At 64.4% G+C, this 57,142-nt stretch carries 52 protein-coding genes (1 of these 52 cut by a window edge); 25 read left to right on the top strand and 27 right to left on the bottom strand.

All coding sequences use genetic code 11. From position 1 onward, the window contains the following. The 6 genes from LI72_RS08515 to LI72_RS08490 all read right to left on the bottom strand — a co-directional run. Window positions 1–2,404 carry the 5' portion of an SDR family oxidoreductase gene (locus LI72_RS08515; RefSeq protein WP_052129668.1) on the bottom strand. It extends 1,286 nt beyond the left edge of the window, so 2,404 of the gene's 3,690 nt are visible here — the first part of the coding sequence; it begins with the start codon at window positions 2,402–2,404; its stop codon lies beyond the left edge, outside the window. A gap of 42 nt (window positions 2,405–2,446) precedes the next feature. After that, on the bottom strand, window positions 2,447–7,924 hold the full coding sequence (locus LI72_RS08510; RefSeq protein WP_033926190.1) for an AMP-binding protein: 5,478 nt from the start codon (window positions 7,922–7,924) through the stop codon (window positions 2,447–2,449). 200 nt (window positions 7,925–8,124) lie between these two features. Beyond that, a complete protein-coding gene (locus LI72_RS08505) occupies window positions 8,125–9,204 on the bottom strand; it encodes a serine hydrolase (protein ID WP_033925508.1) in 1,080 nt (359 codons plus the stop codon). A 123-nt stretch (window positions 9,205–9,327) separates the two neighbouring features. Then, window positions 9,328–9,915 carry a class I SAM-dependent methyltransferase gene (locus LI72_RS08500; protein WP_033925507.1) on the bottom strand — a complete coding sequence of 196 codons (588 nt, stop codon included), beginning with the start codon at window positions 9,913–9,915 and terminating at the stop codon, window positions 9,328–9,330. A 33-nt stretch (window positions 9,916–9,948) separates the two neighbouring features. After that, on the bottom strand, window positions 9,949–11,553 hold the full coding sequence (gene nadB, locus LI72_RS08495; protein ID WP_033925506.1) for an L-aspartate oxidase: 1,605 nt from the start codon (window positions 11,551–11,553) through the stop codon (window positions 9,949–9,951). Between the two features lie 3 nt (window positions 11,554–11,556). Then, on the bottom strand, window positions 11,557–12,492 hold the full coding sequence (locus LI72_RS08490) for an ABC transporter ATP-binding protein (protein ID WP_033925505.1): 936 nt from the start codon (window positions 12,490–12,492) through the stop codon (window positions 11,557–11,559). Between the two features lie 255 nt (window positions 12,493–12,747). Between LI72_RS08490 and LI72_RS08485 the strand changes: the two genes are divergently transcribed. The 4 genes from LI72_RS08485 to msrB all read left to right on the top strand — a co-directional run bounded on the left by LI72_RS08485 (window position 12,748) and on the right by msrB (window position 16,695). Then, the gene (locus tag LI72_RS08485; protein WP_033925504.1) at window positions 12,748–13,086 is read left to right on the top strand and encodes a P-II family nitrogen regulator; all 339 of its coding nucleotides are present in this window, start codon (window positions 12,748–12,750) and stop codon (window positions 13,084–13,086) included. 15 nt (window positions 13,087–13,101) lie between these two features. Then, window positions 13,102–14,574, top strand: a complete 1,473-nt coding sequence (locus tag LI72_RS08480; protein WP_033926189.1) for an ammonium transporter — start codon at window positions 13,102–13,104, stop codon at window positions 14,572–14,574. 295 nt (window positions 14,575–14,869) lie between these two features. After that, window positions 14,870–16,114: a cytochrome P450 gene (locus tag LI72_RS08475; RefSeq protein ID WP_033925503.1), complete on the top strand. Its 1,245-nt coding sequence runs from the start codon at window positions 14,870–14,872 to the stop codon at window positions 16,112–16,114. A gap of 77 nt (window positions 16,115–16,191) precedes the next feature. After that, window positions 16,192–16,695 (top strand): peptide-methionine (R)-S-oxide reductase MsrB, encoded by a 504-nt coding sequence (gene msrB / locus LI72_RS08470; protein WP_033925502.1) that lies wholly within the window; start codon window positions 16,192–16,194, stop codon window positions 16,693–16,695. Window positions 16,696–16,747: 52 nt separating this feature from the next. Here the strand turns inward: msrB and LI72_RS08465 are convergent, their stop codons facing one another. From LI72_RS08465 to LI72_RS08450, 4 genes are all read right to left on the bottom strand, one after another. Then, window positions 16,748–18,154, bottom strand: coding sequence for a DEAD/DEAH box helicase (locus tag LI72_RS08465; RefSeq protein ID WP_033925501.1), 1,407 nt, complete (start codon window positions 18,152–18,154; stop codon window positions 16,748–16,750). A gap of 331 nt (window positions 18,155–18,485) precedes the next feature. Then, complete coding sequence (locus LI72_RS08460) at window positions 18,486–18,686, bottom strand: zinc-finger domain-containing protein (RefSeq protein ID WP_033925500.1); 201 nt, start codon at window positions 18,684–18,686, stop codon at window positions 18,486–18,488. A 57-nt stretch (window positions 18,687–18,743) separates the two neighbouring features. Continuing rightward, the gene (locus tag LI72_RS08455) at window positions 18,744–18,953 is read right to left on the bottom strand and encodes a putative signal transducing protein (RefSeq protein ID WP_033925499.1); all 210 of its coding nucleotides are present in this window, start codon (window positions 18,951–18,953) and stop codon (window positions 18,744–18,746) included. A 6-nt stretch (window positions 18,954–18,959) separates the two neighbouring features. Further along, on the bottom strand, window positions 18,960–19,523 hold the full coding sequence (locus LI72_RS08450; protein ID WP_033925498.1) for a pyridoxamine 5'-phosphate oxidase family protein: 564 nt from the start codon (window positions 19,521–19,523) through the stop codon (window positions 18,960–18,962). Between the two features lie 83 nt (window positions 19,524–19,606). Between LI72_RS08450 and LI72_RS08445 the strand changes: the two genes are divergently transcribed. The 7 genes from LI72_RS08445 to LI72_RS20015 all read left to right on the top strand — a co-directional run bounded on the left by LI72_RS08445 (window position 19,607) and on the right by LI72_RS20015 (window position 24,863). Then, on the top strand, window positions 19,607–20,251 hold the full coding sequence (locus LI72_RS08445; protein ID WP_033926188.1) for a queuosine precursor transporter: 645 nt from the start codon (window positions 19,607–19,609) through the stop codon (window positions 20,249–20,251). After that, entirely contained in the window at window positions 20,248–21,159 is a 912-nt protein-coding gene (gene argB, locus LI72_RS08440; RefSeq protein ID WP_033925497.1) for an acetylglutamate kinase, read from the top strand. Before LI72_RS08445 ends, argB begins: the two co-directional genes overlap by 4 nt. A 91-nt stretch (window positions 21,160–21,250) precedes the next feature. Continuing rightward, a complete protein-coding gene (locus tag LI72_RS08435) occupies window positions 21,251–21,541 on the top strand; it encodes a YggT family protein (protein ID WP_033925496.1) in 291 nt (96 codons plus the stop codon). A gap of 60 nt (window positions 21,542–21,601) precedes the next feature. After that, on the top strand, window positions 21,602–22,504 hold the full coding sequence (gene folD, locus LI72_RS08430) for a bifunctional methylenetetrahydrofolate dehydrogenase/methenyltetrahydrofolate cyclohydrolase FolD (RefSeq protein WP_033925495.1): 903 nt from the start codon (window positions 21,602–21,604) through the stop codon (window positions 22,502–22,504). After that, window positions 22,504–23,271, top strand: a complete 768-nt coding sequence (locus LI72_RS08425) for a hypothetical protein (RefSeq protein WP_033925494.1) — start codon at window positions 22,504–22,506, stop codon at window positions 23,269–23,271. The genes folD and LI72_RS08425 overlap by 1 nt, the downstream gene beginning before the upstream one ends. After that, window positions 23,268–23,888 carry a MarC family protein gene (locus tag LI72_RS08420; protein WP_033925493.1) on the top strand — a complete coding sequence of 207 codons (621 nt, stop codon included), beginning with the start codon at window positions 23,268–23,270 and terminating at the stop codon, window positions 23,886–23,888. Before LI72_RS08425 ends, LI72_RS08420 begins: the two co-directional genes overlap by 4 nt. Before the next feature lie 282 nt (window positions 23,889–24,170). Next, window positions 24,171–24,863, top strand: a complete 693-nt coding sequence (locus tag LI72_RS20015) for an SLATT domain-containing protein (protein ID WP_197051858.1) — start codon at window positions 24,171–24,173, stop codon at window positions 24,861–24,863. A gap of 402 nt (window positions 24,864–25,265) precedes the next feature. Here the strand turns inward: LI72_RS20015 and LI72_RS08415 are convergent, their stop codons facing one another. The 4 genes from LI72_RS08415 to LI72_RS08400 all read right to left on the bottom strand — a co-directional run bounded on the left by LI72_RS08415 (window position 25,266) and on the right by LI72_RS08400 (window position 30,553). Beyond that, a complete protein-coding gene (locus LI72_RS08415; RefSeq protein ID WP_033925492.1) occupies window positions 25,266–28,847 on the bottom strand; it encodes an autotransporter domain-containing protein in 3,582 nt (1,193 codons plus the stop codon). Between the two features lie 195 nt (window positions 28,848–29,042). Then, window positions 29,043–29,510 carry a Dps family protein gene (locus LI72_RS08410; RefSeq protein WP_033925491.1) on the bottom strand — a complete coding sequence of 156 codons (468 nt, stop codon included), beginning with the start codon at window positions 29,508–29,510 and terminating at the stop codon, window positions 29,043–29,045. A 116-nt stretch (window positions 29,511–29,626) separates the two neighbouring features. Further along, complete coding sequence (locus LI72_RS08405) at window positions 29,627–30,190, bottom strand: TMEM165/GDT1 family protein (RefSeq protein ID WP_033925490.1); 564 nt, start codon at window positions 30,188–30,190, stop codon at window positions 29,627–29,629. 21 nt (window positions 30,191–30,211) lie between these two features. Beyond that, window positions 30,212–30,553, bottom strand: a complete 342-nt coding sequence (locus tag LI72_RS08400; RefSeq protein WP_033925489.1) for a hypothetical protein — start codon at window positions 30,551–30,553, stop codon at window positions 30,212–30,214. A gap of 272 nt (window positions 30,554–30,825) precedes the next feature. On the opposite strand from LI72_RS08400, the gene rpmG reads away from it, so the two are divergent. The 5 genes from rpmG (at window position 30,826) to LI72_RS08375 (ending at window position 34,443) form a co-directional block, all read left to right on the top strand. Next, a complete protein-coding gene (gene rpmG / locus LI72_RS08395; protein WP_017669518.1) occupies window positions 30,826–30,993 on the top strand; it encodes a 50S ribosomal protein L33 in 168 nt (55 codons plus the stop codon). Window positions 30,994–31,109: 116 nt separating this feature from the next. Next, window positions 31,110–31,763, top strand: coding sequence for a LolA family protein (locus LI72_RS08390; RefSeq protein ID WP_052129667.1), 654 nt, complete (start codon window positions 31,110–31,112; stop codon window positions 31,761–31,763). 286 nt (window positions 31,764–32,049) lie between these two features. Next, the gene (locus tag LI72_RS08385) at window positions 32,050–32,856 is read left to right on the top strand and encodes an exodeoxyribonuclease III (protein ID WP_033925488.1); all 807 of its coding nucleotides are present in this window, start codon (window positions 32,050–32,052) and stop codon (window positions 32,854–32,856) included. Between the two features lie 16 nt (window positions 32,857–32,872). After that, window positions 32,873–33,922 carry a GTP cyclohydrolase II gene (gene ribA, locus LI72_RS08380; protein ID WP_033925487.1) on the top strand — a complete coding sequence of 350 codons (1,050 nt, stop codon included), beginning with the start codon at window positions 32,873–32,875 and terminating at the stop codon, window positions 33,920–33,922. Then, on the top strand, window positions 33,919–34,443 hold the full coding sequence (locus LI72_RS08375) for a L,D-transpeptidase family protein (RefSeq protein WP_033925486.1): 525 nt from the start codon (window positions 33,919–33,921) through the stop codon (window positions 34,441–34,443). The genes ribA and LI72_RS08375 overlap by 4 nt, the downstream gene beginning before the upstream one ends. An 83-nt stretch (window positions 34,444–34,526) precedes the next feature. Here LI72_RS08375 and LI72_RS08370 read toward each other — a convergent pair whose 3' ends face one another. The 6 genes from LI72_RS08370 to LI72_RS08345 all read right to left on the bottom strand — a co-directional run bounded on the left by LI72_RS08370 (window position 34,527) and on the right by LI72_RS08345 (window position 41,007). After that, entirely contained in the window at window positions 34,527–35,531 is a 1,005-nt protein-coding gene (locus LI72_RS08370) for an amidohydrolase family protein (protein ID WP_156139552.1), read from the bottom strand. 399 nt (window positions 35,532–35,930) lie between these two features. Further along, window positions 35,931–36,656, bottom strand: a complete 726-nt coding sequence (locus LI72_RS08365) for a LytR/AlgR family response regulator transcription factor (protein WP_197051857.1) — start codon at window positions 36,654–36,656, stop codon at window positions 35,931–35,933. A 25-nt stretch (window positions 36,657–36,681) separates the two neighbouring features. After that, the gene (locus LI72_RS08360) at window positions 36,682–37,800 is read right to left on the bottom strand and encodes a sensor histidine kinase (protein WP_156139551.1); all 1,119 of its coding nucleotides are present in this window, start codon (window positions 37,798–37,800) and stop codon (window positions 36,682–36,684) included. A 99-nt stretch (window positions 37,801–37,899) separates the two neighbouring features. Further along, window positions 37,900–39,627, bottom strand: a complete 1,728-nt coding sequence (ggt, locus tag LI72_RS08355; RefSeq protein WP_052129665.1) for a gamma-glutamyltransferase — start codon at window positions 39,625–39,627, stop codon at window positions 37,900–37,902. Window positions 39,628–39,669: 42 nt separating this feature from the next. Next, a complete protein-coding gene (locus tag LI72_RS08350) occupies window positions 39,670–39,879 on the bottom strand; it encodes a DUF2061 domain-containing protein (RefSeq protein WP_033925484.1) in 210 nt (69 codons plus the stop codon). Window positions 39,880–39,975: 96 nt separating this feature from the next. Further along, a complete protein-coding gene (locus LI72_RS08345; protein WP_033925483.1) occupies window positions 39,976–41,007 on the bottom strand; it encodes a quinone-dependent dihydroorotate dehydrogenase in 1,032 nt (343 codons plus the stop codon). A gap of 119 nt (window positions 41,008–41,126) precedes the next feature. On the opposite strand from LI72_RS08345, the gene LI72_RS08340 reads away from it, so the two are divergent. Continuing rightward, window positions 41,127–42,935 (top strand): DUF885 domain-containing protein, encoded by a 1,809-nt coding sequence (locus LI72_RS08340; protein ID WP_033925482.1) that lies wholly within the window; start codon window positions 41,127–41,129, stop codon window positions 42,933–42,935. 297 nt (window positions 42,936–43,232) lie between these two features. Continuing rightward, window positions 43,233–44,072, top strand: a complete 840-nt coding sequence (locus tag LI72_RS08335; protein WP_052129664.1) for an AraC family transcriptional regulator — start codon at window positions 43,233–43,235, stop codon at window positions 44,070–44,072. Between the two features lie 15 nt (window positions 44,073–44,087). On the opposite strand, the gene LI72_RS08330 is transcribed toward LI72_RS08335, so the two are convergent. Next, complete coding sequence (locus LI72_RS08330; RefSeq protein WP_052129663.1) at window positions 44,088–44,504, bottom strand: ATP-binding protein; 417 nt, start codon at window positions 44,502–44,504, stop codon at window positions 44,088–44,090. 83 nt (window positions 44,505–44,587) lie between these two features. Here LI72_RS08330 and LI72_RS08325 point away from each other — a divergent pair, with 83 nt between their 5' ends. The 3 genes from LI72_RS08325 to LI72_RS08315 all read left to right on the top strand — a co-directional run bounded on the left by LI72_RS08325 (window position 44,588) and on the right by LI72_RS08315 (window position 47,334). Beyond that, on the top strand, window positions 44,588–44,983 hold the full coding sequence (locus LI72_RS08325) for a FecR family protein (RefSeq protein ID WP_197051855.1): 396 nt from the start codon (window positions 44,588–44,590) through the stop codon (window positions 44,981–44,983). Next, entirely contained in the window at window positions 44,980–45,594 is a 615-nt protein-coding gene (locus tag LI72_RS19015) for an OmpA family protein (RefSeq protein ID WP_052129662.1), read from the top strand. Before LI72_RS08325 ends, LI72_RS19015 begins: the two co-directional genes overlap by 4 nt. A gap of 69 nt (window positions 45,595–45,663) precedes the next feature. Next, entirely contained in the window at window positions 45,664–47,334 is a 1,671-nt protein-coding gene (locus LI72_RS08315; RefSeq protein WP_033925480.1) for a formate--tetrahydrofolate ligase, read from the top strand. A gap of 241 nt (window positions 47,335–47,575) precedes the next feature. Here the strand turns inward: LI72_RS08315 and LI72_RS08310 are convergent, their stop codons facing one another. Beyond that, window positions 47,576–48,256: an OmpA family protein gene (locus tag LI72_RS08310; protein ID WP_052129661.1), complete on the bottom strand. Its 681-nt coding sequence runs from the start codon at window positions 48,254–48,256 to the stop codon at window positions 47,576–47,578. Between the two features lie 218 nt (window positions 48,257–48,474). On the opposite strand from LI72_RS08310, the gene LI72_RS08305 reads away from it, so the two are divergent. Beyond that, entirely contained in the window at window positions 48,475–49,791 is a 1,317-nt protein-coding gene (locus tag LI72_RS08305; RefSeq protein WP_033925479.1) for a hemolysin family protein, read from the top strand. Between the two features lie 26 nt (window positions 49,792–49,817). Here LI72_RS08305 and LI72_RS08300 read toward each other — a convergent pair whose 3' ends face one another. Further along, complete coding sequence (locus LI72_RS08300) at window positions 49,818–50,318, bottom strand: outer membrane protein assembly factor BamE (RefSeq protein WP_033925478.1); 501 nt, start codon at window positions 50,316–50,318, stop codon at window positions 49,818–49,820. 175 nt (window positions 50,319–50,493) lie between these two features. Between LI72_RS08300 and LI72_RS08295 the strand changes: the two genes are divergently transcribed. After that, window positions 50,494–51,021, top strand: a complete 528-nt coding sequence (locus LI72_RS08295) for a ubiquinol-cytochrome C chaperone family protein (protein ID WP_033925477.1) — start codon at window positions 50,494–50,496, stop codon at window positions 51,019–51,021. After that, entirely contained in the window at window positions 51,021–51,554 is a 534-nt protein-coding gene (locus LI72_RS08290; RefSeq protein WP_033925476.1) for a YceD family protein, read from the top strand. Before LI72_RS08295 ends, LI72_RS08290 begins: the two co-directional genes overlap by 1 nt. Here the strand turns inward: LI72_RS08290 and LI72_RS08285 are convergent. From LI72_RS08285 to LI72_RS08270, 4 genes are all read right to left on the bottom strand, one after another. Beyond that, window positions 51,551–52,918, bottom strand: a complete 1,368-nt coding sequence (locus LI72_RS08285; RefSeq protein WP_033925475.1) for a hypothetical protein — start codon at window positions 52,916–52,918, stop codon at window positions 51,551–51,553. The two genes, LI72_RS08290 and LI72_RS08285, sit on opposite strands and share 4 nt — an antisense overlap. 100 nt (window positions 52,919–53,018) lie before the next feature. After that, on the bottom strand, window positions 53,019–53,381 hold the full coding sequence (rplT, locus tag LI72_RS08280; protein WP_033925474.1) for a 50S ribosomal protein L20: 363 nt from the start codon (window positions 53,379–53,381) through the stop codon (window positions 53,019–53,021). A gap of 46 nt (window positions 53,382–53,427) precedes the next feature. Then, entirely contained in the window at window positions 53,428–53,631 is a 204-nt protein-coding gene (rpmI, locus tag LI72_RS08275) for a 50S ribosomal protein L35 (RefSeq protein WP_033925473.1), read from the bottom strand. A 164-nt stretch (window positions 53,632–53,795) separates the two neighbouring features. After that, entirely contained in the window at window positions 53,796–54,173 is a 378-nt protein-coding gene (locus LI72_RS08270) for a VOC family protein (RefSeq protein WP_033925472.1), read from the bottom strand. Window positions 54,174–54,316: 143 nt separating this feature from the next. Between LI72_RS08270 and LI72_RS08265 the strand changes: the two genes are divergently transcribed. After that, a complete protein-coding gene (locus LI72_RS08265) occupies window positions 54,317–56,473 on the top strand; it encodes a PQQ-dependent dehydrogenase, methanol/ethanol family (RefSeq protein ID WP_033925471.1) in 2,157 nt (718 codons plus the stop codon). Window positions 56,474–57,142: the final 669 nt, after the last annotated feature.

Genomic DNA, 57,142 nt, shown 5'->3' with positions numbered 1-57,142 from the left:
TGAGCCGCTTATTCTCGAGGATCAGGCGCGCGCGCCGCAGGAACAGGCCTGGCTTGCCGCCGGTGCCCGACAACCGGTCGCCATCGACCGGCCCCGGCGCGATCGCGTTGACCTGGATTTCGGGGCCGAGAAAGCGCGAGAAGCTTTCGACCATCGCGCGCTGCCCCGCCTTGGACACCGCATAATCGGCGCGGTTGGGATAGGCGACCGCGAGGAACTTTTCGCCGCCGAAATAGCTCGATACGTTGAGGATGTAACCGGAGCCCTGCCGTTTCATGATCGGCACGACATAATGCATCAGCAGATAGTTGCTGATCAGGTTGGCATCGAGCGTCCAGCGCCAGGTGTCGAGCGGCATGTCGATGACCATGTCTTCGGCGCCCGCGACCCCGGCGTTGTTGATCAGGTAATCGATCCGGCCGAACTCTTCCATCGTCGCGTCCGCTGCCTTGCGCAGCGAATCGAAATCGCTGACATCGACATTGGCGATGTACTTGATCCGCCGTTCGACGCCTGAAAACCCGACATCCTGCAGCTCGCCGACGATGCGCTCACGCGCGGCTTCCAGCTCGCTCTCGCGCCGGGCGACCATCATCACCTTGGCGCCTGCGAGCGCGAGCAGGCGCGCGACCTGGCCGCCGATCCCGGCAGAGCCGCCGGTGATCAGCGCGACTTTGCCCAGATGCAGGCCCGTGATGTTCTCGGCAAAGCCCAGCATCGCCTTGCGCGCGCCGGTTTCCTCGCCGATGTTGGCGGGCAGATAGAGGGAGGTCTCGGTGATCTTCTGTTCCTTGAACACGATCCGCGTCGCATGGCCTGCGGCAAAGCGGATATTGTCCTCTTCGGCGTTGGTGTAGCGGATGATCTGGTTGCCCCAGACCGCGCGCTGCTGGCGTCCGTGCAGCGCCTCGACCCGCGATTCATCGCGCCAGATGGTGATCAGCTGCGCGATCGCAGCGGTCATGATTCGTCCGAAACGGTCGCCATTGCCATCGGTAGGCGACGACATGAAAACGTAGCGCGGATCCTGCAGCAGATCAGTCCGCTGCTTCCAGTAACGCGCCAGCGTGCGTGCCAATGCGATTGCGCCGGACAATTCGACATCGAGCAGCAGGTCGACATCGGCATCGGTGGCCCCAGCCAGCGTTGCCGAGAACAGGTTGGACGCCTTGACCGGCAGGATGATGGCGCTGTTGATCGGGCCGTGTGCATCGGAAAAGGCGCGCAGCACCGCCTCCATGCCATCGGGCTCGGCGCGATTGAACCGCATGATGTCGATGCCCGACCCAAGCTCCTGTGCGCGCACCCGGGCCTCGGCTTGGGCAACATCGACCTGCCGCGTCAGCCCCAGCAGCACCCGCGCGCCCTGCAGCAACTGGATCCGCGCGATCTCGAGCGCATCTTCCCAATGCTCGCCGGCTGCGATCAGCACGTTGAGCCCGGTGCCGTCGAGCGAGCGCATCGACGGGCGGGTCATGTAGGTCGAGCGAGAATCCTTGCGAACCTCCATTCCGTGGGTGACGTCGATCTCGTTGCCGTTCAATGCTGCGGATTCATCGCTGGCAAGAAACAGGCAGGCATCGGCAATGTCGCCCGGTACCGGCAGGGTCTTGGCCGGCTTGGAACCGCCCATGGCGCGCTTCAGCGACATGCGGCCCATGAAATATTCCGCCGTCGCCCCATCGCCTTCGCCCTGCAATTTGTCCATCGACGCAAAGACGGTGCGGATGCGTTCGCTCTCAATCGGGCCTGGGAACACGGTATTGACCCGGATGCCTTCGGCCCCCAGTTCCTTGGCGAGCTCCTGGCTGAGCGCGTTCAATGCCGCCTTGGGCACCACATAAGCGGTGCGACCGTGATAGCGGGTGTGCGCAAAGATCGTCGAAATGTTGATCACCGATCCCCCCGCCGGGATGATCGGCGCGGCGGCCCGGGTCAGGTTCCAGCTGACGCCCAGCAGGTTGCGCATCGCATCGGCAACCGTCTCCCCGTCGCCGTTCGCTTCCATCTCGGCGCGGGTGAGCGGCACGTTTTCCAGCGTCTGCCGGGGCCCTGCAGAGCCTGCATTGTTGACCAATATGTCGATCCGGCCGAGCGCCGCCTTGACCTGATCGATCCCGGCACGCACCGATTCAGGATCGGCGCCGTCAAGGATCACGGTGAAGACCCGCGATTCCTCGACCCCGGTTTCGTCGAGCAGCGCCTGTTTCGCCGCCGCCAGCCTGTCTTCGGTGCGCCCGGTCATCACCAAGGTCGCGCCTTCGCCGATGAAGCGGCGGATGATTGCTCCGCCCAGATTGCCCGCAGCGCCGGTGACCAGAGCCACCTTGCCCGAAAGGCGTCCCCCGGTCCCGGTGTCCGCACTTGCGCCCGTCTTGGTCGCCTTGGTCTTGCTGCTCGTCATGTCGGTAATCCCCTGCCGCGCCGTGTCCGGCGGTTTATGGTTTCAAGTGTTTGATGCCGCCCAGTATTCGAGTAGCTCGTCGCGGCTGCGCAGGCCCATCGCGGGCAGCGCGTGGTTGACCACATAGGTCGCGCCGGTGTGCCGGTTGTCCCACATCGCCTGATGCGCCTCCGGCAGCCCGTCCCAATCCACCACCTGTGGTTCGGTGACCGAAAGCAGACCGCCTGCGATCATGTTGTTCATCATCGTCACCTCGTGCGCGTTGCACAGATGGGTGCCGAAGATGTTGGCGGTGGGCATGATGATCCGGCGCTGCCGGGTCCAGACCTGCGGCGCGTAGAAGGTGTAGCGGCGGCCCGCCATCTCTTCGGCATAGACCACGCGCCCGCCGAACGGCTTGACCAGCGAGGTCGAGACACCCAGCGAATCCTGTCCAGCGCGTTCGATCACCAGATCGGGCACCCCGCGCGGATTGCCGGGCGAGCCCAGGATGCGGCCGACGGCGGTGCCGAAGGGTTTCATCGTGTGCTGCTGATAGCTGCGCACGCCTTCCTTGAACCGTTCGATATCCGTGCGGGCATCGGGCAGGCGGGGCAGGCTGTCGGGCCAGAGAAACTCGCTATCGCGGCGCTTCAATCCTTCGAGGCTGATGATCCCCTCGACCGATTCCTCGAGCCCCAGCGACTGCAGGAACTCGCGCTGGCCATCGGTGGTGGTGACGATCACGGTGCGCGCCTTGTACAGCCGCGCCGCCTCGATCATCTCCAGCCCCAGCGGATCGGCAAGATCTCGGCTGCCCGGGCCGTAGTACAACAGCACCGATTCCCCGCCGCGCAAGTTTGCCCGCGCCAGCATGTCCGATGGTGAGGCGCTACCGGTCTTGCCCATGAAGGCGAAGTGATAGCCCGACGATGCGCCGTAGAACGCCAGCGTGCCGCCGTGTTCGAGCAGCTGGAAGCTGCGCGGGAAGGCGGTCTCGCCGGCATGGCTGACCACGAAATCGGCAAGCTTGCCCTCGTTGATCCGCCGGTATTCGTCGAGCAGCACCGCGCCATCGGCTTCCCATTGGCGAGCGGCATCCGGCTCATCCGGCACCGCCGTGAACAAGGCCGCAAAGCGCGGATCCTTGCGGTTGAGCGCGCCGACGGCGCCCTGTTCCTTGACGAACGCTGCGCGGTCCTCGCTGGAGACGAGGCCGGTCGCCTTGAGCCCGGACTTGATGCTGCTTTTCAGCGCATCGAGCCCGGTGCCGGTGGCCGAACCTTCGACGAAGATCGTCTTGCCCGGCACGATCTGCAGCGTGGTGAACAGGCAGCGGGTGATGGTGCCGAGGTTGAGCACATAGCTGCCCGCCTGTTCGAGCGTCAGATCGGGCGGCACGCGGTGCAACTGCGGCCCCTGGACGTTGAGGAACTGCGCGTGGCTGCCGGTCTTGGTCTCATAGCCCTGGATCGCGAACCCTGCGAACATCGGGTCGTCGCCCGCCTGCGGCGAGAGCAGATCCGAGGTCCCCGAATAGACGACCACCATGTCGCCGACGCGCAAGCGGCCCTCGCCCTTGACCTCGCTGCCCAGCGCCGCGACCAAGGCCAGACCGCCCGAACCGGTGATCTGCACATCTTCGTCATGGCCATCGAACGGCGAAACCGGGATGCCGGTCAGCGCCCAGATGTCGTTGAAGTTGACCTCGCTGGTCAGCATATAGACCAGCGCCTCGTTGGGCTCGGGCGCCACCACGGGCACGATATGCTCGCGCTCGTGAGACGCCGGCGGACCGAAACGGGGCGCGCCGGTATCGGGATCGCGGCTGATGCCGAACGCGAGCTGCTTGTGCGGAATCGCGGTGACGCCGGGATAGAAGGGCGCGCCAACCGGCAGCAACTGGCCCGATGCGATCATCTCGGCCTTCGTCGTCTCGTGCTCGCTGTCGATCCACACGCCATTGCGGCGGACCGGAAGCGGTGGGCTCTGCTTGTCCATGAACTGGCGGATGCCCGTCTTGCCGCCTTCGGGATCGATGATCGCTTCGGCGAAATGCTCGCCCTCGCGCTTGAGCCCCGCGGCCATGCCCTCGGTCCAGCCGGTGCGCACGGCGTCGAGCGCGCGGGCACCCGCCGGCCCGCGCCCTGCCCATTCAAGCTGCTTGAGGATGCGCTGGAGGAACGGGTCTTCGAGCACCGCTTCCAGATCGATATGCGCAGGCTTGGCCCAGCGCTTGGTCATCGCCTTGCGGTCTGCAAAGGCCTTGCCCAGCGGACTTTCCGCGCCATGCCGCGCATATTCGCGCACCATCGCATGCGCAAGGCTGAGCACGTCGTTGGAGGCGTCCGCAACCTGTTCGATCGCGCCGATCTCCAGCGCTTCGTCGGCGCTGATCGCGCGGCCACCCAGGATGAGGTCAAGCGCATCACGCAGGCCCTCGCCCGCGCGCCGTTCGGCAAGCAGCCGCGGCAGCCGCTGCGTGCCCCCATAGCCGGGGAGCAGCCGCAAGTTGATTTCGGGCTGGCCGAAGCGCGCGACGGGTTCGGCAATGCGGTAATGGCAGGCGAGCGCGAACTCCATGCCGCCGCCCAAAGCCACGCCCTGGATCGCCGCGATGCACGGCTTGCCCATCATCTCGATCTTGGCGAAGGCGAGCTGCGCATTGCTGGGCAGCACGCCCGCTTCCTCGACGCTGTTCACTTCCTCGAGCATCTGGCGGATATCCGCGCCCGCGACAAACGAGGCGGTGCCCTGGCCTGTGAACACCACCGCGATGACATCATCCTTGCGCGCGAGATGCTCGACCACGATCACCAGCTCGTCGATCGCGCGTTCGTTGAGCGCGTTGACCGGCGCGTTGGTGACGGTCACCGTCGCGACGCGCTTGCCGTCTCCCAGGGCGTTGTACTGGATCAGGAAATAGCGATAGCGCTCGAACAGCGCCTGCTCTTCGGCCAGCGTCTGCTTGCGCCGCCAGGCTGCGACGGCGCTCTGCAGCGCATCGATGCTCTCGGGATTGCGCAGCGTCGAGGTGTCGCCGATATCGCCGCCCTCGACGATCGCGCGGACCATGCGGCGCATGTATTTGCCCGATCGCGTCTCGGGAAATTCGGCGACCTCGAGGAAATCCGACGGGACCGCGACCGCGCCCTTTTCGGTCCGCACCAGATCGGTGAGGCGGCGGCGGTCGTCCTGCGTCAGCCTGCGGCCGGCAACAGCGGTGATGAAGGCGATCGGCGTTGCCCCCTTCTCGCGGTGCGGCGCGCCGACGACCAGCACATTGCCCACCGGCGAGCCCGGATCGAGCGTCTTGTCGCGCAGGATCGCGCCCTCGATCTCCTCGGTGCCGATGCGGTGGCCCGAGACGTTCATGACATCGTCCGACCGTCCGTGCAGCGAGAACGAGCCGTCCTCGTGGCGGATCGCGAAATCGCCCTGGGTATAGGCCCAGGTTCCACGCCAGCGCCCCCAATAGGTGGACGCGTAACGGGCGGCATCCCCGCGCCAGAGCGGGTTGACGCGGATGCCGCCCGACGCCGCTTCCAGCGTGAACTGTTCGGTATCGCCCCAGATGGTGCGCGTGAGATACGGATAGGGCAATGCGATGACGATCTCGCCCTTTTCGCCGTTCTTCGCGCGCCGCCACGGCACGCCGCCAGGACCGTCGCGCTCCAGCCCGAATTCGAGCGGCGGCGCATCGGCGTCCTCGACCCACACATCGCCGACGATCCACGGCAGAGGATAGGTGTGCGCATCGGCGCGCAGCGGAAAGTCGGTGTTGCCGTAGAAATGGGTCCAGGCGATGCCGCCATGCTCGGTCGCCCAGTAGCTGTTGATGTACCAGGGGGTCACGTGCTCCATCGCGAACGCCTGCACCGAAGGCGAGGTCGGCTCGGCGCAGAAGGTTGCGACTTTCAACGACGACATGTCGTAATTCTGGATGTCCTTGAGGTTCTCCGGATCCTGCATCACGCTCTTGAGGAAGGTGACGCCCGCCTTGAAGATCTGCACCTTGTGCCGCTCGATGATCGAGGCGAAGCGCCCGGCATGCGGGAACACGGGCGAGCCTTCGGTGATGATGGTCGTCACCCGGCACAGCAGCGAGCCTGCGATCAGATAGCTCTGGCCGGTGATCCAGCCCGGATCGGCGACGACGAACATGACATCGCCGGGCGATGCATCGAACGCCACCGGCATGGTCGCCGCGACGCCCGCGCAATAGCCGCCATGCACATGCACCACCCCCTTGGGCTTTCCGGTCGAGCCCGAGGTGTAGATGATGAAATTGGGATATTCCGAATCCACCGGCAGCGGCTTCGAGACCGCCCAGATCGCGCGGACGAAATCCGCATCGGGCAGCGCCAGCAGCGCGGCCTCGTCGGCCAGATCGAACCCGGCGGCGCGCGCCGCATCCAGGATCTGCGCGCTCGCCTCGCCGGTCAGATCATGGCTCCAGTGATCGCGGTTCGAATTCCAGACCAGGTCGGGCTGCGCGGTGTGGCGCACCACCACGACCGCATCGACGCGTGGCGGCGAATCGACGAGGGCAGACGCAATAGCCATGCGCAGATTGGCAGCCTGCGCGGCATTGAGCGCCGAGCCCTGCGCCAGATCGTCGAGCGCGCGGCCGACGCCGCGCATGACGTCGGAGCGTTCGACCGTGACCTCGCCATCGAGCAGTTCGGTCACCGCATCGGTGATCCGCGCGCACACGGCATCGCTCGCCTCAAGCGCCGGATCGTCCAGCGCGCCGGCCAGCAGCTGCATCGCGGTGCCGACACCGATGAAATTGTCGAGCGCAGGATCGGTATAACTGGTCTTGAACGGCACCATCTGCGCGTTGCGATAGCTGCCATCGGCGGTGATCACGATCTTCGCGCCGGCGTCGGCAATACGATCGGAAAGCGTCTTGTCGCTGAACCCGCCGAACACCGGCGTATAGATGATGCCCGCACGCTTGGCGCCTTCGGTCCAGTAGATCTGCGCGGGGATCGACGGCATGTTGAGCGCGATGCGGTCACCAGCCTTGAGGCCGAGCGCCGCCAGCGCCAGCGAGCATTTCGCCGCCTCGAGCATCAGCAGCTTGCGGCTCACCGGATAGCAATCGACCGGGCCGCCGCGCCCGTTGTCGCTCGACATGTTCCAGCGGTCGCCCTCGAAGATCAGCGCGGTCTCGTCGCCATGGCCAGCGGCCACGTGCCGGTCGACCTCGTTGAACCCGCTGTTGGTGAACGCGCCTTCGAACCAGCGCCAGTTGGGCGCATCATCGGCGTTGAGCCCGCGTTCCCAGGGCGTGTAATCGGCCGCAAGATCGAGCACGCGGGCTGCGCCCGTATCCGCGTCCCAGCCGGTCCAGCGTCCGGCATCCGGATCGAAAAAGCCCCAGGCGTGATGATCGGGCAGATACCAGCCAATCGCGCTGCGCGCCTGGCTGCCATGAAAGGCACCGGGATCGGCGATGCAGGCATTGCGCATCGCGGTCCAGCTGGCCGAATCGGTCAGCGGGTTGGCACGCGGGGGAACGGCGGGGGAAGCCACCACAGCAGGGGCGGTCAGAGGACGGGCCCGGACAGGCGGGCGTGGGAAATAGAAGGCATGAGTTCGCAGCTCTCCTGCCGTCCCGATCGATTACGATTCCCAAATCGCAAAACCGGTTCCGGCAAACGAAACAAATGTCTCCCAAGACAGGAATACCATAATGTTTCCAGGAACGGTAGGGGCTGCGTATCCCCGGCCGCTCAGCGCTGATGCCAGCGCCCCACTGCGCGGCTCACCGCCTGCATCAGCTGCATGCGCTGCGGGATGCTGGCCGTGGTTTCGGCCAGCATGACCGCTACGGCATAGCGGGTTCCATCGGGGGCGGTCATGATGCCGACATCGTTGTAGCCGGTCGAAACCGGGGGCAGATCCTGCCCCGTGCCGGTCTTGTGGAGAAACTGCCAGCCCACCGGAACACCCGCCTTCAGGCGATTCGGGCCGCTGCGAGTGCGGCCAAGCGTGTCGAGCATCAGACGGGTCGATGCCTGGCTGAGCAATTCGCCGCGCGCCAGCCGGGCCAGCGCATCGACTATTCCCTCCGGGCTCGCCCCGTCGATCGGATCGGCGACATAGGCCGAGAGCAGGTTGCGCCGCCGGTCCAGCGGCACGCGCTCGCGCGCGGCCTGGAAGGCGCGACCCGCCGACAGCTCCTGGCGCCATTCGACCCCCGCGATCGAGCTTTGCAGCAACCGTTCGCCGGGTCCGAAGCGAATGCTCGACAGCCCCTTGCGGCGCAGGAAATCGTTGACCACGCCCGGGCCGCCCGCGGTGCGCAGCAGCGCATCATTGGCGCTGTTGTCGCTGGCGGTCAGCGCATCGTTGATCAGGGTTTGCACGGTTTCGCGTACGGTGCCCTCGCGCGCCACGCGGCTCGCCAAGGGCTGGTGAAACAAGGTGAGATCGTCGTGGGTGATCGTCACCGGCGTGTCGAGCGACAGCTCGCCGCGATCGACCTTTTCGAGCACCGCCATCGTCACCCACAATTTCGAGACGCTCTGCTGGGGGAACGGCTCGCCGCCGCGCTGCCCGACGACCCAGTCGCCATCGATCCGCCGCACGGCGATTCCGGTCTTGCCGGGGAAGCCGCGCCACAAGGCCGCAAGCTCGTCGCGCAGCCCTTGCGGCACGTCGTTGGTCGCGCGCGGAGCCAGCGGCGGCGGCACCGCCTGCACGCGCGCGGGCGGCGGCGGCGGTGCGGGCCGGGCCACCTCGCGCGGCGCCGAGACGCAGGCGGCAAGCAAGGCCGTGGCCAGGACAAGGATCAGCTTGCGAGCAAACATGCGGCGGCTTTCTGGTCGGATGGAACGAACATCACGGGCTGGCACAGTCAGCATGTACCCGCCGTGAAGCGGCTTAACGCCGGGTTCCATCATGCGGGCCGATTTTGCGGTGAATGAGTCGATTCACGCGATGAAAGGCGCTTTGGCGCCAGTAAAGCTGAAATAATGATTGCCGCCCTGATCCCGATCCGTCGCCTGCAATTGCCATCCGGCGCTCGCCATGATCGCGCGATAGGCATCGGTGCCCAGCGATATCGATGCCTGTCCGGTCAGCGTATCACGCCATTGGCAGGGTTGTTCGGGCGCGCTGAACAGGATGCGCCCGCCGGGATCGACCGCCGATGCGATTCGGCGCAGCACCTTTTCCTGCGTGTCGGCCGCCAGCAGAAACACAAGGCCGATCGCGATTCCCGCATCGAACGTCTGGTCGAAATAGCGGCTGTCCTCGGCCGCTTCGCAGGCCACCGGGCATGCCGGGAACCGCCGGCGAAATTCGTCCGCCAACCGGGGCGAGGCGTCTATCCCCGACACGCGAAAGCCTGCGTCCAGCAGCGTGCGGGTCACCGGGTCGCCCGTTCCGCACCCGACATCGATGACCGATGCGGCTGGCGGCAATTGTGCCGCCCAGCGCCGGATAACCTCGACGCCTGCCGACGAGCGTGCGGCGATGAAGCTGTCGGCGATCGCATCCCATCCGTTCGAACGATCCATCACCGTGGGATGGGCCTCAGCGATCCTGGCCGATCACGGCGTCAGCACCGTGTCCTGCGCCACCGGCAGCATCTCCGGATAGTCGCTGTTATAGTGCAGCCCCCGGCTTTCCTTGCGCTCGAGCGCGCAGCGGACAATCAGATCGGCCACCTCGATCAGGTTGCGCAGCTCGACCAGATCGGGCGTGACGCGGAAATTGCCGTAATATTCCTCGACCTCGCTGCGCAGCAGCTCGATCCGGTGACGGGCGCGCTCCAGACGCTTGGTCGTGCGCACGATGCCGACATAATCCCACATGAACCGGCGAATCTCGCGCCAGTTGTGCTGGACGACGACCTCCTCGTCCGAATCGGTGACGCGGCTTTCGTCCCAGGGCAGGATTTCGGGCGGCGGACCCAGCTCGTCCCAGTGTTCGATGATGTCGGTGGCGGCCGCATCGCCGAAGACGAAGCATTCGAGCAGCGAATTCGACGCCAGCCGGTTGGCGCCATGAAGCCCCGACTGGCTGACCTCGCCTGCGGCATACAGGCCGGGCAAGTCGGTGCGTCCCTTGAGATCGATCAGCACGCCGCCGCAGGTATAATGCTGCGCGGGGACCACCGGGATCGGGTCGCGGGTGATATCGATCCCCAGCCCCAGCAGCTTGTCGTAAATCGTCGGGAAATGCCCCTTCACGAACTCGGGCGGCTGGTGGCTGATATCCAGATGCACGTAATCGAGCCCCAGACGCTTGATTTCGTGGTCGATCGCGCGCGCGACGACATCGCGCGGGGCAAGTTCGAGCCTCGGGTCGAAATCGCCCATGAAGCGATAGCCGGTGTCGGGGATCAGCAGATGCCCGCCCTCGCCGCGCACCGCCTCGGTGATCAGGAAGTTCTTGACGTCCAGATTATACAGGCAGGTCGGGTGGAACTGCATGAATTCCATGTTCGAGACGCGCGCGCCCGCGCGCCAGGCCATCGCGATGCCGTCTCCAGTGGCGCCGCGCGGCGCAGTCGAGAACAGATAGGTGCGCCCCGCCCCGCCGCTTGCCAGCAGAGTGGCCCGCGCGGTCAGCGCCTCGACATGACCGGTGGCGCGGTTGAGTGCATAGCAGCCCCAGATGCGCTTGTCGCCGACGGGGCTGGCGCGGTGCCGGTCGGCGATCAGATCGATCGCGACCATATCGGGCAGCAGGGTGATATTGGGGTTGGCAAGCGCCGCCCGTTCCAGCGCCTGCTGCACCGCCCAGCCGGTGGCATCATCGACATGCACGATCCGCCGGTGGCTGTGTCCGCCCTCGCGGGTCAGGTGAAGATCATCGGCATGGTCGCCGCTGCCGCCGTTGCGGTTGAAGGGAACGCCCAGGTCGACGAGGTTCTGGATCGCCGCGGGTGCATTCTCGACCACGAACTCCACCGTATCGCGGCTGTTCAGCCCTGCGCCGGCGACCATCGTGTCCTCGATATGGTTGCCGAAGGAATCGCCCTCTTCCAGCACCGCGGCAATGCCGCCCTGCGCCCAGCTGGTCGATCCGCCAGAGATGTCGCCCTTGGCGAGCACCAGCACCCGGCAGTGCCGCGCGAGGCTCAGTGCTGCGGTGAGTCCGGCCGCACCGGAACCGATGATCAGGACGTCATGCGTCTGGACACGCGCCATCGTTCAGGCCACCGCCTTGGTGAGATTGAGGAACACGTCCTCGAGGTCCGGCTCGCGGGTCGAGACATCGACGATGTCATAGCCCGCTGCGCGCACCCGGGTCATCACCTGGCCCGCGTTCAGCTTGTCCTTGCTGTAGCCGATCTCGATCATCCGGTCGGTAAGCTTGCTGACCTTGTCGAAATCCGGGTCGGATGGCAGCGCGGCGATGTCCTGGTCCAGCGTCAGCACGATCAGCTTGTCGCGCGCCATGCCGACCATTTCGGCGGTGGGCTTGTTGGCGATCAGCTTGCCGTGGTTGATGATCGCGATGCGATCGCACAGCTCCTCGGCCTCTTCGAGATAGTGCGTGGTCAGCACGATGGTGACCCCGGCGCGGTTGAGTTCGCGCACATAATCCCACAATTGCTGGCGCAGATCGATGTCGACGCCGGCGGTGGGCTCATCCAGCACCAGGATCGGAGGCGAGTGCACCATCGCCTTGGCGACGAGCAGCCGCCGCTTCATGCCGCCAGACAGCGTGCGCGCATAAGCGTCAGCCTTGTCCTCCAACCGCACCGCACGCAGCAGCTCTGCGGTGCGCCGGTGCGCCTTGGGCACACCGAACAGCCCTGCCTGCAGCTCCAGCGCCTCGGCGGGGGTGAAGAACGGATCGAACACGATCTCCTGCGGCACGATGCCGATCGACGCCTTGGCGTTGCGCGGATTGGCATCGATATCGAAGCCCCAGATGCTCGCCAAACCCGAGGTCTTGCGCACCATGCCCGACAGGATGTTGATCAGCGTGGATTTGCCGGCGCCGTTGGGGCCGAGCAGCCCGAAAATCTGTCCGCGCGGGACATCGAAGCTGACGCCGTCGAGCGCCAGCTTGTCGGGAGCCTTGCCTGCGCCTGTGTAGACCTTGCGCAGGTTGTCGATGGATATGGCAGCCTCTGTCACGCCGAGCGGATTAGCCGGATGACGATGGCAGCGCAAAGGGAAAGGTGAATTGCCCGCACCGTGTGCAGATGCAGCATGATTGCTGCCTAAAAATTACGCACCTGTTCGCAACTGCACAAATTTTGAACTCTGGCGCGCCAGGCGAATTCACGATTCATTAGGATTCACGGCTTCTGCGCATTTGGCACGTGGTTTGCGTAGCTTTCCTGCGGTGACGGGGCACAGCCTCGCAATAAAATAACCAAAGGGGGCGTAATGAAATTCATCATTGCCATCATCAAACCGTTCCGGCTGGACGAGGTGCGCGAAGCTCTCACCAGCATGGGGGTCGCGGGCATGACCGTGACCGAGGTGAAGGGCTTTGGTCGCCAGAAGGGCCAGACCGAGATTTATCGCGGCGCCGAATACACCACCAACATGGTCCCCAAGCTCAAGCTGGAGATCGCGGTCAGCGACGATATCGCAGCCCAGGTGGTGGAAACCATCCAGGCCGCCGCAAACACGGATTCCATCGGTGACGGCAAGATCTTCGTTTTCGACCTGGCGGCTGCCACGCGCATCCGCACCGGCGAAACCGGCGACACGGCACTGTAAGGGGAAAGGGGAATGATGAAACCTTTGCACAAGATTGGCGCTGCCGTCGGGACGACCGCGCTTTCGATTTTCGTATCGGCACAGGCCTGGGCAGCGGAGACCGCTCCGGCTGTTGCTGAAGTTGCCGAAGAAGTGGTGGAAGCTGTTGCCGAAGGCCCGATCAAGGCGCCGACCGTCGAACAGATGGCCGGCATGGTCGACAAGGGCGACACCACCTGGATGCTGATCTCCTCGGTGCTGGTGCTGATGATGTCGATCCCCGGCCTCGCGCTGTTCTATGGCGGCCTCGTCCGCAGCAAGAACATGCTGTCGGTGCTGATGCAGGTGCTGACCATCGTTTCGGTGGCCTCGCTGGTCTGGGTGTCCTGGGGCTACAGCCTCGCGTTCACCAGCGGCTCGCCGTTCATCGGCGGCATGTCCAAGGCGTTCCTCGCGGGCGTCGATGGCACCACCTTTGCCGCGACCTTCTCGAACAATGTCTACATTCCCGAACTCGCGTTCGTGATCTTCCAGATGACCTTTGCCTGCATCACGCCGGCGCTGATCGTCGGCGCGTTCGCAGAGCGCATCAAGTTCACGCCGCTGATCATCTTCACCGTGCTGTGGCTGACCCTGTGCTATTTCCCGGTCGCGCACATGGTGTGGTACTGGGCGGGCCCGGACTTCCTGCCTGACGCACCGACCGACACCGGCTTCCTGTGGGGCATGGGCGCGCTCGACTTCGCAGGCGGCACCGTGGTTCATATCAACGCTGGCATCGCTGGCCTCGTCGGCTGCCTCGTGATCGGCAAGCGCCTCGGCTACAAGACCGAAAACATGCCGCCGCACTCGCTGGTGATGACCATGATCGGCGCTTCGCTGCTGTGGGTGGGCTGGTTCGGCTTCAACGCCGGCTCCAACCTCGAAGCCAATGGCGTGACCGCAGTGGCCTTCATCAACACCTTCGTCGCCACCGCCGCTGCCACCGTCGCCTGGGCCGTGATCGAACAGATCGTCCACAAGAAGCCCTCGCTGCTGGGTGCCGCCACCGGGGCCGTCGCTGGCCTGGTCGCGATCACCCCGGCTTCGGGTCTGGCCGCTCCGATGACCTCGATCCTGCTCGGCTTTGCCGCCTCGATCGTCTGCTTCTTCTTCGTCACCACGGTGAAGAACAAGCTGGGTTATGACGACTCGCTCGATGTGTTCGGCGTCCACTGCATCGGCGGCATCGTCGGCGCGATCGGCACCGGCATCGTCGCCGATCCCGCACTCGGCGGACAGGGCTTCTTCGACTACACCGTGTTCCCCGCTGCTGTCGGCGAATACGACATGGCCGCCCAGGTCATCACCCAGATCAAGGCGGTGGCGCTCACCGTGGTGTGGTCCGGCGTGGTCTCGGCCGTCCTCTTCTATGCCCTCAAGTTCACCATCGGCCTTCGCCCGACCGAAGAGGTCGAACAGGCTGGCCTCGATATCTCGGAGCATGGCGAACGGGCTTACAATTACTGAGTTTTCAAGTTTGGCCTGTGGCGGGAACCGCTAGCCCCACCACAGACCTCCAGAGGTTCCTCCTGCGAACTGACAACTCAAGGCCGGGGTGGCAACATCCCGGCCATTTTTTGTGTCTGTCGTCCGCACAAAGCCTGCCTTCCCAAAGCGCCTCGTCCGGCATTTCGGTTTCACATCGAAACTGTATTGACAAAACTGTCAGTAAGGTGAGACCATCGCATGCATAGACCGCTGCAACAGGCGGCACCCCCGGGCCCTCGCACCCGGATCGCAGACGAGCATCAAGGAGAGAGCCATGGCCACCGTTTTGAAAGAACCCGGCGCCAGCCTGAACTACGACATGAGCAGCTCTGGCTGGTACGTCGATGACAACTGGCAGGCGCCATTTGCCGAGATGCGCGCGCACGACCCCATCCACTGGACCGAAAATGGCGCGTTCGGCAATTTCTGGAACGTGACCAGCCACAAGGCGATCCAGCACGTGGAAGCGCTGCCCGAGATCTTCTCGTCCTCCTACGAGCATGGCGGCATCACATTGGCCGACCGCATGGACGACAACGACGCCACCGAGCTGGTGATGCCGATGTTCATCGCGATGGACCGGCCCAAGCACACCGGCCAGCGCCGCACCGTCGCGCCCGCTTTCACCCCCACCGAAATCAAGCGGATGTCGGACGATATCCGCAGGCGCACCGCCGAACTGCTCGACACCCTGCCCTGGGACCAGCCGTTCGACTGGGTCGACACGGTCTCGATCGAGCTGACCACGCAGATGCTCGCCATCCTGTTCGACTTCCCCTGGGAAGACCGGCGCAAGCTGACCGAATGGTCGGACTGGGCCGGCGATATCGAGCTGGTGCACAGCGAGGAGATGCGCGCCGAACGCTTGCGGCACCTCTATGAGATGGGTGCCTATTTCAAGAAACTGTGGGATGCCAAGATCGACGCCGAGCCGACCCCCGATCTCATCTCGATGATGATCCATTCGGACGCGATGGCCGAGATGGACGAGCTCGAGTTCATGGGCAACCTGATCCTGCTGATCGTCGGCGGCAACGATACCACCCGTAACTCGATGTCGGGCCTGGCTTATGGCCTGCAGCAGTTCCCCGACCAGCGCGAGAAGCTGGAGCAGAATCCCGAGCTGATCCCCAATGCGGTGCAGGAAATCATCCGCTGGCAGACCCCGCTGGCGCATATGCGCCGCACCGCGCTGGAAGATTACGATCTGTTCGGCAAGCAGATCAAGAAGGGCGACAAGCTCGCTTTGTGGTACATCTCGGGCAATCGCGACGAGAGCGTGTTCGAGGATGCCGACAAGATCATCGTCGACCGCGAGAACGCCCGCCGCCACCTCGCCTTTGGCTATGGCATCCACCGCTGCGTCGGCGCGCGCCTCGCCGAGTTGCAGATCGCGATCCTGCTCGAGGAAATGGCCAAGCGCCGGATGCGGGTGAATGTGCTGGAAGAGCCGGTGCGCGTGCGCGCCTGCTTCGTCCACGGCTATCGCTCGATGCAGGTGTCGTTGAGCAAATATTGAAGCCGCCATGGCGGCCGTTGCGTAACTGTGGCATCCTTCCGGTCGTACAGGCCGGGACGATGACACAGGAACGGACTATGGATAGACGCAATTTTCTGCACAATGGCCTGCTGGGCATTGCGGGGCTGGGCGCCCTGGGTCTGGCGAACTTCTCCTTCGGCGGCGCCAGCGCGCGCGCCAAGGGCAAGTTCGAGATCACCAAGACCGATGCTGCCTGGAAGAAGCAGCTGACGCCCGATCAATATTATGTGCTGCGGCAGGAGGGGACCGAACGCCCTTTCACCAGCCCGCTCGACAAGGAAAAGCGCGCCGGCACCTTCATCTGCGCCGGCTGTCAGCTGCCGCTGTTCTCTTCGAAGACCAAGTTCAACAGCGGTACCGGCTGGCCGAGCTTCTATGCGCCGCTGCCCAAGGCGGTCGGCACCAGCACCGACCGGCTGCTGGGCTATGCCCGCACCGAAGTGCACTGCAGGCGCTGCGGCGGGCATCTGGGCCATGTCTTCGAGGATGGTCCCGAGCCCACGGGCCTGCGCTATTGCATGAACGGCGACGCGATGCTGTTCTGGCCGGGCAAGGCGTAAAACAAAAAAATCCTCCCCGAGCTTGTCTCGGGGAGGATTTGAAGCTTTCAGATCAGCCGACGCGCTTGACGCTGTCCTTGTGTGCGCCGACGCCGCCGGTGCGGGCACCACCGCCACCGCCACCGGGACGACCGCCGCCGCCCGAACGACCGCCGCCGCCGCCGGGACGACCACCACCGCCCGAGCGACGACGATCACCGTCACGCTTGGGGCCGTAGTTGCGACCACCGGGGCCGCCGCGCTCGCCGCCGCTGCGTTCACCACCGCGACCGCCGCCCGAATTCGCGGGCGCCTTGACCGGCGGGGGAAGCTGGGCTGCAGCTTCGGTAAAGCCCTTGGGCAAAGGCATCGGGACCGGCTTGACCTTGGTCAGCTTCTCGATGTCCTTGAGCAGCGGACGCTCGTCATTGCTGACGAACGCGATCGCGATGCCATCCGCGCCGTTGCGCGCGGTGCGCCCGATGCGGTGGACATACTGTTCGGGCACATTGGGCAGATCATAGTTGAACACATGGCTGACACCGTTGATGTCGATGCCGCGCGCGGCGATATCGGTCGCGATCAGCACCTTGATGTCGCCATCCTTGAACGCCTGCAGCGCTGCGGTGCGCTGGCCCTGGCTCTTGTTGCCATGGATCGCGGCCGACCGGATGCCTGCACCCGCCAGCGCGCGCACCACCTTGTCCGCGCCATGCTTGGTGCGGGTGAAGACGAGCGTGCGTTCGGGGCGGATTTCCTGCAGCTTCAGGGTGAGCAGCGCCTGCTTTTCGCCCTGGCTGACAAAGGTCACATACTGTTCGACGCGTTCAGCCGTGGTCGACTGCGGCGCGACTTCCACGCGAACCGGGTTGTTCAGGAACCGCGCGCCCAGCTCGGCAATCGCCTTGGGCATGGTGGCGGAGAAGAACAGGCTCTGGCGCTGCTTGGGCAGCATCGATGCGATGCGCTTCAAGGGCACGATAAAGCCGAGGTCCATCATCTGGTCGGCTTCGTCGAGCACGAAGATCTCGACATTCTCGAGCGTCAGCGCGCGCTGTTCAATGAGGTCGAGCAGACGACCCGGGGTTGCGACGAGCACGTCGGTGCCCGCCTGCAGCTTGCGCTTCTGCTGGTTGATCGGCACGCCGCCGAAGATGCAGTTGACCGACAGGTTGAGATAGCGCGCATAAACGCGGATGTTCTCGGCAATCTGGGCGGCCAGCTCGCGGGTCGGCGAAAGGATCAGCATCCGGCAGCCCTTGTGGGTGCGGCCCTTGGCTTCCTTGGCGAGGTGATGCAGCGAAGGCAGCGAGAAGGCTGCGGTCTTGCCGGTGCCGGTCTGCGCAATGCCCAGAAGATCGCGGCCCTGCATCAAAGCGGGGATGGCATCCTTCTGGATCGGCGTCGGGGTGTCGTAACCCTTGGAATCGAGCGCGCGCAGAATCGGTTCGGCAAGGCCAAGTTCATGAAAATAAGACATAATATACTCTTTACAGAGCAACGCGCGACACGGCCCAATCTGGGCGGCGCGCGCATTGCGGGGTTCAGAAGCGCCCGGATCGTGTCCGGATGCTTCAGGAAAACGCCCCGCGTGAATTGGGATGTTTGGAATGCAAGCAGCGGGGTTTCAGGACCCGGCCCTTCGTGTCAGCCGCCCGGATGGGCTAGGCCAGAACGATGTTCACGCTGCCGGTTCATAAGGGGCATTGGGAAGGATTCCCGTGCCGAGGCGCGCTGCTTGGAGCGGCATATGGCCGCGATGCCTTGCAAATGCAAGGAGATTCGCTGGCAGGCGCCGGCAAGGCCTGGAATCAGGCGGCTTCCTGCACGTCTGCCGGGCCACCGATGAGCACGAAGCGGCGGTCACAATAGCCGCATTCGACATAGCCCTTTTCGTCGATCTGCAGCCAGACGCGCGGATGACCGAGCGCTGCACCACCGCGAATCTCGCTGGCGCCATCGCAGGCGACGCGGGGGGCATGGGTACGGACGGTTTCAGGAGGCGTGATCATGGCTCAGCCGATTATCAAAACTGCCGCGGCTGCGCAATCGGGCTTTGCGGCCCGCGATCAGGCATCGCCCAGTTTTTCGAGCACGCTGCGTGCCCGCGCTGCATCCTCGGGGATCACCATCAGCCGCGCCGGGGTCATGAACCCCAGGCCAAGCCCCGCCATGCCGCCATCGAAGATATGCGCCTCGATGCCTTCGGCACCCAGCGTCAGCCGCGCCATCTCGGCCTCGATCCGGTCCGCATATTCGGCAATCGTTTTCAGGCTCATCCGCGCTCAGCGCTCCGCATCGGTGAAATAGCGCGTGGTCGGCGTGGTCGGCAGGCCGTCGATCGAATGCGTGCGCCCGGCAGCGCGGGCCAGCCAGGCCTCGGGTTCGCTCTGCCGGTGCGCCTTTTTCAGCGTCTCGCGCTCGCGGTCGAACTGCATCACCGGCACGCCCCAGCCGCAGCTGGTCTGCACGGTGTCGACCGTGATGTCGAAGATCTGCCGCGTCCCCGGCAGCATCTCGAACGGCGCCGCAAGGCTCTCCCAGTCCGCATCCTGCGGTAGCACAGGACGGCCGTGCCCGTAGATTCGCAGGATCAGCGCGGGGTTCTCGAACGCGCAGAACATGATCGTGATGCGGCCATCGGCAACCAGATGCGCATGCGTCTCGTTGCCCGATCCGCCGAGGTCCAGATAGGCGACGCGGTTGTCGCCCAGCACGCGAAACGCATCATAGCCCTTGGGGCTGAGGTTGATGCGTGCGTCTGCCGCCGCGGTGGCGACGAAGAAGACGGGCTGGCGCGCGATGAACGCGCGGTGCTTTTCGGTGAGGCTGGTGGTGAATTCCGACATGGCGCCATAGTGCGGGAACGGGGCAGTTCGCGCAAGAGATACCCCCCTTCCCCCCGCCGCAAAAAGCCGTTACCGCGATGGCCATGACGACCAGCCCTGCGCCCGGCATTCCCGGCATTCCCCGCTCGCTTTATGTGATGTCCGTCTTTTATGGCGGCATGGTGTGCCTCGCCGGCGTGCTCGGCAACAAGCAGGTCTCGATCGGCCCGCTGGCGGTGGAGGCTGGCATCTTCGCCTTTCTGCTGCTGGTCGTGGTCTCCAGCGCGATCGCCGAACTGCATGGGCGTGACACCGCCAACAGCCTGGTCAAGTTCGGCTTCGTGCCGCTGCTGTTCGCGATGGCGCTGTCGTGGATCGTTTTCGCACTGCCCGCCTCGCCCGACATGGCACCGGAAAATGCTGAGGCGATCCAGCTGATCCTGGGCGCGACCGGGCGCATCTGGGCCGCGGGCGTGTGCGCCTATGGCGTCTCGCAGTTCCTCAACGTCTATATCTTCTCCAAGCTGCAGAACATGCCCGGCCGCCTGCTGGCGGTGCGCGGGGTGATCGCCTCTGCGCTCTCGCAGATCGTCGACACCCTGATTTTCGTCACCATCGCCTTTTACGGCGTGTTTCCGATCGGCCAGCTGCTGGTCGGGCAGATGGTGGCCAAGGTCGCGCTGTCGGTGGCCCTGGTGCCGTTCCTGATTGTGTTCTTCGTCCGTCTGGGCAAAAGGCTCGACGCATGAGTGCCAAAATATCTTCTGAACACATCCACGACCCCGCGCTGCTCGCCAAGGCAGAGACCCTTACCGAGGCGCTGCCCTTCATGCAGCGCTATGCGGGCAAGAGCTTCGTCGTCAAATATGGCGGCCATGCGATGGGCGACCCCGAGCTGGCGCGCGATTTTGCCGAGGATATCGTGCTGCTGAAGGCGGTGGGCATCAACCCCGTCGTCGTCCACGGCGGCGGTCCCCAGATCGGCGCGATGCTCAAGCGTCTTGGCGTCCAGTCCGAATTCATCGACGGGCTACGCGTCACCGACAGCGAGACCGCCAACGTCGCCGAAATGGTGCTGGGTGCGATCAACAAGGAGTTGGTCACCTGGATCGCCGCTGCCGGCGGCAAGGCGATCGGCATCAGCGGCAAGGACGCGGGCTTCGTCCGCGCCAGCAAGGTCGAGCGCACGGTGCGCGACCCCGACAGCAACATCGAACGCGCGATCGACCTGGGCTTTGTCGGCGAGCCCGAATCGATCGATTGCACCGTGCTCAAGACCATTTCGGATGCGGGCATGATCCCCGTCGTCTCGCCGATCGGCGTCGGCGCGGATGGCCAGACCTACAATATCAACGCCGATACCATGGCGGGTGCGGTGGCAGCCGCTCTGGGCGCATCGCGGCTGTTCCTGCTGACCGATGTGGCAGGCGTGCTCGACAAGGCGAAGAAGCTGCTCTCCGACCTCACGCCGGCGGACATCGCCGCGCTCCGCGCCGATGGCACGATCAGCGGCGGCATGATCCCCAAGCTCGAGACCTGCGTCCATGCGGTCGAGAAGGGCGTCGATGCTGCCGTCGTGCTCGATGGCCGGGTGCCGCATGCCATGCTGCTCGAAATCTTTACCTCGCGCGGGGCAGGAACGCTGATCCGCGCCTGACGCATCAAGGGCTGATGGCTTCGAGCCGTTTTAGTCTTGTAATACACCCTGGATCGCCCTAGATAGCGGTCAACGCCATATTGAGAGACTTATGCAGATCGTTCTCGAAATCCTGGACATATTGCTGACGGTGGTGACCTGGTTCATCATCATCCAGATCGTCCTGTCCTGGCTGGTCGCATTCAATGTCGTCAGCATGCAGAACGATCTGGTCCGCCAGATGGTCGAATCGCTCAACCGGATCACCGAGCCGCTGTTCCGCCCGGTGCGCAAGATCATGCCTGATCTGGGCATGATCGATCTGGCGCCGATGGTGGTGCTGCTGCTGATCATGATCATCCAGCGCTCGATCATCCCGCGCCTATGGGTGCAGTTCGCCTGACGACCTGAAATGCGCGCTCTGCTGTGGCATTGACGCGCATTTGACGTTAGAGCGGCGGGCATGACAGCTCGGATCCCAGCCAGAACCATCGATGGAAAGGCCTTCGCGGCCGGTTTGCGTGGCCGCCTAGCCGCGCTCGTTCCCGACTTTGTGCAGGCGACAGGCCGTGCGCCCGGCCTTGCCGTGGTGCTGGTGGGCGAAGACCCCGCCAGCCAGGTCTATGTCCGGTCCAAGCACAAGGCGACGGTGGAAGCCGGAATGATGAGCTTCGAGCATCGGCTGCCCGCGGACACGCCGCAGCAGGCGCTGCTGGATCTGGTCGCGACGCTCAACGCCGATGACGCGGTCGACGGCATTCTGGTCCAGCTGCCGCTGCCCGGCCATATGGATGACCAGGCGGTGCTCGCGGCGATCGATCCGGCCAAGGATGTCGATGGCTTTCATGTCGTCAATGCAGGCCTTCTCGCGGTGGGCGGCGAGGCTCTGGTGCCCTGCACCCCGCTGGGTTCGCTGATGCTGCTGCAGGACGCGCTGGGCGACCTCTCCGGCCTGCACGCTGTCGTGATCGGCCGGTCGAACATCGTCGGCAAGCCGATGGCGCAGCTGCTACTGCAACAGAGCTGCACCGTGACGATCGCGCACAGCCGCACGAAGGACCTGCCCGCCATCGTCCGCCTCGCCGATATCGTTGTTGCCGCCGTGGGCCGGCCCGAGATGGTGCGCGGTGACTGGATCAAGCCGGGCGCAACCGTGATCGATGTCGGCATCAACCGCGTCCCCGGCGCTGAAGAGGGCAAGACCAGGCTGGTCGGCGATTGCGCCTATGACGAGTGCGCCGAGGTGGCGGGAGCCATCACCCCGGTCCCCGGTGGCGTCGGGCCGATGACCATCGCCTGCCTGCTACGCAACACTTTGGTCGCCGCGCATCGCCGCGCGGGGCCGAGTGCACCGGTGGGTCTGTGATGCAGGCACGCCAGGTCAGCCTGGCCCTGATGATGGCGGCGCTGGTCACGCAGCCCGGTGCCCTGCTCGCCCAGCCCGGCCCGCCGCCGGGCCGCGACCTCAGCGGATTTCCGCCGCGCCCGGCAGGCCAGTCCTATGCCAATTCGAGCGCGGTGCTGGTCGCCGAGATCGCCTTTGCGCGTCTGGCGCAGGACAAGGGGCAGTGGACCGCGTTTCGCGAGACCGCTGCGGCCGATGCACTGATGTTCGTCGACCAGCCGGTGCTCGCGCAGAGCTGGCTCAAGAGCCGCGCCGATCCGGCGCAGGCGGTCAAATGGCAGCCGCAAAAGCTGTTCATGGCGTGCGATGGCCGCACCGGAGCCTCGACGGGCGCTTCGCAGTTCCCGGGCGGCGCGAACGGCTATTACACCACCGTCTGGCAGAACCTGCAGAAGCCGCGCGCCAAGAAGACCGACTGGAAATGGGTGCTCGACCATGGCGCCATGCTGTCTGCCCCGCGTGCGGGCGACGAGATGATTTCCTCGCGCACCGCGGTGTGTACCGGCAACCCCAAGGCGGCGCTGGGCGATGTTCCGATGGGCCCCGCGCCCAAGGGCAGCCATCCGGTCGCACCTAGTGCGAAGGGCGCGCGCGCTTCGGCCGATGGCACGATGGTGTGGCGCTGGGATGTCCGCGCCGATGGCAGCCGCACGATCACGATTGAGCTGTGGAACGGCAGCAGCTTCGACACCGTGGTGCGCGATGATGTTCCGGCAGGTGCGACATGATCGAACTGTTTGTCTCGGCCTTCATCACCCTGTTCGTGGTAATCGACCCGCCCGGCTGCGCGCCGATCTATGCCAGCATGACCACCGATGCCAATGCCCAGCAACGGCGCAGCATGGCCATTCGCGCGGTGGTGGTGGCGGGCGGAATCCTGCTGGTGTTCGCGCTGTTCGGTGAGGCCTTGCTGTCCTCGCTGCATATCGAACTCAACAGCTTCCGCATCGCCGGCGGCATCATGCTGTTCCTGATCGCGCTCGACATGGTGTTCGAAAAGCGCACCGAACGCCGCGAACAGCGCGCGCAGAAGGTGATCGAGACGCCCGAGATCGAGGATGTCTCGATCTTCCCGATGGCGATGCCGATGATCGCCGGCCCCGGCTCGATTGCGTCGGTGATGCTGCTGGTCTCGCAGAACAGCGGCCTCGACCGCGCGCTGACGATCCTCGCGGCGTTGCTGGCGGTACTGCTGCTGACGTTGCTGGCGCTGCTCACCGCGGGCCCGCTAATGAAGCTGCTCGGGTCCAAGGCCGAGGCGGTGATCACCCGGTTGCTCGGCGTGCTGTTGGCGGCGCTGGCGGCGCAGTTCGTGATCGATGGCTTGAGGGCGAGCTTTCAATAGGGCGCTTCCGTATTGTGCAGGGCGCTACTTTTCCACATTTGCTTGGCATTAGGTAGGCGCCGCTTGCTTTCTATTGGCTGCTCGCAATTATCCCAATGCTTAGCATCGAACTTTAGGGTGTCATCGCATCGCCAGAGTTACAAATCGGAAGTCTGGTTCCGTTTCCCCAGTGACCAACGCGATCACAAGCTTCTCTGGCATTGCCTATCCGCCTCGACGACCGATTGGCTGCGTATAAAAGGTGTGGATGACCGCTTTGCAGGATAACTTTTAAGAACCCGATTGCCTGATAGCCAGTTGAGATTTATTGTCGGAAACCAGGCAACAGAGAAAGATGCTTTCGTGGACGATGCGACTCAAGAGGTTATTGTTAAGCTAGAGAGCCTCCGTCTCAGAATGAAAAACACCTCATCAGTGAGGTTTAATGCCGCAAGGCGGGTACGATCCGACTATAAAATCGCTCAGTTGACAGTAGTTTTTCTATCTCTCTGGGCGATCACAATTTCCTATATATTGGCAACTGATCTCGCCACCCACCTTAACATAGATATTGAAATATTTACCGGCGTTGGGGTAATTCTTCCTGTATTCATTGTTGTTTTTAGCTTGATAGAAAGTGGCGAAAGTTATTTGAGAGCACATCAACTTGAATACAACGCTCGCCAGCTGCGGGAACTAGCCGACCAATTGTACACATCGTCTGCTGTTACAGGATTGAACGCGGATCAGTTACTGAATGTTTTTGAACAATTTAGTCAAAAATACAGTGATTCACTGGAAAGGACGCCAATAAATCATGATGACGTAGATCACTTTCATCGAGATTACACCAAGAAAATCGAAACGCTCAATCCTAGACAATTGGGATGGTGGGCATGCAAATTTAATCTCTTAATCGTTGGGTTCGAGATACGTTACAAGAAAATTCTGTATATTGCCTTCTGGTTTTTGCCTATTATTCTTTTCTTAGAATGATTGTTAAGCCCTCAATTAGCCGGATCGTTGAATGCGGTTGCCCAATCATACCATTGCACAACATGTCAGCCACGTATTCAGGCTTTGCATTATCCACGCGCTCAATATCTCGCTGATCGCGCCGCAAAAACAGTCATGAAGGTGACATTAGAAACAATCCTTAAAGAACTCCCGGTTTTGCAAAATGCTTTCTAGCGAATTCCGGACACAGAGTCTCAAACCTTCACCTCCAGTCATTATGCAATATCCACTGCGAAATCGTGGCTCTTTTATGGATTTATCGCCCACTCCACCGCTGTGTTGCATTCAGCATTGGCTAGGGTCAGCCACCAACTCACGCAAAAAGCCCGCCAGCCTCTCGGCTGACGGGCTTTTCTTTAGGCTTGGCGCCCCGGCGGTCGCTTAGAAGCGGATCAGCGCCGAGAGCGAGTACTGCTGTGCCTGGAAGTCCTGGCGACCCACCGTGGTGTCGATCGACGCGGTGAAGTCGAAGGTCGGCTGCGAGATCGTCAGGCCCACGCCCGCTTCTGCCCAGGTCCGGTCGTCCGAACGATAGGCAAACGGGAAGCGGCCGGTGGTGCTGCCCGCAAGGTTGGCACCGAAGAACGCATCGCCTTCCATCACGTCATAGACATAATCGGCATAGATATAGGGCCGAAAGACCGCGGTCTTCTTGGCGCTGGCCGATGCACCGACGCGGACCTGGAGGCTGTCGAACTTGTTGCGATCGATATCCAGGGCCGGACCGCCACCGGTTTCACGCACATCGTCATAGCCGATGTACTGATACTGGGCGGCAACGCGCGGGGTGAAGACGAGGCTCTTGGTCTCGAACGGCCGCGACAGGCCGAGTTCCGCAGTGAGCGACAGGCTGTCGTCGCGGGTGCCCAGGTTGAACACGGCGGCGGCGATGCCGACGGTCCGGTTGGTATCGACCTTGAAGCTACCTGCGCTGACGCGGCCATCGACGATCAGGCCACCCGGCGTGGTGACCGCACCATAGAGGCTGCCTTCGATCAGCTCACCGGTCACGCCCTGGGCGCGAACCGAACGGGCATCGACATCCGAATAGCTGCCCGAGATACCCAGAACCACGCCGTCACGCGGCATGTATTCCAGACCGGCGACCACATAATAGCCGTCGAAATTCTCTTCGCGGCCGGTGGTGAGCGCGGTGGGCATCGGAGCCGACTTGCCGTTGAGATAGCCGCCGCCCAGGTACAGGGCGAAGCTGCTGTCGAGCGAGGTCGTGTCGGTGACGGTCGTGTCCTGGCCGTCCTGCGCAACTGCAGCTGCAGCCATCGCGCCGGGCAGCGCCATGCCACTGGTGGCGGTGGCGGCGATGCCGAGCGGCTGGCCGATCATCGCGATCGTGCCGCCGAAGTCACCCGACAGCGCCGACTGCATGCGGGTGCGGTGGAAGCGCGAGGTGCTCGACAGCATCGCTTCGCCCAGATTCAGGCGAGTCGATTCGGTGAACGGTGCCAGCGATTCGAAGGTCGCCTGGATCTGTGCGGCCGACATGAGGTCGGTGCGCAGGTAGACATCCGAATAGGTGCCCGCAGCCGAACGGTTGCTGTCGAGGATACCGGCATAGGACGACTGCACCGGCTGACCCGAAGCGATCACGTTGCGGTACAGACCGGCGGTGATGCGCATGTCGACGGCATTGGCGCTGGTGGTGAGCACCGGCGTCAGGATGGCGCTGATCGGGGCGGCCGAGTTGAAGCCAGCGGTGATCGCGCCGCCGGTGGTGACGATGCGATAGGTGTCGCCGTTCTTGATCGTGTAGCCGGTGACCGGCGAGACGATCACGCGACCGCCGAGGCTGGCCGCGCCGGTGATCGCCAGGCGATCCGACGTGCCGTTGCCGACATCGACCAGGAGCTGCGTGGCCGACGACAGCACGACGCTGCCGTCAACGGTCAGCGTTCCGATGGTACCTGTGCCGCCGGGAGCCACGGTACCCATGATGCTGGTCAGGAACGGTGTCTGGATGGTGCCGGTACCGGTTAGCAGACCAGCAGCCAGCGTGTAATCGCCGACCGACCGCAGACGTCCGGCGACATTCACAGTGCCTCCCGTTTGAGTCACATCGATCAGGCTGGCAAGGTTGCCTGCTGTTGCGATGTTGAGCCCTGCGCTACCGGCCACCGTCAGGCGGTCGATGGTGACCGTGCTCGACAGCGTCGTGGTGCCCGCTGCGCTCAGCGTCACATCGAAGTAACGGCCGGCAACGCCGGTGCGGTTATTGGGATTGATGTTGTTCGGAACGAAGCCCGTCGCGCCCGGAAGGCCGTTCGCGAGAGTGGCGGTGGGCAGCGGGCCGGTGCGGAAGATGCCGCTGCCGTTGCGCTGGGCCTCTTCGGCCAGCTTCTGCAGGGCTGCTACGGTATCGGCGCTGGCTGCGGGGCTGAGCGGAGTGCCCAGATCAGCGGTCGCCAGCTGGTTCTGCAGACCGGCCACGGCATTGTCGCCCACGCTGAGCGAGTTGATCATGTCGGCGCGGGTCAGCGTGGTGGTGGCGGCACCGGTTGCGGCCACCGCAGCGGTCGCAGCCGGAGCGGCAACGGTGGTGGCTGCAGCAGCTTCGGTCGTCACCGCGCCATTGAGCGCAACCTGTTCAGCACCGCCGGAGAGCGTGGCGTTGAGATCGGCGCGGCCGATGCCCGAGGCCACCGATTCGCCATCGGTGGTGCGGGCAGGCGGCACGAAGTCGCGACGCGTCGCCAGGTCACGGCATTCGTTGAGGCCGAGGCCCTGGAGGCAGACCTGACCGAAGTCGGGGTCACCCCCGGCAATGCCCTGGCCGAGACCGGTGGGGATGCCGTTCACGACCTGGCCGGCGGCGTTGATGATGTTGTAGTTGGGATCGAGCGTCGTCACCCAGCGGCTGGCGTCTTCCCAGTTGCCGTTGCCGGCAGCGGCGGTGACATAGCGATAGGGGTTGGTCGCCGCGATATAATCCCAATAGAGATACAGCGGCTGGTAGAAGCTGGTGGTGCCGTAGCTGCTGAAGGCCTGCGGGCCGAAGAAGCGGCTGCCGCCCGACAGGACGCCGATCTGCAGGTTCTTGGTCGACAGCGTGTTGTTCGCGGCATCGAGGATCAGTGGACCACCCGAGTCACCGCCTGCAGTGGTGCCTTCACGTGCCAGCGCATCGTCGCGATGGATGTTGAGGTCGAACTGGTTGGCGCCAGCGGTTCCGCGACGCGGATCGTCGAAGTCGAGCTGGTACAGGTTCTGGCCGAGCGGCGGCTCGCCCGGCGCTGCGGGACCGAACAGGAATTCGTCGCGGTCATCCAGCGAAGCCAGCGCGCCGAGCATGTTTTCGGCCGCACGACGACGGAAATCGACGCCGGTCACGGCACCCTGTGTGCCATTGCCCGAGCGGCCATAGCCGGTGATGTTGACGTGATAGCCGGTGCCGCGGACCGGATCGATCGCGGTCGGGGTGGGCAGCGGCGAGAACAGCAGCGCCCAGGTCGGGATGCGGGCGGCCGGCGTATCGAGCGTTGCCAGCGCGATGTCGGCCTCGAGGAAGCCAAGCGCCTGCGGATTGAGCAGCGAGCGCGGATCATACTGGATCTGGCTGATGTTGAACACGTTCAGCGCGGCGTTCGAACGGAACGCGTTGGCGGCCCAGTTCTGGAAACCGGGGCGCGCATCGACGTTGAACGAGAAGGCAGCCGGAACGGTGCCATCGATGCTGCTGTAATCGGTCTGGCGACGATCATTGACGCAGTGCGCGGCGAACAGCACGGTGCGCGGATTGATCAGCGTACCGGTGCAGACGAAGCCGTCGTTGCGGAAGAACATGCCGACGCCGTTGACGCCGCCTGCGGTGTCGACGATCTGTGCCGGAGTCTGGTTGTTGTTGGGAACGATCGCCGATGCCGGCGCCGATGCCAGTGCCACCGCCACGGCAGTCGCAGCGACGCCGCCGCTGATCGCCCGGTGAAGACCCTTGTTATTCCTGATCATGCAAATCCCCTGCTCAACTCGTTGTTGATCGAGGAAATTAGCCCGAGCGGGGCGAAACGCAACGCGGCCGATGGGCATTGGTTCCGATTGTGGCGACCTGTTGCCGCTTTGACACATTTTGTTACAAAAACGGCGTCGGGCTATGCCCATCCCCCCCAAAAGCGGGGGAAATGGGCACAATCTAACCCGGGCGGATTACTTGCCGAGCGTCTCGGAGAGGAACCAGGCGCGCTCCTGCGCCTGATCGGTCCAGTCATCGACGATGCCGTCGGTGGCGTTGTCGCCCGCCTGACCGGCGAGTTCCTTCACCGCGCGCAACGTGGCGACGAACGCGATATTGTCATCGCGCAGCTCCTTGAGCATCGCCTCGGCCGACACGCCGGACTTGTCATTGTCGGCAATCGACTGACGACGCGCAATGTCGCCGATCGAGGTCAATGTGCGATGGCCGTTCTTGCGCACCCGTTCGGCAATCGCATCGGTGATCGCCAGGATCTGCGTCGCATGGTCGTCGAGCAGCAGGTGATATTCGCGAAAGTGCGGCCCTGCGACGTGCCAGTGGAAATTCTTGGTCTTGAGATACAGCGCAAAGCCATCGGCCAGCAGGCCGTTCATCGCTTCGGCCAGTGCCTTGCCGGCATTATCGCCCTTCTTGTTTCCCATGACGTATCTCCTGTCTCGTTTGATCTGATGGACTTAACATAGGTTGGATTGGTGCAAATGGCATGACAATTTGTGCGAAAGGCGCGATTGGTCCTGCAGCGCTGCCGCTCCGGCGATCAGATCAGCCCGTAGGCGGCGAGCGCCAGCGCCGTGCCGACCAGCGCGATCACGCTGCCCGCCACGATCCGGATCGCGCGCAACGGCAACCGCGCCAGATCCCCCTGCCAGATGACGGCAGGCACCAGACCCAGCCAGGTGCCGGCCCAGCCGCCCAGCAGCGGCCAGACCCAGTCGTGATTGCGCGCCGCGGTGGCGGCGACGATGAACTGGCCCTTGTCGCCGAACTGAAGGATGAGAAGGCCGAGCAGGCCGGTGAGCAGCGGCCCCGTCCGCCAGCCCTGCAGCACATCCACCGGCCGCCGCCAGGCGAGCATGCCCAGGCCTGCCAGCAGCAGCGAGAGCGCATAGAAGAGGCGCAGCGCATCGACGCTGATCCAGTCGCCCACCACCTGACCGCCCAGCGCACCGATTGCCGCGGTCACCCCGGAGGCGACGAACGCCGCCAGCAGCAATGGCGCGGGCCGATCGAACCTCTGGCCGAGTGCGGCCGCGAGCAGCTGGGCGCGGTCGCCCGTCTGGACGATCGCGGTCAGCAGCAACGTGGTGACAAAGGCTTCCATCAGCCGGGGCGATAGCGCAGGTCAGCGCACTCCGCGAACCGCAATCGAGGCGAGCATCGCCGCGCGCATGTCGCCATCGCCGCAGTCGCTGGCGATCGCCTCGTCCATCGCATCGAGATATTGCGCGGCCATCGTCCGGCTCCAGCCGTGCGCAAGCAGATGCTCGAGGCCATAAGCGAGGTCGCTGACGCAGGGCAGCGCGTTGACCTCTGCCATGTGCCGCATCTTGCCGATCTCGCGCCTGAGGTCGTCGCGCGCAACGCGGCGGGCCAGCGAGCGGAGATGCCCTGCCTGCATGCGCAGCTGCTGCCTTGCCAGCGTCAACCGGTCCTGGGCCGGGTCGGATGCCGAGTGGGTCTGCATGGATGCGCTCCTGCGTGAGGCCGGTGACATCGCAACTCTGGCACGATCAGGTTAATTTTTGGGCAACCCTGCCGCCGGCTTGTGGAGTCCATCCGCGCCCAGAACCGCGGATGGCCGATGGGTCGCTTGACAAGACCGGCCGGTTTGGGGCATGGGCCGCGCTCGCGTTTGAAGGGCGGCCTCGTGTGCCGCTCTTTGTGTTTGTGATTCTCTACGGTGCAGGGCGGAACGCTCCGCGCCGAGCCCGAATATCTAACCCAAAGGAACAGGTCATGGCCAAGCCAGCCACTGTCAAGATTCGCCTGGTCAGCACCGAAGGCACCGGCTTCTTCTATGTCACCAAGAAGAACCCGCGCAACACGACCGAGAAGATGAGCTTCCGCAAGTACGACCCCGTCGCGCGCAAGCACGTCGAGTTCAAGGAAGCCAAGATCAAGTAATCCCTGGGCCTCGCCCAGAGATTGCGAATTGCGATGAACCGGTGATTCAGCGCCGGTTCAATCGTCTCCGGTCAGGGGTTTCAGCGTAGTCTTGCGCCAATGAAAGCCTGAACCCGATGCTGAAAAAATCCTTCCGTTCGTTTGTCGCCGTGCTGATCGCCAGCGCGTGCGCCGCTGCGCCCGTCGCCTGGCCTTCCGCCGCGATCGGCCAGCAGGCCATGCCGGGCGGCGATCTCGCGCAGGTCTCGCGCCATCTGAAGGCGATGCAGTCGCTGCGCGCCAGCTTCACCCAGACCGATCGCAACGGCCAGACGCTCACCGGCACGCTGACCCTCAAGCAGCCCGGCAAGATCCGGTTCGAATATCAGAAGGATGCGCAGCTGCTGATCGTCAGCGACGGCCGCGCGCTGACAATGATCGACTATCAGGTCCGCCAGGTCCAGCGCTGGCCGATTCGCAATTCGCCGCTGGGCGCTTTGCTCGATCCCAATCGCGACCTTACGCGCTATGGCAAGATCTTGCCCACCGGCGACCCCAATGTCGTCAGCGTCGAGGTGCGCGACCCCAAGCGGCCCGAATATGGCGTGATCACGCTGATCCTCACGCGCACGCCCTCTGCGCCCGGCGGCCTCAGCCTTGTCGGCTGGGTCGCGCTCGATTCGCAGAACAAGCGCACCACCATCCGCCTGTCGGGCCAGCAGTATAATGGCGCGGTGGCCGATAGCGCCTTCGCCTGGACCGATCCGCGCGGCAAGGGCCCGCGCCGCTGAGCCGTGCGGTCGTGCCCGTTCGCGATGACGAAACGACGCACGCCATCGACGAAATGCGAAAGGTTCTCAATTCCGTTCACATGGCAGACAGGGTTGGTCCGCTAGAACGATTTTCGAAGACGGCGATGAGGTTTCCCCCTGTTACCTGATCGAACCACCGGCTTCACCCAAGCGTGACGAACGCAAAAAAGAACCCTCGTTCCAATGCCCCCGGGACGAGGGTTTTTTGCGTCCGGCGCAACGTTTAGGGGTTGGGTTTGCCGGGATCGCTGGCTAGAGCCTTGCCATGGCTGCCCCTCTGAAAATCGCTTCGTGGAATATCAACTCGGTCCGGTTCCGGCTGGCATCGGTGCAAAGGTTCCTTGCCGAGGAGCAGCCCGACATCCTGTGCCTGCAGGAAACCAAGGTCATCGACGGCGATTTTCCCGAGGGCCCGTTCCGCCAGCTCGGATACAATTTCCAGAAGCTGCACGGCCAGCCGATGCACCATGGCGTGGCGATCATCAGCAAGGTGCGGCTGAGCGAGGACGCCCGGCTCGACTGGCAGGCCAATGGCGAGGCGCGGCATATCGGCGTCAGCATTACCGGCCCGCTGGGCGGCACCGTGCGGCTTGAAAATGTCTATGTGCCCGCAGGCGGCGAGATTCCCGACCGCGACATCAGCCCCAAGTTCGGCCAGAAGCTCGATTTTCTCGAGCGTATGACCCAGTGGTCGAGCGGTCTTGGCGGGCGCACCATCATCCTGGGCGATTTCAACATCGCGCCGCTCGAATCGGACGTGTGGAACCACAAGCAGTTGATCAACACCGTCAGCCATACACCGATCGAGATCGCGCGACTCAAGGCGATGCAGGAAGCGCACAACTGGGTGGATATCGGCCGCAAATTCTATCCCGCCCCCGAGCGGCTTTACACCTGGTGGAGCTATCGTGCGCGCGACTGGTCGGTGTCGGACAAGGGCCGCAGGCTCGACCATATCTGGGTGTCGCCCGACATCGTCGATACGGTGAAGAGCCACCGCGTGGTCGAGCCGTGCCGCGGCTGGCCGCAGCCTTCCGACCATGCCCCGCTGATGAGCGAGTTCCTGTTCTGATGAGGTCCGCCGCATCATGAACGCGCGTGCTGCGGCCCGGGCGCTCGATGCGCTGGCCCGGGGCTGGGATATCATCGTTGCAGGCGAGGCCGGAACGCTGGCCCTGCGCCCTGTCGAAACCGGCGGCGCACCGCTCGGACACAATCGGCGGCTGCTGATCTCCGCTGCGCGCGCGATCACCTTGAAGCTCGCCAACCAGAAGGAGGCCGCTCGCCCCGATGCGCCGGTGCTGATCGCGGTGCCAGGCGCGCTCGAAAGCGCCCGAGCGGTTGCGATTGCCGACCCCTCGCTCGATCTGGCGCAGCCGATGAAAGGGCCGTTCGCCGCCCTCCCTCTGCCTGCCCCCGACGCCGCCGAAGCCGCAATGCAACTCGCCCGGCTCGCAGGCCTGCTGCCCGCCTATCATCTGCTCGATGCGGCAGAGGCCGATTTCGACGCGCCGACCGTGACGCCGGCCGATGTCGCCGCCTATGCCGATCCGACGCAGCTGCGCATCGCGGCGCACGCGCGGCTGCCGGTGAGCGCCAGCGAAAGCGCCGAGATCGTCGCCTTCCGATCCGACGCCGATTTTCACGAGCATGTCGCGCTCATCGTCGGCACGCGCGATGCCAGCATTCCCGTCGTCCGACTGCACAGCGAATGCCTGACCGGCGACGTCTTCGGCAGCCTGAAATGCGATTGCGGGCCGCAATTGAATGGCGCGTTGCACGCGATGGCGCACGCGCAATGGGGAATCCTGCTCTATCTGCGCCAGGAAGGGCGCGGCATCGGCCTGATCAACAAGCTGCGCGCCTATCAGCTGCAGGACCAGGGGCATGACACCGTCGATGCCAACAACCGCCTCGGCTTCCCGACCGACGCGCGCGATTTCGCGGTGGCGGCGCAGATGCTGAAAGCGCTGCATGTGCCCGCGATCCGGCTGATGACCAACAATCCCGAAAAGCAGGCGGTGCTGACTCAGCTCGGCGTCGAGATTGCCGAGCGGCTGCCGCTGCAGATCGAGGCCAATCCGCACAACGCGCGCTATCTGGTCACCAAGCGCGACCGCACCGGCCACCAATTATGAACGAAACAGTGTTCGTCGATACGGCGGCACTAACCGTCACTTTGGGCGACTGGACCGTGCCCTGCACCATCGGCCGCAGCGGCGCCTGCTCCGCTGACGCCAAGCGCGAGGGCGATGGCTGCACCCCACGGGGGATCTGGCCGATCCGCGCTGCATTGTTCCGCCCCGGCCGTAGCAGCCCCCCGCCGGGCTTTGCGCTCCCCTGGCGCTGGACGGGCGCGCACGACGGCTGGTCCGACGACCCCGCCGACCCCGCCTACAACCGCCCCGTCCGCCTGCCTCACCCGTTCAGCGCCGAGACGCTGCAGCGCGAGGACATGCTCTACGACGTGGTGCTGGTGCTCGGCCACAACGATGCCCCCCCAGTGCCAGGCGCAGGCAGCGCGATTTTCTTCCACTTGTGGAACGAGGCCAAGGCCTTGGCGGAGCGCAGCACCGAAGGGTGCGTGGCGATCGCGCGCGCGGAAATGGAGACGCTGCTGCCGGTGCTCAGGCCAGGAATGGTGTTGGAGATCAGGTGAGCGACCCTAGCGGCGTTTGGAATATCCGCTTCTGATGCGTTTTCCGTACGCGGCTTATGATGGGCATTGGGTGGGAATCTGCTTTAGCGACCGTGGTGCGCGTCAATCTCCTGCGGCGTGAGGCGGAGAAATCTCGCAGCGTTGTTGTAGAGGATGTCACGCTTCTGGTTCTCGCTCAGGAACGGAGCCTCGGCAATCGCCTCAATCGCCACCTCGATCGTCTGGGGCCAGACCATCTGATCGCTTCCGAACATGATCCGCTTACCATAGCCTGCATCGACCAGGCGCTTGAGCTGGTGATGAAATTCCGCCCGCGCCACGCCCCAGTTGTCGGCACTGATATCAACATAGACTTGCGGGTGACTATAGAGCAGCGCGATCATCTCATCCGTGAACGGCATGCCTGCGTGCATGACGTAAATCCGCATCTTTGGATGACGGACGAGTAGGTCTTCGAGTAGCAACGGATTGCCGAGCGCGGCGCGGTATTTTGGGTAGGCCCAATAGGGCCCCCCGGGGGCGCCGTAGCCCATGTGGATGCCGACTGGCACGTCGAGCTTCTCTGCGAGAGCCCAGAACGGCTCGAGCGAAGGATCGTCCGGCCTCATCCCGCGATACTGCGGAGTGACTTCAGCAAACACCAAGGTTTCGCCCCTAGCGACCCGGGCTTCGAGTTCGTCCACACGCGAAAGCGGTGGCGGATTGTCGTCTACAAAGAAGTTGGCTGCTGGAATGAAACGCGCCGGCTCGGCCTTGCGCCACGCTGCGACCACTTCCCGATCGCCAGCGATCACGCTGGCCACTATGTTTAACCGCCGCATCTGGGCGATTGTGTCGGCCAGCACGGCAGCATCGGTCGCTGGTGAATACACCATGGCTTTGCATTCCGCCTGGGCGGTGAAATCGAATGGCTTGCCCGCATCTGCGCCGACCATTTCGACCCCCTGGGCTGCGACGCATGCCGGCACGCTTTCACCCCCGAACTCGTCGAGCGTCCATGCATGCATATGCATATCGATTATGGGCGGGGCCTGAGGTGCGGTGGCGCTTTGAAGCGCAAGTGCACCAAGCATCAAGAGGACTGTCATCTGCTGATCCCTCCTTCTGGTTAAGTGAAGCACAAGGCAGATGTCTGCAATGGGGTCGCTTGTAGAACCACAGGTTTTTTCTGGCACAATTCGATAGCTGCCCCCTCCGCTCAGCCTGAGCCTGTCGAAGGCCTCGCTATACGGCCAGCGTTGGCACGGGTCCTTCGACTTCGCGGGCTGAAGCCCGCGGCTCAGAGCCTGCCCTGAACTTGTTTCAGGGATGAACGGGGATGGTTAGGCTGTGCCGTCTTGCCCTCACCCTCTAAGGAGAGGGGGAGGACCCGTCGTCTAGGCGGCGAAGGCAGAGGGGAATACCTGGTAGCTGCCCCTCTCAGCTGCGGCTAGGCAGCTTTGCTGGCACGCCTTCGCATCTCTCTCCTTAGGGGAGAGACCCGCCCCCTACCGCCCCGCCATTTCCTTGACCCGCGCCAGATACGTCCGCCCCACGCGCAACTCGCTGCCATCGGCGAGGCACGCGAACCACACGCCGCCGCCATTGTGGCGCAGGCTCGTGATGTAATCGTTGCGCACGATGTGCGAGCGGTGGAGGCGGACGAAGCGCGCCGGGTCGAGCCGTTCCTCGAGCGTCTTGATCGTCTCGTGCATCAGATAGCTGCGCGTGCCGACATGCAGCCGCATGTAATCGCGCTCGGCATCGATGCGTTCGATCAGCTCGGCGTCGATGCGCTTGAGTTCGGAGCGGTGCGGCACCCAGAATTCGCGAACCCAGCCGCCGGGAGCGGGCTCGGCCGGCTCGGGATTGGCGAGCACCGCGCTGCGCCGTTCGAGCACGCGCGCGACCGCGCGTTCCAGCCGGTCGGTGGCGACGGGCTTGAGCAGATAATCGATCGCCGCCAGATCGAACGCCTCGACCGCAAACGCCTGATAGGCGGTGACGAAGATGATAGCGGGCGATTGCTCGGTCTTGCCCAGCGCGCGCGCGACCCCCATGCCGTCGAGCCGGGGCATGTTGATGTCGAGAAAGATGAGCTCGGGCCGCAACTGCTCGGCCAGCCGCAGCGCCGATTCGCCATCGCTGGCGGTGCCGACCAGGCTGATCCGGGGCAGCCGAGCGCACAGCAATTGCAGCCGCTCGACCGCGAGCGGCTCATCATCGACGATCATGGTTCTGAGGGGCGCGGTATCGGCCTCAACAGTCATGGCGCACCGCCGGCAGTGTCAGTTCGACCACAAAGCCTCCTTCAAAGGGAACATGCCATTCGATCCGTGCCGCGCTGCCATAGCGCGCATCCAGCCGGTCGCGGACATTGGCAAGACCGATGCCGCTGCCCTTGTCGGAATCGCTGGGGATGACATCGCCATCGTCGCTGACCGTCAGGTGCAGCACACCATCGGCCTCGCGCGCGGCCACGCGGATCGTGACCGGGCAGGTGGCGCGCGCCACGCCATATTTGATCGCATTCTCGACCAGAGGCTGCAGGATCAGGCCGGGCACGCAGCACCCCATCAGCGCATCGGGCACATCGATCTCGATCTTCAGCCGGTCGGGAAAGCGCACCGCCTCGATCGCCAGATACAGCTGCTGCAGCTGCACCTCGTCGGCCAGCGGCACATCGTCGAGCGGATCGCCGGTCAGGCTGGTGCGGTAGAAGGTCGACAGGTTCATGATCATCGATTCGGCCTCGTCGGGCCGGTTGCGCAGCACCAGAGTCGAGAGCGAATTGAGCGTGTTGAACAGGAAGTGCGGATTGACCTGATAGCGCAAGCTGCGCAGTTCGGCCTGCTGCGCGGCCTGCGCAAAGCGCGCGGCGCGCCTTTCGGCCGAGCGCACTTCGCTAGCATAGCTGAGTGCCAGATACAGCATCGCCCAGGACATCAGGAAGTAATAGCTCGAAATCGCGAATTCGAGCACGTTGGCCAGCGGATCGAGTGTGACGATGTTTTCGGTCAGCTCGTTGTCCTGAAACACGCTCATCGGGTCATAGATGTTGAACGCGAAATAGTTGAACGACGAGATCGCGAGCGCGGCCGGAACCGCGCCGACGCAGGCGGCGATGATGCGGGGGGTCAGCGGCTTGTCCTCGAACCAGCGCAGCACGAGATACAGCGCGACATTGACCAGCACGCCGAACACCGTCACCGCGACCCGGCGGATGACCAGCTCTTCCTGCGCGGGAAAATCGAGCACCGCCGCGCGCAGCGTGACGATGATCATGTAGAACAGCCAGAAGCCGAGGATCGACAGCAGGGCAACCTGCTGGTCCACGCGGGGCCGGGAATGCGGGATAACGGGCATCTTCATCACCATCCGTCTTAACCGGCGATGAGCGGCGTGTCTGCCCTGCGCGCTTTTGCTGGTCGAACTGGGGGCCTGTTTGGTCGAAAGCCCCCCGCCGCGGGCCGGGGCTTATTCGGCCAGCGCAACCCCCGGGCTGCGCGGATCGGCATAGCCGGTCCAGCCCTTGCCGTTGAACTGCGCGGCGTTGAGCTTCGATCCCAGATCGCTGACCACCACCGGCTGACCGAACGCGGCGAGCGCCTCGTTCATGCCGCCCAGATCGGTGTTGCCCTCGACCATCAGCGAGCCATTTCCGAAATAGATATTGGGCAAGGCCAGCGCCTCGCCTGCGGGCAGCTTGAAGTCGATCACGCCGATCAGCGCCTTGGTGACGTGCATGATGATGCGCTTGCCACCGGCAGAGCCCACCGCCAGCACCGGGCGATCCTGAGCGTCATAGACGATATGCGGCGACATCGACGACAGCGGCCGCTTGCCCGGCTGCACGCGGTTGGCGACCTTCTTGCCATCCTTTTCGGGCGCGAAGGTAAAATCGGTGAGCTCGTTGTTGAGGAAATAGCCGTTGGCGATCAGCTGGCTGCCGAAAGGCCCCTCGACCGTCGAGGTCATGCTGACGATATTGCCCGCGCCATCGACCGCAACGAAATGGGTGGTGCCCGCAACCTCGCTCGAGATGGCGGCGGTGCGCGGCTCGGACCCCGGCGGGGTGCCCGCTTCATAACGATTGAGCGCCTTTGCCGGATCGATCTGGGCGGCGCGGCTGGCGACATAGGCCGGGTCGAGCAGGCCGTTGACCGGGACCGAAACGAAATCAGCATCGCCCAGATAGGTCTCGCGGTCGGCATAAGCGAGCTGCATCGCCTCGCCGATCAGGTGCCAGGTCTTGGGGTCCTTCGCCCCCATGCCGCCAATGTCGTGCGGCTGGAGCATGCCCAGGATCTGCTGCACCGTGGTCGCGCCCGAAGACGGCGGGCCCATGCCGCACACCTTGTAGCCGCGATAGCGCGAGCACACCGGCGGGCGTTCCTTGGCCTGATAGCCAGCCAGATCGGCGAGCGTCATCGGAACCGGATTGACGCTGGCCTTGCTCACCGCGTCGGCCAGCGCCTGGCCGTGCTTCCCGGTGTAGAAAGCATCCGCGCCATTCTTCGCCACCGCGCGCAGCAGCTCGGCCAGCGCCGGGTTGGTTACGCGGTCGCCGGTTTTCTTGGGGCCCGAGGCGTTCCAGTAGATCGCGCGGGCATCGGGGAAACGCGCCCAGATCGGCGCGAGCCGCGCCAGCGCATTGGCAAGCGCATCATTGACGACGAAACCTTCGTCGGCAAGCCGGATCGCGGGCGCGAACAGGTCTGCCCAGGGCAGCTTGCCCCATTTGGCATGGGTCATCGCCATCAGCCGGATGTTGCCGGGAACGCCGACGCTGCGCCCGCCCTGAAACGCCTCGATAAACGGCAGCGGCTTGCCATCTGCGCCCAGCAGCAGCTGTTCGCTGGCCGATGCAGGGGCAATTTCGCGCCCGTCGATCGTGGAAAGCTCGCCGGTGGCCGCATCATGATGCAGCAGCAGCCCGCCGCCGCCGATGCCCGAGCTCTGCGGTTCGACCACGGTCAGCGCCAGCATCATCGCCATCGCGGCATCGGCAGCAGAGCCGCCCTTGCGCAGGATTTCCTGGCCCGCCGCCGTCGCACGCGGATCGGCGGAAGAGACGACGCCCTTGCCGACCGGCGCGGTGGCAGAGGTGTCGCGCGGCGCGGGCGCCTGCGCATGGCAGGCGATCGAGAGCGAAGACAGGGCGAAGGCGGCGGCTGCGAGCAGCGGGCGAGAAAATGCGGTCATCCGCCGGTTATACCGCCATGTTGCGATGCGGCAAGCGCCGGATCAGGCTGGGAGCGCTGCGGCTGCCGATACGGGCGAGCGCGCCGCCCAGATCTTCTCGTGGAAGAAGAACGCGACCGCATTGACCATCGGTTCGATGATCGCGAGACCGCCTGCGATCTCGATCGATCCGGTAAAGGCATAGGCGACCAAAAAGCCGATGGTGAGGTGCACCGCCAGATAGCTCAGGGTCTTGGCAATATCGCGCGGCATGTCTGCCTCCTGTCATTCGATAACAGGCTTATTGATAATGATTTGCATAACGAGATGCCAATGAAGGTTTTGCCGCCGATCAATCGACCAGATCGATCAGTTGACCCCCACCGCCTCGGCCAGTGTTGCAAATCCGTCGCGCTGAAGCAGCGTCTTCAATCCCCGGTTGATCTTTGCGGCCAGCCCTGGCCCCTCATAGACCAGCGCCGAATAGAGCTGCACCAAGGATGCGCCTGCGCGAATGCGGACATAGGCATCGTCCGCCGAGGCGATGCCGCCCACGCCGATCAGCGGAATCGCGCCGCCGCTGGCGGCACGGAAATCCCTGAGCCGCTGCTGCGCCAGATCGCGCAACGGCGCACCGGACAGGCCGCCTGCCTCGCCGGCATGGCGCGAACGCAGCGCGGGGCGCGAGATCGTCGTGTTCGAGACGATCAGCGCGTCGAGCCTCTTGTCGATCGCGATGCGGGTGATGTCGTCGATATCCGCAGCTTCCAGGTCCGGCGCGAGCTTCAGGAATACCGGGCAAGGATTGGCGCCGCGCGCCTCGCTCACCGCATCGAGCAAGGCGGCCAGCGCGCCTGCATCCTGCAGCGCCCGCAGCCCTGGGGTGTTAGGCGAGGAGATGTTGACCGTCAGATAGCGCGCCAGCGGCGCCATGGTGCGCGTCATCACCGCATAATCGGCGATCCGATCGACCGAATCCTTGTTCGCGCCGATATTGACGCCAATGATCCCGGCGTGGCGCTGCCCTGCCTGCAGCCGCGCCACGACAGCGTCTGCGCCATCGTTGTTGAAGCCCATGCGGTTGATCACCGCCTTGTCCTCGACCAGCCGGAACAGGCGCGGGCGCGGATTGCCCGCCTGAGGCAGCGGCGTCACGGTGCCGATCTCGACGAAGCCGAAGCCGAAGCCGAACATCGCGTGCGGCGCCTCGGCATTCTTGTCGAAGCCCGGTGCCAGCCCCACCGGGGTCGGAAAATCGAGGCCTGCGACCTTCATGGCCAGCACCGGATCGCTAGCCGGTGGTGCCGAGGCCGGTGCCAGGCTGAGCGCCGTGATGGTCAGCCGATGCGCGGCTTCGCCATCGAGCAGGAACAGGGCGGGCCGGGCGATCGAAAACAGCATGGCGTGGTCTATGGCTTTGCGACGGGCCGATGGTCAAGCGCGGGCCGCACGGTTTACCCTTGGGGCACGACTGTATACGCTTGGTGCTAACCGACCCCGAAACAACGGAAAGTTGCTCCATGTCCCTGCGAAACATTGCCCTGTCCCTGTTGCTTGCCGCCAGTCCGCTCAGCCTGTTGAGCCCGGCCGTTGCGCAGACGGCCCCCGCCGCTGCCGAATCGCCCAGCGCCGAACTCGCCGCATTCTTCGAGCAGGTCGATGCCGAAAACCTTGCCGCATCGCCGCAGGGCAAGGCCTATCGCGGCATCCGCGATGCCGATTACGGCAAGTGGAACGACCCGTCCGATGCCAGCGCGGTCGCCGATTTCGAGCGCGGGCAAAAGGCCCTGGCGACCATGAAGGCGCGGTTCGACCCTGCCAGGCTCTCGGGAGAGGATCGCCTGAGCTACCGATTGTTCGAATATCAGGCCGAGCGCGCCGCCCGCGCGCAGCAATTCCGCCGCAACGAGTATATCTTCGACCAGATGAATGGCGCGCAGAGCCAGATGCCGGCCTTCCTGATCAACATCCATCGCGTCGCGAACAAAAGCGACGCGGAGGCCTATGTCACGCGGCTGCAGGGAATCGGGCCGCGGATGGACGGACTGATTGCCGAGGCCAAGTCACGTGCCGATATCGGCGTGATGCCGCCCAAATGGGTCTATCCCTTCGTCCTCGATGATGCGCGCAACGTCATCAAGGGGGCGCCATTCGACAATGGCGCGCCGTCCACCCTGCTCGCCGATCTCACCAAGAAGGTAGAAGCCCTCGACATTCCGGCGGCCAGCAAGGCGGAGCTGATCGAAGGCGGACGGCAGGCGCTGCTGACCAGCGTCAAGCCGGCGTACGAGCGGCTGATCGCGGAAATGGAGCGGCAGCAGGCGATCGCGCCGACCGACGACGGCATCTGGCGGCTAAAGGATGGCGCGGCTTATTATGCCGAACGGCTGGCCAACTACACCACCACCGAGCTTTCTGCCGACGAGGTTCACCAGATCGGCCTCGACAATGTCGCGCGGATCCATGGAGAGATGCGCAAGATCATGCAGACGGTCGGCTTTACCGGCACGCTGCAGGAATTCTTTGCCTTCGTCCGCACCGACGATCGCTTCTATTTCAAGACGCGCGAGGAGTATCTCGCGACCGTTGACGGCAAATTGAAGGCGATGCAGGCCAAGCTGCCCGAATATTTCAACACCCTGCCCAAGGCGCCGCTGACGGTGAAGGCGGTCGAGGCCTTCCGCGAGAAATCCGCCGGCAAGGCCTTCTACCAGAGCCCCGCGCCCGACGGATCGCGCCCGGGCACCTATTATGTGAACCTCTACAACCTCAAGGACATGGCTTCGACCGAGCTCGAGGCGCTGGCCTATCACGAGGGCCTGCCCGGCCATCACCTCCAGCGCGCGGTCCAGACCGAACTGGGCGATCTGCCGCCGTTCCGCCGCTTTGGCGGGGTGACCGCCTATACCGAAGGCTGGGGCCTGTATTCGGAGGAACTGGGCAAGGACATGGGCTTCTATGTCGATCCCTATTCGGACTTCGGCCGCCTGGGCATGGAATTGTGGCGCGCCTGCCGTCTGGTCGTCGACACCGGCATCCACCACAAGAAATGGAGCCGCGGGCAGGCGATTACGTATCTGACCGAGAACACCCCCAATCCCGAAGGCGACATCTCCAAGGCGATCGAGCGTTATGTCGTCTATCCGGGCCAGGCCACCGCATACATGATCGGCAAGCTCAAGATCATGGAGTTGCGCAGCCGTGCGCAGAAGGCGCTGGGGTCAAAGTTCCGATATGGACGCTTCCACGATGCGGTGCTGAAAAGCGGGCCTGTTCCGCTGACCGTGCTCGAAGAGCGGATCGACGCCTGGATCGCTGCCGGCGGCTGAAAGGCAGGATGGGCGCCCGTTTGACGGAGCTTGCGGATTTTACGTGATTTTTCACGATGTCGAATCCATCCAATCATCCACCGGCGTGACGTCCTATAGCCCGTTTGCGACCCGAAGGGCTCAAGGCGGAGACGCCGAGAGTTCTTTTCCTAACAGGCGATCCTGCTCTTTGTGGCGGGATCGCCTTTTTTTTGATCCGGAATGGAGGTATAGGCATCAGCGGGTCGACAGAACGATAACACCGGCGAGAGGGACATAGTGTGGTTCCGACGTTCGTACGGGTGATTGGGGTCGCTAATGCCGAATCTCGAATATGCCCTTCCGGGTGAGTCGCTGCGCGAGTTCGTATCCGTCTATTATCGGTTCGATTGTCCTGAGCCGTATGTGGCCGATGGCGAGCGAGCAGCGATCGCGCAGCTCAGACTGGGCACCTGCGGCCGGGTCACCATGCATTTCCCTGATGGCACGTCCTCGCAATGCACCGGCGCGGTGCTGATCGGACCGACCACCGCTGCGGTGCGATTCGAGATCGAGGGGCCGTTCCACATGTTCGGGCTGGGGCTGACTGCGGCCGGCTGGGGCGCACTCACCCAGCAGAGCGCCGCCGATTTCCTGGACCGGGTGGTGCCGGCGTCCACCATCTTCCCCAATATCGACCAGCGTCTGGAACTGGTGCGCGAACTCGATTCGCTGCCCGAGATGTGCGCGGCTGCCGATGCCATTCTCCAGCCGATCATCGATGAGGCGAGCGCGGAGATGGTGGCGTTCACGCGGATGGTCGATGGCTGGCTGGCATCCGGCGTCTCTCCGGTGGTCAGTGATCTGTACGCGCAAAGCCGCCTGTCCGAGCGTCAGCTGACCCGCCGGGTGAAACAGCTGTACGGCATGCCGCCAAAATATCTCTCTCGCAAATATCGCGCTTTGCGCGCGGCGCGCTCGCTGATCGATGCCCAGCCCGACGAGGCCGATTTCCTGCGCGATGCGTTCTACGACCAGTCGCACATGATTCGCGAGCTCAAGCTGTTCGCCGGCACCACACCGACCCGGCTGCGCACCGGTGAAGGCGAACTCGCCCGCCTGATCGACCAGCGCGGGCAGCTGAAGGGCCGCATCAATCCGCTGGTGGCCGACACTTGAGGTGGCCGCGCGGCCTCAGTCGCGCAGTTTCAGCTCAAGCCGGTTGATGCCGTCCTCGCTGCGATAGTCGATGATATCCGCCCAGGCGCGGATCAGCGCCAGGCCGACGCCGCCGCCGCGGTCGACATTGGGCATCTCGGCAACATCCGCCTCGCGCAAGTCGAACGGCGCGCCCGAATCCGACAGGATCAGCCGCACCTCGCCTGCTTGACCGACGAGAGCCAGCGTACCGCCAAAGCCGGGTTGCACCGCGCCATGATCGTAAAGATTGGTCACGGCCTCTTCGGCGAGGATCGCCAGCTTTGCGCGTTGCTGCGGCGATAGTGCGTTGGTTGTGCTGAACAATTGCACCAGGCCGACGGCTCGATGTATCGATTCGGGACCGTTGTCATCAAGGCTGCACGAATGCGGATTGAAATTGCGCCGGATCATGGCTGCGGTTATGCCATGTCGGCGGGCAAGAAGGGATGCATATTATGAAGTGCGGACTGCTTGTTACATTTTCGCTGCTGGCCATGACGGCGCAGCCGGCATGGGCCGATATCGGCCGCATCAAGAAGACGGCAGGCACAGCCTCGATCGAGCGCAAGGGCGCGCGGGTCAACCCCGCGGTCGGCACCACCCTGCTGCCCGGCGACGTGCTGGTCACCGGCAAGGGCGGGCAGATCGCGGTCTCCTTTGCCGACAACACGCGCTTTTCGGTCGGGCCCAACAGCCGGGTCGCGGTCGACAAGTTCGATTTCGACCGCACCACGCGCAGTGGCGTCTTTGAAACCCGGGTCGAGCGCGGCTCGCTGGGCGTCGTTTCGGGACAGATCGCCAAGTCCCGGCGCGACGCGATGAAGGTCCGCACGCCGACCTCGCTGCTGGGCGTGCGCGGCACCCGCTTTATCGTGAACGTGCCCGGATGATGCGCGCCGGGGGGCTGGGGGCAGCGCTGCTGCCGATACTGCTGCCGATACTGTTGGCAGGGTGCGCGGGGCCGTCGCTGCTGCTGCTCGACAACGAGGATGGCTCGTCCGAAGGGGCGCTCGCCGTGATCGACGAGAAATGCGACAATCCTGACGGATCGACCATCGCCGGATCGTTCACGCGGACCAAGCTGGCGGGATGCGCGCCGCGGCCCAAGGGCGTGGGCGCAGACGGGTTGAAGGCCGACGAGCGGATGCTGATCAACGATCTGCCGCCGCCGCCTGCCCGTTTCATCATGTATTTCGTCCCCGACACCACCGATCTCGCGCCCGGATCCGAGGGCATGATCGAGGCGCTCGATCGCCATTTCAAGGCGCGGCCGGGGGCCGAGATCGAGATCATCGGCTATACCGACACGGTCGGCAAACCCGAGTACAACCTGGTTCTGTCGCAGAAGCGCGCCGAGGAGATCAAGGGCCGGCTGGTGCAACTGGGCTTCCCCACCGATGCGATCACCACTACCGGGCGAGGCGAGAGCGAACTGCGCTTTCCGACGCCCGACGAGACCGAAAATGGTGGCAACCGGCGGGTGGAGATCATCGTCCGCTGACGGTCTGGGCTTGCCAGCGAGCGTGCGGGCATTACCACCCGTGCGACACGCTCGTCATGCAGAGGCTTCATGCTCACCGATATCCAGATTTCCCGCGCCGCCCAGCTCCAGCCGATTTCGGCGATCGCCGCAAAGCTCGATCTGCAGCCTGAGGCGATCGAACCCTATGGCCATTACAAGGCCAAGATCGATCTCGTGGCCGCCGGGCTGGACACGGCCCAGCCGCGCGGCCGGCTGATCCTGGTCACCGCGATCAACCCGACGCCGGCAGGCGAAGGCAAGACGACGACATCGGTCGGCCTTGCCGACGCCTTGAACCGCATCGGCCACAAGACCGTGCTGGCGCTGCGCGAGCCCTCGCTCGGCCCCTGTTTCGGGACCAAGGGCGGCGCGACCGGCGGCGGCTATGCCCAGGTCGGGCCGATGGAAGACATCAACCTGCACTTTACCGGCGATTTCCACGCGATCACCTCGGCGCACAACCTGCTGTCGGCGATGATCGACAACCACATCCACTGGGGCAATGCGCTCGACATCGACGTGCGCCGCGTCGTCTGGCGGCGGGTGCTCGATATCAACGATCGCGCCTTGCGCTCCATCGTCCAGTCGGTGGGCGGCGTCGGCAACGGCTTCCCGCGCGAAAGCGGGTTCGACATCACCGTGGCATCCGAGGTGATGGCGATCCTGTGCCTTGCGCGTGACATCGCGGACCTCGAGGAGCGGCTGGGGCGGATCGTCATCGGCTATACCCGCGCCAAGACACCGGTCACAGCGAGCGACCTCAAGGCGGCAGGCGCGATGGCGGTGCTGCTGGCGCAGGCGATCAAGCCCAACCTGGTGCAGACGCTGGAGGGCAACCCTGCGCTGCTGCACGGCGGACCGTTTGCCAATATCGCGCATGGCTGCAACTCGGTGATCGCTACCCGCGCTGCGCTGGCGCTCGGCGATTTCGTGGTGACCGAGGCCGGTTTCGGCGCGGATCTGGGGGCAGAGAAATTCTTCGATATCAAGTGCCGCCAAGCCGGTCTGCAGCCGGCGGCGGCGGTGATCGTCGCCACGGTGCGCGCGCTCAAGATGAACGGCGGCGTCGCCAAGTCCGAGCTTGGCTCGGAAGATGTCGAGGCGGTGCGGCGCGGAAGCGTCAACCTTGTCCGCCATATCGAGAATGTCCGCCAGTTCGGCGTGCCGGTGGTGGTGGCGATCAACCATTTCCATTCCGATAGCGACGCGGAGATCGCGGTGCTGCTCGAAGTCGCGAAGGACCAGGGATGCGTGGGCCATGTGTGCCGGCACTGGGCCGAGGGCGGTGCGGGCGCCGAAGGCCTGGCGTACACCGTTGTCGCGCAGGCCACGAACGGCGAGGCGACGTTCGCGCCGCTTTATGCCGATGATCTGCCGCTGATCGGCAAGATCGAAACCGTGGCCAAGCGAATCTACCGCGCCGAGTCAGTCTCTGCGACGCCTGCGGTGCTGGCGCAGCTCCAGCGCTGGGAAGAAGCGGGCTATGGCCATCTGCCAGTGTGCATGGCCAAGACGCAGTACAGCTTTTCCGCCGACCCGGCGCTGCTCGGCGCGCCCAGCGGCCATGTGCTGCCGGTGCGCGAGGTGCGGCTGAGCGCGGGCGCCGGCTTTGTCGTGGCGATCTGCGGCGAGATTATGACCATGCCCGGCCTGCCGCGCGTGCCCGCAGCCGAAACCATCCGGCTTGATGCCCATGGCGAGATCGAGGGCCTGTTTTAGACCACGCCTGCCTCAGCCGGCTCATCCCACTGTTCCTCTCCCTCGATGGGAGAGGCCGGCGAGACTTGGCAGCTTGCTGCCTAGTCGCAGCGGTGAGGGTGATGGTGAGGCCGTGTCCAACGGTCCGGACTCTCGGCCTTTGGTCAATCCAGCGCCAACACCCCCACCCAACCCTCCCCCATCAAGGGGGAGGGCTAGTGCAGATCTCTCCTATCATGGGATAGCGGAGAAAGACCTGGCCTCAGCCGTTCACGTCGTTCTGCGTGACCGGAACGATCCGGATTTCGACGCGGCGGTTCTGCGCGCGACCGTCTTCGGTGGTGTTCGATGCGACCGGCTGCGATTCGCCAAAGCCGCGCGTGGCAAGCCGGGCAGACTGGACGCCGCGGGTCGACAGATAGCTCGAGACCGACTGCGCGCGCCGCTCGGACAGCGTCTGGTTGTAGGTATCGCTGCCGGTCGAATCGGTATGGCCGTAGACGTCGATATAGGTGCTTTCATACTGCACCAGGGTGGAGGCAACGTCGTTCAGCGTGTTACGGAATTCGGGCTTCACCGCCGAGCTGTCGACATCGAAGGTCACCTGGCTCGGCATGTTGAGCAGCAGGCTGTCGCCATCGCGCACCACGTCGATGCCGGTGCCGGCGGTCTTCTGGCGCAGTTCGCGCTCCTGCTGGTCGAGATAATAGCCGATGCCGGCGCCTGCCACCGCGCCGATGCCGGCGCCCACGATCTTTTCGGTGCGGTCGCGACGACCGCCTACGATGTCACCCAGCAGATAGCCGCCCAGCGCACCACCAAGGCCGCCGATGGCCGATTTGCTGATGCGCTGCTGGCCGGTTTCCGGATCGGTGACACAGGCTGCCAGCGCCAGGCTGGAAAGTCCCGCAAAGGCCGCGATACGAAGGGTTCTGCTGTTCATGGATGGCTCCCGCAAGTTTCGGTTGTTGGTCGCAAGTCAGCCTCGCAACGTCTCACCCCTTATTCGATTGGGCGGCTGAATGGTTCCCGAACGCAAATGTAACTTCGGTCAACTTTGTCGCGGCGAGGGAGCGCCGATCGCCCCGCCACGGGTACGAAACCACGTGACACTGCGCGCAGCCGGGATATAGGGTGGGATTTCCAACCTCATAAGGCCCAATGGACCCTCTTCCCCCCTTCCCCTGGCTCGATGTCGTCATCATCCTGGCGCTGATCGTGCTCAACGGCGTGTTCGCGATGTCCGAGCTCGCGATCGTGTCGGCGCGCACCTCGCGGCTGGAGGCGATGGCGCGCGATGGCAGCAAGGGCGCGCGCACCGCGATCCGGCTGGGCGGGAACCCGGGCAAGTTCCTCTCCACCGTGCAGATCGGCATTACCCTGATCGGCATTCTGGCAGGTGCCTATTCGGGCGCCAGCCTGGGCGCGCCGGTCGGCGACCGGCTGGCCCTGATCGGGGTTCCTGCGGACATCTCCGATACCGTCGGCTTTGCGCTGGTGATCGGCATCACCACCTATCTGTCGCTGGTGATCGGTGAGCTGGTGCCCAAGCAGTTCGCGCTGCGCAAGGCCGAGGAACTCGCGGTGATCATGGCGATCCCGATGGACCTGATGGCCCGCGGCGCAGCGCCCCTGGTGTGGCTGCTCGACCAGTCGAGCGCGCTGATCTTCCGGCTGCTCGGCCTCAACCGCGAATCGGAAAACATCGTCACCGCCGAAGAGCTGCACATGATCTTCGCCGAGGCGACCAAATCGGGCGTGATTGCAGAATCCGAACGCGCGATCATCTCGGGCGTGGTGCGCCTAGCCGACCGCCCGGTGCGCGAGGTGATGACCCCGCGCACCGAGGTCGACTGGCTGCCCGCCGAAGCCGGGCTCGACGATCTGCGCCGGCTGATGGCCGAATCGCCGCACAGCCGCCTGCCGGTCGCCAACGGATCGGTCGACGAGATCATCGGCATCGTCACCGTGCGCGATCTGCTCACCGCGATCATCGAGGGCGCGCCGCTCGATCTGGCCGCGCTCGCGCGCACCGCACCGATCGTGCCCGATCAGGTCGATGCGATGGATGCGCTGAAGGCCCTGCAGAAGGGCGAGGTGCCGATGGCGCTCGTGCATGACGAATACGGCCATTTCGAAGGCCTGGTGACCCCGGCAGACCTGCTGCAGGCACTGGTCGGCGATTTTGCGTCAGACCAGGGCGAAGGCGATTCGCCGATGGTGGTCGAGCGCGCCGATGGCAGCCTGCTGATATCGGGCGCGCTGCCCGCCGATGCGATGGCCGAGCGCCTGGGCATCTCGCTGTCCGAAGACCGCGATTACGCCACCGCCGCGGGTCATGTGCTGCACTGCCTGCGCCACCTGCCCAAGGAGGGCGAGGTGTTCAACGATCAGGGATGGCGCTTCGAGATCGTCGACATGGACAACCGCAAGGTCGACAAGCTGCTGGTCAGCAAGATAGCCGACGAGGCGGACTGACGGGAGAGTATCCCGCCTGCCCCCGGTTATTGCGGGGCGCCAGCGCCTGCACCCGGCGCGCCCACCGCGCCGATATTGCCGAACAGATCCTGGAAGAAGGTGCGGTTGCGGCCCAGCGTCGGGGTCTTCTTGCCTTCGGGATCGATCTTGGCGACCTGGTCCAGCCCGGTGAAATCGACCGCGGAAACATTGCCTGCCGGGTCGAAGCGCACGCGCATCACCTGCTGCGCGGTCGGGCGCGGGTTGGCAAAGGCCAGCTGGCGGGTGTCGCGCGCGAAATAATACCATTCGCTGTCGGTGAACTGGCCGGTAAAGGTCGGGCGACCCAATGTGCGTTCCACCGACTGGCGGTTGTCGACGCCCGGCAGGATCTGCGTTGCCAGCGTCTGATCGTAGATGAAGCCCTGGTGTCCGCGCAGCTGGCCGCAGCCGGCGAGCAGCGGGAGCGCGGCCAGCGCCACCAGCATGGCAGCGCGAGTCTGGAGGCGACGGGGCGCGCGGTGGGTCTGGGCTTTGCTGGTCATCATTCTTCCTTGGCGGTATGTCCGCTCGTCCTGCGGCAAGGCAACAGGCGGGACATGGCCTGGCCACATCCCTTGCAACTTGCCGTAGCCGCCTCAATATGCACTAAGCTGCTGCATCACAAGTGGCCAATGAATTGTGGCTTAACGCTGCGCAATCGCTCTGGATAATGCCCGTATCATGTCATTTCTCTCCCGCATCTTTGGCCGCAGCGACCCCCGCGAGGCTGCGCGTCCCTGCTACGATCGCATCGTCGTGCACGGCCGCGACCCGTTCTGGTATATCGACGGCGCGGTGGAGGACAGCGTCGATGGCCGGTTCGAGGCGGTCTGCACGGTCCTGTGCGCAGTGCTGCTGCGGCTGGAGGATGACGATACCGACAAGACCGTCCGGCAGTTCTCGGTCTATGTCGCCGAACTCTTCGTCGACGACATGGACGGGCAGCTGCGCCAGAATGGCGTCGGCGACCTGATCGTCGGCAAGCATATCGGCAAGATGATGAGCGCGCTCGGCGGACGGCTGGGGGCCTATCGCACCGCCCTGGCCGCAGGCGATGGCCCGCAGCTGGAACAGGCGCTGCGCCGCAACCTCTATCGCGACGCTCCGGTCGCGGACGCTGCCGTCACGGCCAGCGCCGGCCATCTGTCGGCGCTTTATGCCCGGCTGAAGACGCTACCGGTGCAAAAGGTGATGCAGGGAGAGTTCTGATGCAGGAACCGACCGAATTTTCGCGCCCGATCGATCTGCGCGCACTGCCGCGCCATCCGATCGAACTGAGCGCCGATGATGCCGAACGCACTGCCCTCGCGCGGCGGTTCCATATCGTGTCGATCGGAGCGCTCAACGCTACTGCCAACCTGACCCAGGATGCAGCCGGTGTCGATGTGACCGGCCGGATCGATGCGAAGCTGGTCCAGGCCTGCGCCATCTCTGGCGAGGATTTTCCCGTGACGGTGTCGTGCGAATACCGCCTGCGCTTCCTGCCCGAGGCCGATTACGAAGCCGCGCTCGCCGATGCGGGCGACGAGGTCGAGCTGGGGGGCGATGATCTCGACACCATCGCTTTTACCGGCAGCACGATCGATCTGGGCGAGGCGATCGCACAGACGCTGGCGCTGGAAATCGACCCCTATGCCGAGGGCCCGGGCGCGGACGCGGCGCGCGCCGAATATGGCCTGTATACGCCAGAGGCGAGCGGACCGTTCGCCGCGCTGCAGGCGTTGAAAACCTCCAAGCCCTAAGGCCTGGGAACGCCGACATTGTCGAGCAGTACGTCGATGGCCGCGACGGCACGGGCATATTCGGGCGACTGGATATTGTCGTAGATCTGCTCGAACATCGCAGCATCCAGCCCTTCTGGCTTGCTGAGTGCTTCGGGCGCAAGTAGCTGCGGATCGGTGACCGCAGCCAGCCGTGTCTGGACAAACCGCGCCAGCTGGGGGTCCGTAGCTGCATTAGCAAACCGCTCTCCGGATCGGTCTGCCGCGATATCGACGAACGAGAACCCCGTCCCTCCGCTCAGACTATCGGACAGCTCTTTCCAGACACCCACTGATTGCGCAATCTTGCCACCCAGGCTTGCGGAAAGCGCTGCCGACATCGTCCAATGCTTTGCAAGGTCATTACGGCCTGCCAACGTGATCAAGGGCTCGGGCGGATTGCGGCAGCGGCTGACCAAGGGCAACGCATCGCCCGCAAGGCGGTCGCGGTACTCGGGCAAGGTACGCATCGCGATCGCGATCAGCAGTGCCCGGTTCTGCTCGTCCGGCGTCAGCCGCACCGGGCGCGGCAGGCGCCAGGCATAGCGCACGATGGTGGCAAGATCGGCATCGGGATGACGGGTGAGCGTGCAATAGGAACTGGCCAGCCAGCGCGGATCGGGATCGATCCCGCCAAAGCGCGACAGGCCGGAATAGGCGGCATTGCGCCCCGGGTGGACGAGGATCGCCTGCGCCTGTCGCGCGCCGATTCGCACATAGGGTAGCGAATCGTCCAGCGTCGGCGGGTCCTTGTCATCGCTTTGCAGCATCAGCCACACGCGGCGCATCGCCAGACGGCTCAGCCAGCTGGGCAACGGCACCTGGCCGATCTTCACCCGAACGACCGGAAGGCCCTTGCCATCGGCAACGCTGCTCGCGCGCGCCTCGATGTTCAGCCAGGCCCCCAGCGGCAGCTGGCGGGTGAACCGCGCCACAAGCTCGGGCGGCGGTGCCGTGGTGCTCTGGACCTTGGGCGAAGCGGACGCCTTGGCGGACTTGGCCGGCCTGGCGCGCGTCGGTGGTGCAGGCTGCTCGAGCCGGGCCTCGACCCGCATAGGGGCGAGCACCTGGTTGACCAGCGCGGAGAGCCCATCGAGCTCTGCCTGCGACAGCCTGATGGTCAGGCGGGTGCCAGCGGCGCGTCCCTCGCCTGCAAGCTGCTTGAGCACCACACGGGCCAGATCGATGTTGGCGGGGCTCGGCGGCGCGGGAGGCTGCACCAGCGGCGCAGCGCTGATCGACAGCCCCGCCAGCACCAGCAGCAGCACGCCCGCCAGCCGCAACAGCAGCGTCCAGCGCAGGCGGCGGGGCCGGGCCGGCTGATCATCTTCTAGGTTGGGCGTCATGCGCTGCCCTTGGGTCGCATTGGCCGGCGGATGCAAGCAAAAAGCGCCGAAATCACGGAGGACTTCGGCGCTTGTCGCGATCTGTTCGGGTGAGCCAGGCTCAGGCGGCGGGAAGCGCGTCCTGTGCCTGCTTGACCAAGCCCTTGAAGACGTCTGCTTCGTGCATCGCCAGATCGGCCAGGACCTTGCGGTCGAGTTCGATGCCAGCCAGCTTCAGCCCGTGCATGAAGCGGCCATAGGTCAGGCCTTCCATGCGGGTTGCAGCGTTGATGCGCTGGATCCACAGAGCACGGAAGTTGCGCTTCTTGGCCTTGCGGTCGCGGTAGGCATACTGACCTGCCTTTTCAACGGCCTGACGGGCGATGCGGATGGTGTTCTTGCGACGGCCGTAATAGCCCTTCGCCTGGACGAGAATGCGCTTGTGCTTGGCGCGGGTGGTAACACCCCGTTTGACGCGTGCCATTTGCTATATATCCTTTGAATTTCGAAGAGACGGGATCGAGCCGGGATCAACCCAGGCCGTACGGTGCCCATTTCTTGATGGTCTTGGCATCGGCATCGGAAATGACGCTGGTGCCGCGGTTCTGGCGGATATACTTCGCATTATGGCTGATCAGACGGTGACGCTTGCCAGCGACGCCATGCTTGATCTTGCCGGTTGCGGTGAGCCTGAAGCGCTTCTTCACACCGCTCTTGGTTTTCAGCTTGGGCATTTTGGTCTCCTTTTGTGGAAGTCCGTATCAAGCGAACATGGCAGCCCATAACCAGCCAGCCCGCTCATTCGGAAGCGTGCGCGCCTACCGGGATTCTCCGGCAAATGCAAGGCACGATTGCGCGTGCGGCGCGGGAACGCATGCCCCCGCGCCGCCCGGCAGGCTTACAGCCGGTGCATCGCACAAACCTTGTTGCCAGCCGGATCGCGCAGATAGGCGAGGTACAGCTTCATGCCCGCGCCTTCGCGCACGCCCGGCGGGTCTTCGATCGCGGTGCCGCCATGGGCCAGGCCAGCGGCGTGCCAGGCATCGCACGCCTCGGACGAGCCTGCGGCAAAGCCGATGGTGCTGCCATTGCCGCAGCTGGCGGGCTGGCCGTCGATCGGCTTGGTCAGCAGAAACAGGCCGCCATTGTTCATGTAGATGACGCGGCCCTTGGGATCGACCATTCCGGGCTTGCCGCCCAGCGCGACCATGGTCGCATCGTAGAACGCCTTGGAAGCGTCGATATCGTCCGCTCCCAGCATGACGTGTGAAAACATGTATCTCTCCTGTGCTTAGCCGGCCAACTGTTAACCGGATAATTAAATCACCATGGACAAGCCGTGTGGCCCCCGTCAATATCCAGCCACGCAAAGACAGCCATTGGCCGCAAAAGGTCAAGGCGAAAAGGAGAGGAACGGGCATGGCGGGACGGCTGAAGGCTTGTGTGGGGGCAGCGCTCGCGCTGCTGGTGACGGCCTGTTCGGGCGGCGGCGGCGACGCGGCCGCGGGCAAGGGAACCACCGGCATCGACGGAGCGCGCATCATCAAGGCCGATGGCTCCGAATGGCTGAGCTATGGCCGCACCTATGACGAGCAGCGCTACAGCCCGCTCGACCAGATCAATGCAGGCAATATCGGCGAACTGGGCCTCGCCTGGTCGGCCGACATGGATACCGCGCGCGGCCAGGAAGCCACGCCTTTGGTGATCGATGGCAAGATCTACGTCACCACCGCCTGGTCCAAGGTCAAGGCCTATGACGCCGCCAACGGCAAGCCGTTGTGGGACTATGACCCCAAGGTGCCCGGGGAAACCGGGGTCAAGGCGTGCTGTGACGTCGTCAACCGCGGCCTTGCCGCCTGGGGCAACATGCTGTTCCTGGGAACGCTCGACGGCCGCCTGATCGCGCTCGATCGCGGCACCGGCCGCGAGATCTGGAGCAAGGTCACGGTCGACCAGGACAAGTCGTACACCATCACCGGCGCACCGCGCGTGATCGACGGCATGGTGATCATCGGCAATGGCGGCGCGGAGTTCGGCGTGCGCGGCTATGTCGCAGCCTATGATGCGGCGACCGGCAAGCAGCTGTGGAAATTCTACACCGTGCCCGACCGGCCCGGCGCCAACGAGGCCGAGCATCTCAAGGTCGCTGAAACCAGCTGGAAGGGCGAATACTGGAACATTGGCGGCGGCGGCACCGTGTGGGACGCGATGGCCTATGATCCCGAACTGGGCCTGCTCTATGTCGGCGTCGGCAACGGGTCCCCATGGAACCAGGCCTATCGCTCGCCCGGCGGCGGCGACAACCTGTATCTCTCCTCGATCGTCGCGATCCGGGTGAAGACCGGCGAATATGCCTGGCACTACCAGACCACACCGGGCGAGACCTGGGATTACACCGCGACCCAGCACATCATGCTCGCCGACCTCGAGATCGAAGGCAAGGCCCGCAAGGTGCTGATGCAGGCGCCCAAGAACGGCTTTTTCTACGTGATCGACCGCGCGACGGGCGAGTTCATCTCGGCCAACAATTTCGTGCCGGTCAACTGGGCCACCGGTATCGACCCTGCGACCGGACGACCGATCGAAAACCCCGAGGCGCGGGTCGACAAGACCGGCAAGCCGTTCATCGTTTCACCCGGCCCGCTGGGAGCGCACAACTGGCATCCGATGGCCTATGACGCCAAGCAGAAGCTGGTGTTCATCCCGGCGCAGATCACCGCCTATCCGTATATCCCGGCGGCCGGCTGGAAGCCCTCCAAGCTGGGCTTCAACGTCGGCATGGACACCGCCAACAACGCGATGCCCGCCGACAATGCGGTGCGCGATGCCGCGAAAAAGGCCACCAAGGGCGTGCTGATCGCCTGGGATCCGGTCGCGCAAAAGGAACGCTGGCGCGTCACCCTGGGCGGACCATGGAATGGCGGCGTGCTCGCGACCGCGGGCGGCCTGGTGTTCCAGGGCAATGCGATGGGCAACTTCGTCGCTTATGATTCGGCCAATGGCAAGCCGCTGTGGACCTTCCCCGCACAGACCGGCGTGGTGGCAGCGCCCATGACCTACAGCATCGATGGCCAGCAATATGTCGCGGTGCTCGCCGGATGGGGCGGGGCCTGGGCGATCACCGCAGGCGTGCTGAGCGACATGTCGGGCCCTGTCCGCAACATCTCGCGCCTGCTGGTGTTCAAGCTGGGCGGCAAGGCCAAGCTGCCCGCGATGCCGGCGGCCGACGAACTGCCGCTCGATCCCCCTGCGCTGACAGCCGCCGCCGATGTCGTCGCAGGAGGCGCCGTGCAGTACGGCCGCTATTGCACCGTCTGCCATGGCGACGCGGCGATCCAGGCTTCGGGCCGCGGCGGAATCATCCCCGATCTGCGCTACTCCGGTACGCTTGCCAGCGCCGAGAACTGGCAGATGATCGTCCATGGCGGCGCGCTCAAGGACAATGGGATGGTCAGCTTTGCATCGGTGATGACCAAACCCGAGATCGAGAGCATCCGCCACTATGTCATCTCGCGCGCCAACGAGGACGTGAAGCTGGCAGGCGGGCTTAAGCCGAAAAAGGTAGCCATGAACTAGCATTTGTGGACGCCCCTTCGGATGCAACCTTTAAATCGGGGTGTTTTGGCACGTAGTCGGATGCTGTCATCTGTCCGGCCTCGACGAGCAGCGCCATAGCTGCGGGCCAGTATGGGGGTTCGCGTACCGGATCAATTACGAGTTGCGTAGCGCCGCGCCGGTACCAATGGTGTGACCGATAGTAATGCCGCAATGTTGCCCGAAGAGAGGTTTGCTCAAGCACATCTGCGGACAGGTCTATGACTTTTCGGATTCAGCGCTGCCTTTGATTTAATGGCAGGTGCAGCCTCTGTTTGGTCGCTGGTGCTTTGAAACCTTAAGGACCGGGTCTCGGAGGATTAAGACGGGCAATATTGTGTGGGGAGCTTAGGCAGGAAGTTCGACTTTTTGGTCATTTCGGTTCGACGTATTGAATGGCAGGGCTTCCCAATAGCCGCCAATCACTGGTCGTGTGACTGGTCACCCAAATGGAACAGCAACTGGGCCAGTTGGTCAAAGCCAGGCTCGAGCTGGCAAGAGGCCAAAGTCGTAGGCAGGTTTTCGGGAATACCTTCCTTAGCCCGACATGTCCGCAGATGGATGGAATTTGGGTTGGCAGGCTATCGTCCCAGTCGGCGGGCATCATGGCGCCCGAGGCTGATGTGACTAGGCTGTGTTGACAAAAGGGAT

The organism is Sphingomonas sp. 35-24ZXX, from assembly GCF_000786215.1.
Taxonomy (GTDB): Bacteria; Pseudomonadota; Alphaproteobacteria; order Sphingomonadales; family Sphingomonadaceae; genus Blastomonas.
This window is presented reverse-complemented; position numbering and strand designations above follow the sequence as displayed.

Bases quoted from the DNA above. Each gene is read 5' to 3' on its own strand.
- LI72_RS08265 (WP_033925471.1), top strand. From the start codon at position 54,317: ATGGCGGGACGGCTGAAGGCTTGTGTGGGGGCAGCGCTCGCGCTGCTG.
- LI72_RS08270 (WP_033925472.1), bottom strand. From the start codon at position 54,173: ATGTTTTCACACGTCATGCTGGGAGCGGACGATATCGACGCTTCCAAG.
- LI72_RS08345 (WP_033925483.1), bottom strand. From the start codon at position 41,007: ATGCTGTTTTCGATCGCCCGGCCCGCCCTGTTCCTGCTCGATGGCGAA.
- rplT (WP_033925474.1), bottom strand. From the start codon at position 53,381: ATGGCACGCGTCAAACGGGGTGTTACCACCCGCGCCAAGCACAAGCGC.
- LI72_RS08500 (WP_033925507.1), bottom strand. From the start codon at position 9,915: ATGGATCGTTCGAACGGATGGGATGCGATCGCCGACAGCTTCATCGCC.
- LI72_RS08505 (WP_033925508.1), bottom strand. From the start codon at position 9,204: ATGTTTGCTCGCAAGCTGATCCTTGTCCTGGCCACGGCCTTGCTTGCC.
- LI72_RS08340 (WP_033925482.1), top strand. From the start codon at position 41,127: ATGTCCCTGCGAAACATTGCCCTGTCCCTGTTGCTTGCCGCCAGTCCG.
- ribA (WP_033925487.1), top strand. From the start codon at position 32,873: ATGAACGCGCGTGCTGCGGCCCGGGCGCTCGATGCGCTGGCCCGGGGC.
- LI72_RS08485 (WP_033925504.1), top strand. From the start codon at position 12,748: ATGAAATTCATCATTGCCATCATCAAACCGTTCCGGCTGGACGAGGTG.
- LI72_RS08365 (WP_197051857.1), bottom strand. From the start codon at position 36,656: ATGATCGTCGATGATGAGCCGCTCGCGGTCGAGCGGCTGCAATTGCTG.
- LI72_RS08390 (WP_052129667.1), top strand. From the start codon at position 31,110: ATGCTGAAAAAATCCTTCCGTTCGTTTGTCGCCGTGCTGATCGCCAGC.
- rpmG (WP_017669518.1), top strand. From the start codon at position 30,826: ATGGCCAAGCCAGCCACTGTCAAGATTCGCCTGGTCAGCACCGAAGGC.
- argB (WP_033925497.1), top strand. From the start codon at position 20,248: ATGAGTGCCAAAATATCTTCTGAACACATCCACGACCCCGCGCTGCTC.
- LI72_RS08325 (WP_197051855.1), top strand. From the start codon at position 44,588: ATGACGGCGCAGCCGGCATGGGCCGATATCGGCCGCATCAAGAAGACG.
- LI72_RS08465 (WP_033925501.1), bottom strand. From the start codon at position 18,154: ATGTCTTATTTTCATGAACTTGGCCTTGCCGAACCGATTCTGCGCGCG.
- LI72_RS08305 (WP_033925479.1), top strand. From the start codon at position 48,475: ATGGACCCTCTTCCCCCCTTCCCCTGGCTCGATGTCGTCATCATCCTG.
- LI72_RS08385 (WP_033925488.1), top strand. From the start codon at position 32,050: ATGGCTGCCCCTCTGAAAATCGCTTCGTGGAATATCAACTCGGTCCGG.
- LI72_RS08420 (WP_033925493.1), top strand. From the start codon at position 23,268: ATGATCGAACTGTTTGTCTCGGCCTTCATCACCCTGTTCGTGGTAATC.
- LI72_RS08335 (WP_052129664.1), top strand. From the start codon at position 43,233: ATGCCGAATCTCGAATATGCCCTTCCGGGTGAGTCGCTGCGCGAGTTC.
- LI72_RS08435 (WP_033925496.1), top strand. From the start codon at position 21,251: ATGCAGATCGTTCTCGAAATCCTGGACATATTGCTGACGGTGGTGACC.
- folD (WP_033925495.1), top strand. From the start codon at position 21,602: ATGACAGCTCGGATCCCAGCCAGAACCATCGATGGAAAGGCCTTCGCG.
- LI72_RS08460 (WP_033925500.1), bottom strand. From the start codon at position 18,686: ATGATCACGCCTCCTGAAACCGTCCGTACCCATGCCCCCCGCGTCGCC.
- LI72_RS08350 (WP_033925484.1), bottom strand. From the start codon at position 39,879: ATGCCGCGCGATATTGCCAAGACCCTGAGCTATCTGGCGGTGCACCTC.
- LI72_RS08410 (WP_033925491.1), bottom strand. From the start codon at position 29,510: ATGGGAAACAAGAAGGGCGATAATGCCGGCAAGGCACTGGCCGAAGCG.
- LI72_RS08480 (WP_033926189.1), top strand. From the start codon at position 13,102: ATGAAACCTTTGCACAAGATTGGCGCTGCCGTCGGGACGACCGCGCTT.
- LI72_RS08405 (WP_033925490.1), bottom strand. From the start codon at position 30,190: ATGGAAGCCTTTGTCACCACGTTGCTGCTGACCGCGATCGTCCAGACG.
- nadB (WP_033925506.1), bottom strand. From the start codon at position 11,553: ATGGCGCGTGTCCAGACGCATGACGTCCTGATCATCGGTTCCGGTGCG.
- LI72_RS08450 (WP_033925498.1), bottom strand. From the start codon at position 19,523: ATGTCGGAATTCACCACCAGCCTCACCGAAAAGCACCGCGCGTTCATC.
- LI72_RS08455 (WP_033925499.1), bottom strand. From the start codon at position 18,953: ATGAGCCTGAAAACGATTGCCGAATATGCGGACCGGATCGAGGCCGAG.
- LI72_RS08295 (WP_033925477.1), top strand. From the start codon at position 50,494: ATGTCATTTCTCTCCCGCATCTTTGGCCGCAGCGACCCCCGCGAGGCT.
- LI72_RS08300 (WP_033925478.1), bottom strand. From the start codon at position 50,318: ATGATGACCAGCAAAGCCCAGACCCACCGCGCGCCCCGTCGCCTCCAG.
- LI72_RS08375 (WP_033925486.1), top strand. From the start codon at position 33,919: ATGAACGAAACAGTGTTCGTCGATACGGCGGCACTAACCGTCACTTTG.
- LI72_RS08310 (WP_052129661.1), bottom strand. From the start codon at position 48,256: ATGAACAGCAGAACCCTTCGTATCGCGGCCTTTGCGGGACTTTCCAGC.
- LI72_RS19015 (WP_052129662.1), top strand. From the start codon at position 44,980: ATGATGCGCGCCGGGGGGCTGGGGGCAGCGCTGCTGCCGATACTGCTG.
- ggt (WP_052129665.1), bottom strand. From the start codon at position 39,627: ATGACCGCATTTTCTCGCCCGCTGCTCGCAGCCGCCGCCTTCGCCCTG.
- msrB (WP_033925502.1), top strand. From the start codon at position 16,192: ATGGATAGACGCAATTTTCTGCACAATGGCCTGCTGGGCATTGCGGGG.
- LI72_RS08290 (WP_033925476.1), top strand. From the start codon at position 51,021: ATGCAGGAACCGACCGAATTTTCGCGCCCGATCGATCTGCGCGCACTG.
- LI72_RS08400 (WP_033925489.1), bottom strand. From the start codon at position 30,553: ATGCAGACCCACTCGGCATCCGACCCGGCCCAGGACCGGTTGACGCTG.
- LI72_RS08360 (WP_156139551.1), bottom strand. From the start codon at position 37,800: ATGGTGATGAAGATGCCCGTTATCCCGCATTCCCGGCCCCGCGTGGAC.
- rpmI (WP_033925473.1), bottom strand. From the start codon at position 53,631: ATGCCCAAGCTGAAAACCAAGAGCGGTGTGAAGAAGCGCTTCAGGCTC.
- LI72_RS08445 (WP_033926188.1), top strand. From the start codon at position 19,607: ATGACGACCAGCCCTGCGCCCGGCATTCCCGGCATTCCCCGCTCGCTT.
- LI72_RS08475 (WP_033925503.1), top strand. From the start codon at position 14,870: ATGGCCACCGTTTTGAAAGAACCCGGCGCCAGCCTGAACTACGACATG.
- LI72_RS08415 (WP_033925492.1), bottom strand. From the start codon at position 28,847: ATGATCAGGAATAACAAGGGTCTTCACCGGGCGATCAGCGGCGGCGTC.
- LI72_RS08315 (WP_033925480.1), top strand. From the start codon at position 45,664: ATGCTCACCGATATCCAGATTTCCCGCGCCGCCCAGCTCCAGCCGATT.
- LI72_RS08330 (WP_052129663.1), bottom strand. From the start codon at position 44,504: ATGATCCGGCGCAATTTCAATCCGCATTCGTGCAGCCTTGATGACAAC.
- LI72_RS08285 (WP_033925475.1), bottom strand. From the start codon at position 52,918: ATGACGCCCAACCTAGAAGATGATCAGCCGGCCCGGCCCCGCCGCCTG.
- LI72_RS08370 (WP_156139552.1), bottom strand. From the start codon at position 35,531: ATGACAGTCCTCTTGATGCTTGGTGCACTTGCGCTTCAAAGCGCCACC.
- LI72_RS08425 (WP_033925494.1), top strand. From the start codon at position 22,504: ATGCAGGCACGCCAGGTCAGCCTGGCCCTGATGATGGCGGCGCTGGTC.